The organism is Alteromonas portus (genome assembly GCF_005117025.1).
In the GTDB taxonomy this organism is placed as follows: Bacteria; Pseudomonadota; Gammaproteobacteria; order Enterobacterales; family Alteromonadaceae; genus Alteromonas; species Alteromonas portus.
In genome coordinates, this window is sequence record NZ_SWCO01000007.1 from 230,687 (window position 1) to 288,357 (window position 57,671).

General features: G+C 44.6%; 54 protein-coding genes (2 of these 54 running past the window's edge). 37 read left to right on the plus strand and 17 right to left on the minus strand.

What is annotated here, in order from left to right; translation table 11 throughout:
• Both E5672_RS20160 and E5672_RS12710 read left to right on the plus strand, forming a co-directional pair.
• Nucleotides 1–575, plus strand: partial view of an exonuclease domain-containing protein gene (locus E5672_RS20160; protein ID WP_136782528.1) — the 3' end only. It extends 1,570 nt beyond the left edge of the window; the window shows 575 of its 2,145 coding nt (coding positions 1,571–2,145); its start codon lies beyond the left edge, outside the window; the stop codon is at nt 573–575.
• A 99-nt stretch (nt 576–674) separates the two neighbouring features.
• Complete coding sequence (locus E5672_RS12710; RefSeq protein ID WP_015000000.1) at nt 675–938, plus strand: TIGR03643 family protein; 264 nt, start codon at nt 675–677, stop codon at nt 936–938.
• 55 nt (nt 939–993) lie between these two features.
• Here E5672_RS12710 and E5672_RS12715 read toward each other — a convergent pair whose 3' ends face one another.
• The 8 genes from E5672_RS12715 to cutA form a co-directional block, all read right to left on the minus strand.
• Complete coding sequence (locus E5672_RS12715; protein ID WP_240692231.1) at nt 994–1,461, minus strand: hypothetical protein; 468 nt, start codon at nt 1,459–1,461, stop codon at nt 994–996.
• A gap of 279 nt (nt 1,462–1,740) precedes the next feature.
• On the minus strand, nt 1,741–2,685 hold the full coding sequence (locus E5672_RS12720) for a hypothetical protein (protein WP_136782529.1): 945 nt from the start codon (nt 2,683–2,685) through the stop codon (nt 1,741–1,743).
• Between the two features lie 348 nt (nt 2,686–3,033).
• Nucleotides 3,034–4,377 (minus strand): acetyl-CoA carboxylase biotin carboxylase subunit, encoded by a 1,344-nt coding sequence (gene accC / locus E5672_RS12725; RefSeq protein WP_039228980.1) that lies wholly within the window; start codon nt 4,375–4,377, stop codon nt 3,034–3,036.
• A 14-nt stretch (nt 4,378–4,391) separates the two neighbouring features.
• The gene (gene accB / locus E5672_RS12730) at nt 4,392–4,856 is read right to left on the minus strand and encodes an acetyl-CoA carboxylase biotin carboxyl carrier protein (RefSeq protein ID WP_071816407.1); all 465 of its coding nucleotides are present in this window, start codon (nt 4,854–4,856) and stop codon (nt 4,392–4,394) included.
• Between the two features lie 14 nt (nt 4,857–4,870).
• Nucleotides 4,871–5,311, minus strand: coding sequence for a type II 3-dehydroquinate dehydratase (gene aroQ, locus E5672_RS12735; RefSeq protein WP_136782530.1), 441 nt, complete (start codon nt 5,309–5,311; stop codon nt 4,871–4,873).
• A gap of 283 nt (nt 5,312–5,594) precedes the next feature.
• A complete protein-coding gene (locus tag E5672_RS12740; RefSeq protein ID WP_136782689.1) occupies nt 5,595–6,404 on the minus strand; it encodes a M23 family metallopeptidase in 810 nt (269 codons plus the stop codon).
• Between the two features lie 115 nt (nt 6,405–6,519).
• Nucleotides 6,520–8,406 carry a protein-disulfide reductase DsbD gene (locus tag E5672_RS12745; RefSeq protein WP_136782531.1) on the minus strand — a complete coding sequence of 629 codons (1,887 nt, stop codon included), beginning with the start codon at nt 8,404–8,406 and terminating at the stop codon, nt 6,520–6,522.
• Between the two features lie 64 nt (nt 8,407–8,470).
• Entirely contained in the window at nt 8,471–8,785 is a 315-nt protein-coding gene (gene cutA, locus E5672_RS12750; protein ID WP_136782532.1) for a divalent-cation tolerance protein CutA, read from the minus strand.
• A gap of 212 nt (nt 8,786–8,997) precedes the next feature.
• On the opposite strand from cutA, the gene E5672_RS12755 reads away from it, so the two are divergent.
• The 9 genes from E5672_RS12755 to cyoE all read left to right on the plus strand — a co-directional run bounded on the left by E5672_RS12755 (nt 8,998) and on the right by cyoE (nt 17,775).
• Entirely contained in the window at nt 8,998–9,522 is a 525-nt protein-coding gene (locus E5672_RS12755; RefSeq protein ID WP_136782533.1) for an FxsA family protein, read from the plus strand.
• Nucleotides 9,523–9,798: 276 nt separating this feature from the next.
• The gene (locus tag E5672_RS12760; RefSeq protein WP_012520088.1) at nt 9,799–10,089 is read left to right on the plus strand and encodes a co-chaperone GroES; all 291 of its coding nucleotides are present in this window, start codon (nt 9,799–9,801) and stop codon (nt 10,087–10,089) included.
• Nucleotides 10,090–10,129: 40 nt separating this feature from the next.
• Nucleotides 10,130–11,767, plus strand: a complete 1,638-nt coding sequence (groL, locus tag E5672_RS12765) for a chaperonin GroEL (protein ID WP_136782534.1) — start codon at nt 10,130–10,132, stop codon at nt 11,765–11,767.
• 456 nt (nt 11,768–12,223) lie between these two features.
• Complete coding sequence (locus E5672_RS12770; protein ID WP_136782535.1) at nt 12,224–12,631, plus strand: hypothetical protein; 408 nt, start codon at nt 12,224–12,226, stop codon at nt 12,629–12,631.
• A 147-nt stretch (nt 12,632–12,778) separates the two neighbouring features.
• Nucleotides 12,779–13,720, plus strand: coding sequence for a ubiquinol oxidase subunit II (gene cyoA / locus E5672_RS12775; RefSeq protein ID WP_136782536.1), 942 nt, complete (start codon nt 12,779–12,781; stop codon nt 13,718–13,720).
• A gap of 2 nt (nt 13,721–13,722) precedes the next feature.
• On the plus strand, nt 13,723–15,711 hold the full coding sequence (cyoB, locus tag E5672_RS12780; protein ID WP_136782537.1) for a cytochrome o ubiquinol oxidase subunit I: 1,989 nt from the start codon (nt 13,723–13,725) through the stop codon (nt 15,709–15,711).
• A complete protein-coding gene (cyoC, locus tag E5672_RS12785; RefSeq protein WP_131136877.1) occupies nt 15,708–16,325 on the plus strand; it encodes a cytochrome o ubiquinol oxidase subunit III in 618 nt (205 codons plus the stop codon). The genes cyoB and cyoC overlap by 4 nt, the downstream gene beginning before the upstream one ends.
• Nucleotides 16,325–16,696, plus strand: coding sequence for a cytochrome o ubiquinol oxidase subunit IV (gene cyoD / locus E5672_RS12790; RefSeq protein ID WP_014999970.1), 372 nt, complete (start codon nt 16,325–16,327; stop codon nt 16,694–16,696). The genes cyoC and cyoD overlap by 1 nt, the downstream gene beginning before the upstream one ends.
• Before the next feature lie 182 nt (nt 16,697–16,878).
• Nucleotides 16,879–17,775: a heme o synthase gene (gene cyoE, locus E5672_RS12795; protein WP_136782538.1), complete on the plus strand. Its 897-nt coding sequence runs from the start codon at nt 16,879–16,881 to the stop codon at nt 17,773–17,775.
• Between the two features lie 82 nt (nt 17,776–17,857).
• Here cyoE and E5672_RS12800 read toward each other — a convergent pair whose 3' ends face one another.
• Complete coding sequence (locus E5672_RS12800; protein WP_136782539.1) at nt 17,858–19,684, minus strand: DUF885 domain-containing protein; 1,827 nt, start codon at nt 19,682–19,684, stop codon at nt 17,858–17,860.
• Between the two features lie 167 nt (nt 19,685–19,851).
• Here E5672_RS12800 and ppiC point away from each other — a divergent pair, with 167 nt between their 5' ends.
• A complete protein-coding gene (ppiC, locus tag E5672_RS12805; RefSeq protein ID WP_136782540.1) occupies nt 19,852–20,133 on the plus strand; it encodes a peptidylprolyl isomerase PpiC in 282 nt (93 codons plus the stop codon).
• A gap of 91 nt (nt 20,134–20,224) precedes the next feature.
• Here ppiC and E5672_RS12810 read toward each other — a convergent pair whose 3' ends face one another.
• Together E5672_RS12810 and E5672_RS12815 are read right to left on the minus strand one after the other, a co-directional pair.
• Complete coding sequence (locus tag E5672_RS12810; protein WP_136782541.1) at nt 20,225–20,971, minus strand: hypothetical protein; 747 nt, start codon at nt 20,969–20,971, stop codon at nt 20,225–20,227.
• Between the two features lie 98 nt (nt 20,972–21,069).
• Nucleotides 21,070–21,255: a DUF6435 family protein gene (locus E5672_RS12815; protein WP_136782542.1), complete on the minus strand. Its 186-nt coding sequence runs from the start codon at nt 21,253–21,255 to the stop codon at nt 21,070–21,072.
• 516 nt (nt 21,256–21,771) lie between these two features.
• On the opposite strand from E5672_RS12815, the gene E5672_RS12820 reads away from it, so the two are divergent.
• From E5672_RS12820 to speA, 5 genes are all read left to right on the plus strand, one after another.
• Nucleotides 21,772–22,929 (plus strand): NAD(P) transhydrogenase subunit alpha, encoded by a 1,158-nt coding sequence (locus tag E5672_RS12820; protein WP_136782543.1) that lies wholly within the window; start codon nt 21,772–21,774, stop codon nt 22,927–22,929.
• A gap of 2 nt (nt 22,930–22,931) precedes the next feature.
• Nucleotides 22,932–23,213, plus strand: coding sequence for an NAD(P) transhydrogenase subunit alpha part 2 (locus E5672_RS12825; RefSeq protein WP_014951245.1), 282 nt, complete (start codon nt 22,932–22,934; stop codon nt 23,211–23,213).
• Between the two features lie 11 nt (nt 23,214–23,224).
• The gene (locus E5672_RS12830; protein WP_136782544.1) at nt 23,225–24,613 is read left to right on the plus strand and encodes an NAD(P)(+) transhydrogenase (Re/Si-specific) subunit beta; all 1,389 of its coding nucleotides are present in this window, start codon (nt 23,225–23,227) and stop codon (nt 24,611–24,613) included.
• Nucleotides 24,614–24,800: 187 nt separating this feature from the next.
• Nucleotides 24,801–25,223: an arginine decarboxylase gene (locus E5672_RS12835; RefSeq protein ID WP_136782545.1), complete on the plus strand. Its 423-nt coding sequence runs from the start codon at nt 24,801–24,803 to the stop codon at nt 25,221–25,223.
• A gap of 158 nt (nt 25,224–25,381) precedes the next feature.
• Nucleotides 25,382–27,292, plus strand: coding sequence for a biosynthetic arginine decarboxylase (speA, locus tag E5672_RS12840; protein ID WP_136782546.1), 1,911 nt, complete (start codon nt 25,382–25,384; stop codon nt 27,290–27,292).
• Nucleotides 27,293–27,355: 63 nt separating this feature from the next.
• Here speA and E5672_RS12845 read toward each other — a convergent pair whose 3' ends face one another.
• On the minus strand, nt 27,356–28,504 hold the full coding sequence (locus tag E5672_RS12845; RefSeq protein ID WP_136782547.1) for a serine hydrolase domain-containing protein: 1,149 nt from the start codon (nt 28,502–28,504) through the stop codon (nt 27,356–27,358).
• 220 nt (nt 28,505–28,724) lie between these two features.
• Between E5672_RS12845 and E5672_RS12850 the strand changes: the two genes are divergently transcribed.
• The 3 genes from E5672_RS12850 to E5672_RS12860 are packed head-to-tail and all read left to right on the plus strand — an operon-like array spanning nt 28,725 to nt 31,691.
• The gene (locus tag E5672_RS12850) at nt 28,725–30,179 is read left to right on the plus strand and encodes a DNA-3-methyladenine glycosylase 2 family protein (protein WP_136782548.1); all 1,455 of its coding nucleotides are present in this window, start codon (nt 28,725–28,727) and stop codon (nt 30,177–30,179) included.
• Nucleotides 30,180–30,181: 2 nt separating this feature from the next.
• On the plus strand, nt 30,182–30,760 hold the full coding sequence (locus E5672_RS12855; protein ID WP_136782549.1) for a methylated-DNA--[protein]-cysteine S-methyltransferase: 579 nt from the start codon (nt 30,182–30,184) through the stop codon (nt 30,758–30,760).
• Nucleotides 30,761–30,806: 46 nt separating this feature from the next.
• A complete protein-coding gene (locus E5672_RS12860; RefSeq protein WP_136782550.1) occupies nt 30,807–31,691 on the plus strand; it encodes a DMT family transporter in 885 nt (294 codons plus the stop codon).
• Nucleotides 31,692–31,708: 17 nt separating this feature from the next.
• On the opposite strand, the gene E5672_RS12865 is transcribed toward E5672_RS12860, so the two are convergent.
• Nucleotides 31,709–33,130: a sensor domain-containing diguanylate cyclase gene (locus E5672_RS12865; RefSeq protein WP_136782551.1), complete on the minus strand. Its 1,422-nt coding sequence runs from the start codon at nt 33,128–33,130 to the stop codon at nt 31,709–31,711.
• A 232-nt stretch (nt 33,131–33,362) separates the two neighbouring features.
• Between E5672_RS12865 and glmU the strand changes: the two genes are divergently transcribed.
• From glmU to E5672_RS12905, 8 genes are all read left to right on the plus strand, one after another.
• The gene (glmU, locus tag E5672_RS12870) at nt 33,363–34,721 is read left to right on the plus strand and encodes a bifunctional UDP-N-acetylglucosamine diphosphorylase/glucosamine-1-phosphate N-acetyltransferase GlmU (RefSeq protein WP_136782552.1); all 1,359 of its coding nucleotides are present in this window, start codon (nt 33,363–33,365) and stop codon (nt 34,719–34,721) included.
• A 307-nt stretch (nt 34,722–35,028) separates the two neighbouring features.
• Complete coding sequence (locus tag E5672_RS12875) at nt 35,029–36,069, plus strand: Gfo/Idh/MocA family oxidoreductase (protein WP_136782553.1); 1,041 nt, start codon at nt 35,029–35,031, stop codon at nt 36,067–36,069.
• Between the two features lie 200 nt (nt 36,070–36,269).
• The gene (locus tag E5672_RS12880; protein WP_136782554.1) at nt 36,270–37,082 is read left to right on the plus strand and encodes a DeoR/GlpR family DNA-binding transcription regulator; all 813 of its coding nucleotides are present in this window, start codon (nt 36,270–36,272) and stop codon (nt 37,080–37,082) included.
• Between the two features lie 2 nt (nt 37,083–37,084).
• On the plus strand, nt 37,085–38,917 hold the full coding sequence (gene glmS / locus E5672_RS12885) for a glutamine--fructose-6-phosphate transaminase (isomerizing) (RefSeq protein ID WP_136782555.1): 1,833 nt from the start codon (nt 37,085–37,087) through the stop codon (nt 38,915–38,917).
• A gap of 287 nt (nt 38,918–39,204) precedes the next feature.
• The gene (locus E5672_RS12890; RefSeq protein ID WP_136782556.1) at nt 39,205–40,191 is read left to right on the plus strand and encodes an LLM class flavin-dependent oxidoreductase; all 987 of its coding nucleotides are present in this window, start codon (nt 39,205–39,207) and stop codon (nt 40,189–40,191) included.
• Between the two features lie 124 nt (nt 40,192–40,315).
• A complete protein-coding gene (locus E5672_RS12895) occupies nt 40,316–41,338 on the plus strand; it encodes an ABC transporter substrate-binding protein (protein ID WP_136782557.1) in 1,023 nt (340 codons plus the stop codon).
• A gap of 19 nt (nt 41,339–41,357) precedes the next feature.
• On the plus strand, nt 41,358–43,283 hold the full coding sequence (locus tag E5672_RS12900; protein WP_136782558.1) for an ATP-binding protein: 1,926 nt from the start codon (nt 41,358–41,360) through the stop codon (nt 43,281–43,283).
• Between the two features lie 162 nt (nt 43,284–43,445).
• The gene (locus E5672_RS12905; RefSeq protein ID WP_240692232.1) at nt 43,446–44,456 is read left to right on the plus strand and encodes a GGDEF domain-containing protein; all 1,011 of its coding nucleotides are present in this window, start codon (nt 43,446–43,448) and stop codon (nt 44,454–44,456) included.
• 29 nt (nt 44,457–44,485) lie between these two features.
• Here the strand turns inward: E5672_RS12905 and E5672_RS12910 are convergent, their stop codons facing one another.
• On the minus strand, nt 44,486–45,484 hold the full coding sequence (locus tag E5672_RS12910; protein ID WP_136782560.1) for an NADP-dependent oxidoreductase: 999 nt from the start codon (nt 45,482–45,484) through the stop codon (nt 44,486–44,488).
• A 388-nt stretch (nt 45,485–45,872) separates the two neighbouring features.
• On the opposite strand from E5672_RS12910, the gene E5672_RS12915 reads away from it, so the two are divergent.
• Nucleotides 45,873–47,228 carry an OmpP1/FadL family transporter gene (locus E5672_RS12915; RefSeq protein ID WP_136782561.1) on the plus strand — a complete coding sequence of 452 codons (1,356 nt, stop codon included), beginning with the start codon at nt 45,873–45,875 and terminating at the stop codon, nt 47,226–47,228.
• A gap of 110 nt (nt 47,229–47,338) precedes the next feature.
• Here E5672_RS12915 and E5672_RS12920 read toward each other — a convergent pair whose 3' ends face one another.
• Together E5672_RS12920 and E5672_RS12925 are read right to left on the minus strand one after the other, a co-directional pair.
• Nucleotides 47,339–48,223 carry a LysR family transcriptional regulator gene (locus E5672_RS12920; RefSeq protein ID WP_136782562.1) on the minus strand — a complete coding sequence of 295 codons (885 nt, stop codon included), beginning with the start codon at nt 48,221–48,223 and terminating at the stop codon, nt 47,339–47,341.
• Nucleotides 48,224–48,519: 296 nt separating this feature from the next.
• A complete protein-coding gene (locus E5672_RS12925; protein WP_136782563.1) occupies nt 48,520–48,963 on the minus strand; it encodes a DUF2721 domain-containing protein in 444 nt (147 codons plus the stop codon).
• A 304-nt stretch (nt 48,964–49,267) separates the two neighbouring features.
• Here E5672_RS12925 and E5672_RS12930 point away from each other — a divergent pair, with 304 nt between their 5' ends.
• The 5 genes from E5672_RS12930 to E5672_RS12950 all read left to right on the plus strand — a co-directional run bounded on the left by E5672_RS12930 (nt 49,268) and on the right by E5672_RS12950 (nt 54,705).
• A complete protein-coding gene (locus E5672_RS12930) occupies nt 49,268–51,337 on the plus strand; it encodes a TonB-dependent receptor (RefSeq protein ID WP_136782564.1) in 2,070 nt (689 codons plus the stop codon).
• A 185-nt stretch (nt 51,338–51,522) separates the two neighbouring features.
• On the plus strand, nt 51,523–52,815 hold the full coding sequence (locus tag E5672_RS12935) for an NAD(P)/FAD-dependent oxidoreductase (protein WP_136782565.1): 1,293 nt from the start codon (nt 51,523–51,525) through the stop codon (nt 52,813–52,815).
• Between the two features lie 235 nt (nt 52,816–53,050).
• A complete protein-coding gene (locus E5672_RS12940; protein ID WP_240692233.1) occupies nt 53,051–53,374 on the plus strand; it encodes a hypothetical protein in 324 nt (107 codons plus the stop codon).
• Nucleotides 53,375–53,417: 43 nt separating this feature from the next.
• On the plus strand, nt 53,418–53,981 hold the full coding sequence (locus E5672_RS12945; RefSeq protein ID WP_136782566.1) for a CBS domain-containing protein: 564 nt from the start codon (nt 53,418–53,420) through the stop codon (nt 53,979–53,981).
• Between the two features lie 289 nt (nt 53,982–54,270).
• Nucleotides 54,271–54,705: a hypothetical protein gene (locus E5672_RS12950; protein WP_136782567.1), complete on the plus strand. Its 435-nt coding sequence runs from the start codon at nt 54,271–54,273 to the stop codon at nt 54,703–54,705.
• On the opposite strand, the gene E5672_RS12955 is transcribed toward E5672_RS12950, so the two are convergent.
• A complete protein-coding gene (locus tag E5672_RS12955) occupies nt 54,702–55,643 on the minus strand; it encodes an alpha/beta fold hydrolase (RefSeq protein ID WP_136782568.1) in 942 nt (313 codons plus the stop codon). The two genes, E5672_RS12950 and E5672_RS12955, sit on opposite strands and share 4 nt — an antisense overlap.
• 146 nt (nt 55,644–55,789) lie before the next feature.
• On the opposite strand from E5672_RS12955, the gene arfB reads away from it, so the two are divergent.
• The 3 genes from arfB to E5672_RS12970 form a co-directional block, all read left to right on the plus strand.
• Nucleotides 55,790–56,206 carry an alternative ribosome rescue aminoacyl-tRNA hydrolase ArfB gene (gene arfB, locus E5672_RS12960; protein ID WP_136782569.1) on the plus strand — a complete coding sequence of 139 codons (417 nt, stop codon included), beginning with the start codon at nt 55,790–55,792 and terminating at the stop codon, nt 56,204–56,206.
• 126 nt (nt 56,207–56,332) lie between these two features.
• Complete coding sequence (locus E5672_RS12965; RefSeq protein WP_136782570.1) at nt 56,333–57,010, plus strand: SurA N-terminal domain-containing protein; 678 nt, start codon at nt 56,333–56,335, stop codon at nt 57,008–57,010.
• Nucleotides 57,011–57,134: 124 nt separating this feature from the next.
• Nucleotides 57,135–57,671, plus strand: partial view of a serine-rich family protein gene (locus E5672_RS12970; RefSeq protein ID WP_136782571.1) — the 5' portion only. Its footprint extends 372 nt past the window's final position; the window shows 537 of its 909 coding nt (coding positions 1–537); it begins with the start codon at nt 57,135–57,137; its stop codon lies beyond the right edge, outside the window.

A 57,671-nucleotide genomic window follows, 5' to 3' on the forward strand; every position in this document is an offset into this window, starting at 1 on the left:
CTGGTTTTGATGTTGCGGTAACAACCGTAAAATGGATACGCGACCCTGCACAGCCTTATGTAGTGGTAGATATAGAAACCACAGGGGGCAACAACAGTTATAACCGCATTACCGAGATAGGTATGGTGAAACTTGTTGGCGGTAAAGAGGTAGACAGGTTTCAAACCTTATTGAACCCGCAGCGTAGAATTCCTAGTAATATAACCCGCCTTACCGGTATCTCGGACGAGATGGTAGCAGACGCGCCGCTGTTTGCCGAAGTCGCTGAGCAGGTGGCTCGATTTACCGAAGATGCCGTATTTGTTGCGCATAACGTGAACTTTGATTATGGGTTCATTAAACAAGAGTTTGCGCGGTTAGAGCAGCATTTTAGGCGACCAAAAATGTGCACAGTTCGCGAAATGCGCCGCACTTATCCTGGGTTGCCCTCGTACTCTTTGGCTAATTTAACTAAACATTTTCATATAGAAATGGAACGGCATCACCGAGCGTTAAGCGACGCTAAGGCGGCCGCCGAACTGTTAAAACTAGCATTTGAGAAAGACGATGAATTAACGGGCCTGTCGGCGAATTAATAACGTTGTTATTGAAATTTTTACTATGCGTATACTGAACAAAATGTGCGTAAATGCTGTATTGAGTTGAGTTATAACGTGCATATTGAGATGTAAGACATGGCATTAACTGAAGAACAAGAATCACGAATTATTGAAATGGCGTGGGAAGACCGTACGCCGTTTGAAGCCATTGAGCGCTTATACGGGCTTCCGGAAAAAGACGTAATAAAGCTCATGCGTAAAAACCTTAAACAAAAAACCTTTAAAAATTGGCGAGAACGGGTGTCAGGCAGAAAGACTAAACACGCCAGCTTGCGCCCTGAAGGTGTGGATAGAGGCTATTGTCCCTCGCAATACAAATACAAAAGTGCCAACAAGTAGTGTTGAATAAATATCTGTTTGACGTTACCGGTTTGACAACGTGGACTAGCCAACATTACTTCTTTGGCGGAGTAATGGTGGTTATGGGTAAAAGAAACGCGGTTAACTGCTGACGTAACGGCGTTGGAAAGATAACCGTATTTTCTGATTGCAAAATACTTTTAGCGTGATGAACTTGACGTAACAGATTGTGGTAGGTGTCATTGTTTTGCTGTATTGCCTCTACCTTACTCATCATTAATTCAATAAATTCGGCGGGGGATAGGTTGTCGTGTTGCCTTATCTCAAAAGCTAGCGCCTTAAGTACATAAGCTTCCCACTCTTTTCTGTAACTCTCCTGTAATCGCTCAGGATAAAGCGCTAGGTCTGCTACATCTTGCGCTAGGTCTACAATATCAAGGGGATCATCAAAAAGAACGCGAAATGCGAGAAGCACATCGTCAGAGAGGCGAGAAATGGGAAGTTTTTCTTTGAACTGAGCATAGCGGCTTGGCACAAGAACACCTTTTCTATCGGATAACACACATCGCCTTGCGCAGCGCGATTGAACTTGGCTGGCTAACAAAGCGCTTTAAATTGTAATAAAAGCGCGAGTACGAAGAAAGTTGTTCAGGTTAAAAATACGTAATCTAGAATAATTGAACGTATTTACAGACCAACCCGTAACTTATTATGCACTGTTAAAGTGTGTACGCGTTCTTGCTGTTTGGCCCATCATTTGATGGGCCTTTTTTATGTTGCTCAATGGCGCTCATTTTCTCGGTAGTAATAAAGAACGCACACTTTGACGAGCGTCAGTCATTCAACTTTCAAAAGAAAGTTTTACACCAGCCAATAATCTGCTGACGCTATCTACAACATCAGTTCTGACAAACCACTCAACATCATGCTTTTCAGACAGCACGCCGCTAAATTCTAGTGAACCGCCGTGACCTGTTCCCAGAAAATCTTCAATTAGTTCAGCGCGCTCACCAAAGCTACTGTCTATGTATGAGTAGTATGCGAAGTATTCGATAGGATACGATGTGTTAAAAGCACTTGCATCAAACTCTCCGCTGGTGCCCACAACAAGTTTCGCAGCACTTTCATCGGTACGCTGAACCAGTTCTATAAAGGCAGTATCTTTATCGTTTAATCGAAACCGATACTCAGCACGAGCAAATGTACCACCGAGCATTTTTTCAAAACTGGCCTCGTAGCTATGTCGCTGGTCCATTTTCGCCGAGTATTCAATCTCGAAATACGCATCCTCCCCGCCAATATTAAAGGCTTCAGAGGCTTCAGCATTTGCAAGTTGACCAACCACTACTTCAAGGGCTGTGTCGTTTTGTAATTGCCTTACGTGACGTACCCCCGTTATCCACCCATCTTTCGATAAACCGGTGGAAGAAACGCGCCCTTTGTAGGTTGGAATAATGCCTAGCTCAGTTTTTCCAGATTCGGTTTCATGCCTCAAATACAGACGCCTTGCGTAGAGATAATCAGTATTATCGCTACCGAACGTATTGTGGCTTGATGAAAAGTCATCGCCAGTTACCACAAAGCTGTGTACTGACCACGCTGAAGTGATGGCAAGAGAGGGGTAGTAGCGCAGTCGATATTGTTCGCGGCTAGGGCGGTTAGAGCGATCATCGTATCGAACCTGTATGTCTAGCTTCTGTGAGAAAGTGGGTGCTATTTGTTCTCCAAACGCACTGGTTCCCGAAAAAGTAATGAGTGGTAAAACAAGCAAAAACGGAATTCGCACCTATCGAACCTTAAACAAAGCAATTGGCTAGTTTATACATTAAATCTAATTAATTAGCGCATAAAAAGAGCGACTTTACGAAAAAAACATAAAAAAAAGCCGGCAGGGATGCCGGCAATAAGTGGAGTGGGACTCCAATGAGGGTAAAACACACAACAGTATTAAAACTCAGGGAGATGTCTTAAAACTTGTATGCAGTATAGAGTTAGTTTTTAAATAGGAAAATCGTTAAAAATTGATTGTGGTAATCGGAAAATTAGAATGTTCTGAATAGCGAATAGCGAATAGCGAATAGCGAAGGAAGAAAATTGGGCTACACAAAATACAACGTGTAGCCCAAAGGGGGGATTAGGCTAAACCTAGCTTCTTCTCTAGGTAGTGGATGTTGGTTCCACCCGCGAAGAAGTTTTCATCGGCCATAATGGCGCGTTGAAGCGGAATATTCGTTTTAATACCCTCAACCACAATCTCTTCAAGGGCATGGCGCATGCGAGCAATCGCTTCGTCGCGGCTTTCACCGTAAGTGATAAGCTTGCCTATCATTGAGTCGTAGTAAGGAGGTACGTGGTAGCCCGCGTAAATATGCGACTCCCAGCGAATACCTAAACCACCTGGCGCATGGAACATATCGATAGGACCAGGGCTAGGAATAAAGGTTTGTGGATCTTCTGCGTTAATTCGACATTCAATAGCGTGGCCACGAATTTGAATTTGCGACTGATCAATTGACAGTGGCTGACCGGCTGCAATGCGAAGCTGCTCTTTAATAAGGTCAACGCCTGTGATCATCTCAGATACAGGGTGCTCTACCTGAATACGGGTATTCATTTCAATGAAATAGAATTCACCGTTTTCATATAGGAACTCGAAAGTACCTGCTCCGCGGTAGCCTATTTCAATACAGGCTTTGCGGCAGCGATCGCCAATCTTGGTGCGCATTTGCTCAGAAATACCTGGTGCAGGCGCTTCTTCAACCACTTTTTGGTGGCGACGCTGCATTGAACAGTCACGCTCACCTAAGTGAATAGCGTTGCCTTGGCCATCAGCTAATACCTGAATTTCGACGTGACGTGGGTTTTCAAGGAATTTTTCCATGTAAACCGTTGAGTTGCCAAATGCAGCGCCAGCTTCCGCTTGCGTGGTTTCAATGGCTTTAATCAACTCAGCTTCGCTGCGTACTACGCGCATACCACGACCACCGCCGCCGCCCGCAGCTTTAACGATGATTGGATAACCAATGCGCTTAGCAATGGCTTTGTTGCGCTCTACGTCGTCAGTTAGTGGGCCGTCTGAGCCAGGTACACACGGTACACCTGCTTTTTTCATGGCGTTGATAGCAGAAACTTTGTCACCCATAAGGTTGATAGTTTCAGCTTTAGGGCCAATGAAAATAAAGCCGCTTTTTTCTACCGCTTCAGCAAAGTCTGCGTTTTCCGCTAAGAAACCGTAACCAGGGTGAATAGCAATAGAGTTAGTGACTTCTGCAGCAGCAATAATGCGAGGAATGTTTAGGTAGCTTTCGGTTGCCGATGCTTTACCAATACAAATTGATTCGTCAGCCAGCAACACGTGCTTCAAGTTTTTATCCGCAGTAGAGTGCACAGCTACGGTTTTGATGCCTAGTTCTTTACAGGCTCTCAAAATACGCAGGGCAATCTCACCACGGTTAGCAATAAGTACTTTATCTAGCATAGTTAAGCACTCGCTTATTCAATGATGAACATTGGCTGGTCGAATTCTACAGGGTCTTGGTTTTCAACCAGGATTGCCTTAACCACGCCGGCTTTATCTGCTTCAATTTGGTTCATCATCTTCATCGCTTCAACGATACAAAGCGTGTCGCCAACTTTTACTTGCTGACCCACTTCTGCAAATGGTTTTGCCGTTGGTGAAGATGCACGGTAGAACGTACCTACCATTGGAGACTTAACAACGTGACCGTCTGGTTGAGCTGGCTCTGCCGGTGCTTCAGACGCAGTGGTAGCGGCCGCTGCAGGCGCAGGTGCCATTTGCGGTGCAGCAGGAGCTGCAAAGCTGTAATTCATTGGCGCTTGAACACCCGTTGGGCCACGGTGGATGCGTACAGACTCTTCGCCTTCAGTGATCTCTAGCTCGGCAATGCCAGATTCTTCCACTAGTTCGATGAGTTTTTTAATCTTTCTAATATCCATGTTCTGTCTCTGCTCTATTTTGGCGATTTCGGTAAATTGATTGCTGCAGTCAACGCGAGCGAATAGCCCATGGCACCAAGGCCAACAATGACGCCAGCTGCAACATCAGAAAAATAAGAATGATGACGAAAAGGTTCACGAGCGTGAACGTTCGACAAATGCACTTCAATAAACGGGATATTGACACTTAATAACGCATCGCGAAGGGCGACACTGGTGTGCGTGAAGGCAGCAGGATTAATAATAATGGCATCAACAGTTCCCATAGCAGCATGTACGCGGTCGATCAGTTCAAACTCGGCGTTTGACTGAAAATGCGTTAAGGTCACGTTGCTTGACGCGGCCTGCGCCTGCAAATCATCTACGATGTCTTGCAAGGTTTGTGTGCCGTATTTGTCGGGTTCTCTTTGGCCTAACATATTCAGGTTAGGGCCGTTCAATAACAAAATTTTCATCTAGTTTGCTGCTATCTTCGGGAAAATGTCACGGTTATTGCCATTTCAACAAACTTTTGTGACAGTTGCACGAAAAAAAGCCAATTTATTTGCTCGTTTATTGTGTTAGTTGCTGATTATAGTGATAGATAAAGTTTTCGCAGCAAAATACTGGTCTAATCAGGTGTTTTCGGCGCAAAGTTTATTGGGTGGTTTGCTCAGTTGGTGCGCTCTCAGAAGGCGTTAATTAAGGATGTGCTGGCGGTTTTAGCGAAAAGTACCGGTGATGTAATGTCGTAAAATACTAAGGTGTGGCTTTCGTTGAGGAGCCTTTTAGAGAAAACGGTACACTAACGTATTTCCCATGGAATTTGGCTACATATATGCCAAAGTGAAGGTGGGGTAAGGAAGAAAACCCCGTATTGCCGGTATAACCGATAAGTTGCCCGCGCTTTACAGTTTGCCCTCTTGTTACCACAACGCCTTTATATTTCAGATGGTAGTATTCGCCGGTGGTTCCGTCGCTATGAAGAACGACAACATAGTTAGCGTGTTTAGCAAACTTCGGCGTTGGTCCGCCTTTCGTGCCGTCATCTTTCGTGTCGATCACTACGCCTTCTCGGGCGGCTAAAATAGGGGTTCCAACAGGCGCGGCAAAATCGAGAGCATACCTTGACGCCCCCGAATGACTAAAATTGCCGTTAAAGCCCTGAACAATGCGGTATTCGCCAGCAGGCTGTAGCGGTGACAGATACGTATAGGCGTTATCGTGTATAGCGTCTACGCGGCCTACCGTCCATTTAACGCGCATAGATGCCCAGAATGCATCGGCTTTTTTTACTACGCCAAGGGGCACTTGGTCATTGGTATCTAAAAACGCGTTGACATGGGCTTTTGGTTTAAGCTCACCCTTGCCTGTAGGGATATCCTGCAAAACAGAAGAATAAAGGGTTAAGGCTACGGGTAATTCTACATTTCTTTGTACCGAGACTAGAAAAAGAGAAGAAGACGAAGGCGTAAGCTCAAAACAAAAGCGCTTGTTATCGAAGCACCCCGTGGTTTTCGCTGTTATTGATAGTGAAAAAGTGAGCGAAATAAATAAGAAGGCCAGCATTGAAGCCAACCTTCTTTTCTGAAACCCGTCTCTACCCAAAATAAAAAGAGCGGCGCTTCGCACCGCTCGCCATACTCGCCATATGAGAAGAGGAAAGGCCTCGAATAGAAGCGCCTTAGTCCAAGCGACCATTTTGAGCATCACTAACGTCAGAGCCATTGTTAAGCCACTCGTTTACATGACCGGCAAAGGCATCTGCTTTCATAAACCCGGTGACACGGGCCTTGGTTAGCTCGTCGCCGTTTTTGTCGAAGAACAAAATGGTTGGTAGGCCTAGCACAGTGAAGGTGTCAAAAATTTCCTGACGTTCTGGTGTGTTATCGGTAAGGTCCATTTGCATCCATACTGTATTGCTAAGCGCAGATACAACTTTCTCGTCAGGGAAAGTGTACTTCTCGAACTCCTTACAGGCAACGCACCAGTCGGCGTACAAATCGACCATCACGGTTTTACCTTGTGCGTTAGCCGCCGCTATTTTATTGCGCAGGTCTGCTAAGTCTCTGGCAACAAGAAAGTCTGGATGCCCTGCGTGGACACCATCAGAGTGCTCGCCCCAAAGCCCTGTGTTTAGCCCTGCTTGATAGGTAAGGCCAGCACTTCCCATAATGCCTATTGCAACCACAACAGCACGTACAAGCTTCATCAGTGAGTTTTTGCTGGCGCGGTTAAGTGCCCAGTAATAGCCGAACAAACCGAAACCAAGCAATCCCCATAGGAAGCCAGTGGCAGGGCTATTATATAAACGCTCAATAAACACAATGGCCACGGCAAGCATCATAAAGCCAAAGGTAACTTTAACCACATTCATCCAGTTACCCGCCTTAGGTAGCAGCTTACCGCCCGTCATGCCGAACAGAATGAGCGGTACGCCCATACCTATGCTTAACAAGTAAAGCGAAACAAAACCTAGCGTCATATCGCCAGTTTGAGCGATGAATAGCAATATGCCGGTTAGCGGCGCAGTAGTGCAGGGTGAAGCGATAAGACCAGACAGTACACCCATAACAAACACACCTGCGAAACTGCCGGGCGTTTGGTTGTTACTCATGTGAGTGAGCTTTTCTTGATACTTTGCTGGCAGCTGAATTTCAAAACCACCAAACAGAGCAACGGCGAGCGCCACAAATAGCACAATGAATACGCCGAGTACTACAGGGTGTTGAAGCGCCGCCTGAAACTGCGCGCCGGCTACTGCGACCACTAATCCAAGCAGTGAGTATGTGATCGCCATACCTTGAACGTAAACAAAGGTTAGCCAGAATGAATGCGATGCGGTTTTAGGCTTGCCCTGACCAATCACAATGCCCGACACAATGGGATACATCGGGAATACGCAAGGTGTAAAGGCTAAGCCTACGCCTAGTGCAAAAAATAGAGCTAAAGTGAGCGCAAGGTTATCTTTATCGATTAGCCTTTGCGCTAAATCGAACTGCTCGCTTTGTGAAGAAGTTGCTGCGTTATTTGGTTCTGAGGCCGTATCTGTCTCAGCAACTGCACTGCTTCCCACTTCATTTAAATACACGACTTTCACTGTTGGCGGGTAGCAAAGCCCTGCGTCAGCACAGCCTTGATAGCGAATTTTTACTACGCCGTCACTGAGTGCTGATTCTATGGGCAAAGTAATAGATACGCCGTTGTAAAACACTTCAGACTCGCCAAAAAACTCATCCTGAATCATTACCCCATTTGGGTACTTAGGCTCGCCAATTTCGGCTTGTTTCGCCACAAACTTAAACTGCTTTAGGTAAAGGTAGTAGCCGTCGGCAATATCGAAGCTTACCGTAAGCACATCGTCTTCTTGGTTAAAGTCGAACGCAAACGCTTGGTCGACATCTAAAAACTGGGGTTCATCCACGAACGGATCGTCAAAGGCATTGGGTACCTGAGCCAATGCGAACGTGGTTAATAACGTCATTAAACAAAACGCTGAGAGAACATAAGCAGTAAAGCGCTGGAACAGCGAAGCTGATGCATTGCCTGATGAGAAAGAAGGTAAAATCATAAAGTTACAGTTCATTTTTATCTATTTTGCGTTATCGTTATTTTTATCTGGAATTACGTTTTAACTAGCGCTGTAGCGTGGTTTGTAACCACTGACCGTAAGCGCTGCTAGCCTCAGCATTAAGTTCTAGCCATTCAGGGACATCGTACGGATGCAACTCGCTTACTCTATCAAAGGCCTGTAATACATTTTGTGTATTCGTTTTAATGAGTAGCTGACATTCAGTGTCGGTCTCTATTTTACCCTGCCATTCATAAACCGACTCTATACCTTTAATAACATTCACGCAGGCGGCAAGCTTTTCTTCAACGAGGGTACTAGCAATTAATTGCGCAGTCTTTTCATCGGGTGTGGTACACAGTACAAGCTTTATTGTCATAAACGTTTCCTACTTTTTCGCGCCTGTTACTTTGCTAATGAGTCGATGTGTAATAGACCCGAATCAGCACTCTATTCTTTCATAGCTAACGTATATCGAGGTCGTTATCGGTCGCTTTACGTGGCTATTTAAGCGAAAGGATGGGCACCTTTTCTTGTTATTACGTACAAAGACCTTATAACAGGTTATGAATACATGAAAGAGGAAGCATTTTGCGGGTTTTATTTATACTGTTTGCCCTATTACCTATTTTAGAGATTGCGTTGCTAATTAATGTGGGTAGCGTAATTGGTGGTTGGAATACCGTTGGCTTGGTTATTCTTTCTGCCTTTATTGGTGCTTACTTTGTTAAGCGCGAAGGCGTAAGTACGCTGCAAACGGCACAAGAAAAAATGCAGCGAAATGAAGTGCCGGGTAAAGAGTTGGTTGAAGGCCTAATGCTAGTAGTTGCGGGTATCTTACTTGTGACGCCAGGCTTTATTACCGATATCTTCGGTTTCCTTTTAGCAATGCCGGGCTCACGTCACTTCTTTGCCGCCCAGGTAAGTAAGCATATGAAAATGCGCGTTGTTGCTCCGGGAATGGGGCCGGGAGCTTCAGGTTTCGGTCAAGGTCAGTCACCGTTTGGACAAAGTCCTTTCGATGAGCGTTCTCGCTCACACAATAACGATGGTGATGTGTTTGAAGGTGAGTACACTGATCACACCACCAACGACCCAGATAAGCGCTTAAAATAGCGAGCCTAAACACCCTTTCCATCAGGTTATGAGCGCCGTTTACCGCGATAAACGGCCTTCACTTGCCTAGTAAAAATAAGTATTTAGCGAAAAAACCAAATTTTTTACATTTTTTTGCTTAAAAACCCTTGAAGTTATCTGGGTACTACCCCATCTATCCGTGCAGAAACGATTTTAACTGCTCAGCAATGAGCAACCCAGGCACACAACATTCGGACAGTCTGAATGTTGGTAATCACATAAACTTGAATAGTGGAATTTTCAGGAGACTTGAAAATGGCAATTCGTCCTTTACACGACCGCGTAATCCTTAAGCGCGCAGAGCAAGAAAGCAAATCTGCAGGCGGTATCGTTCTGACTGGTTCTGCAGCAGAAAAATCTACACGCGGCGAAGTAATCGCAGTAGGTAACGGTCGCATTCTTGAGAACGGCGAAGTTAAAGCGCTAGACGTTAAAGTAGGCGACACCGTTATTTTCAACGACGGTTACGGCGTTAAAACAGAAAAGCTGGATGGTGAAGAAGTACTAATCCTAAGCGAAAGCGACATTCTAGCGATTGTTGAGTAATTACAACTAACGTTAAAACGAATTTTAGAGGAATTTAATCATGGCAGCTAAAGAAGTACGTTTTGGTGATGACGCTCGCAGCAAAATGCTAAAAGGCGTAAACACACTAGCTAACGCAGTTAAAGTAACACTAGGTCCAAAAGGCCGTAACGTTGTTCTAGACAAGTCTTTCGGTGCACCTACTATCACTAAAGATGGTGTGTCTGTAGCGAAAGAAATCGAGCTTGAAGACAAGTTCGAGAACATGGGCGCTCAGATGGTAAAAGAAGTAGCGTCTAAAGCGAACGACGAAGCGGGTGACGGTACTACTACTGCTACTGTACTTGCGCAAGCAATCGTAACTGAAGGTCTTAAGAGCGTTGCAGCGGGTATGAACCCAATGGATCTTAAGCGCGGTATCGACAAAGCGGTAGCGGCAGCAGTTGAAGAACTTAAAGCCCTTTCTACTGACTGTGCAGACAGCAAGTCTATTGCTCAAGTAGGTACTATCTCTGCAAACTCTGATGCAGAAGTTGGCGATATCATTGCTCAAGCAATGGAAAAAGTAGGTAAAGAAGGTGTTATCACTGTAGAAGAAGGTCAGGCACTTCAAAACGAACTAGACGTTGTTGAAGGTATGCAGTTCGACCGCGGTTACCTATCTCCATACTTCATCAACAACCAAGAAAACGGTACTGTTGAACTAGACAACCCGTTCATCCTATTGGTTGACAAGAAGATTTCTAACATCCGCGAACTACTTCCTACCCTTGAAGGCGTAGCGAAAGCGGGTAAGCCGCTAATGATCATCGCTGAAGATGTTGAAGGCGAAGCGCTTGCTACACTAGTAGTTAACAACATGCGCGGTATTGTTAAAGTTGCAGCGGTTAAAGCACCAGGTTTCGGTGACCGTCGTAAAGCAATGCTTCAAGACATCGCTATCCTAACTGGCGGTACAGTAATCTCTGAAGAAATTGGTCTAGACCTTGAAAAAGTTCAGCTTGAAGACCTAGGTACTGCTAAGCGCGTAGTTATCAACAAAGACAACACAACAGTTGTTGACGGTAACGGCGACCAAGAAGCGATTGAAGGCCGTTGTGCTCAAATCAAAGGTCAAATTGAAGAGTCTACGTCAGACTACGACAAAGAGAAGCTTCAAGAGCGTCTAGCTAAGCTTTCTGGCGGTGTTGCAGTAATTAAAGTTGGTGCAGCAACTGAAGTTGAAATGAAAGAGAAGAAAGACCGCGTAGAAGATGCACTACACGCAACTCGCGCAGCGGTTGAAGAAGGTGTAGTACCTGGTGGTGGTGTAGCACTAGTTCGCGCAGCAGCCAAACTTGCTGACCTAACTGGCGACAATGATGACCAAACAGTAGGTATTAAGCTTGCACTACGTGCAATGGAAGCGCCTCTACGTCAAATCTCTATCAACTCAGGTGCAGAAGCATCAGTAGTTGTTAACGAAGTGAAGAACGGCGAAGGTAACTACGGTTACAACGCAGGTAACGACACTTACGGCGACATGCTAGAGATGGGTATCCTTGACCCAACTAAAGTAACGCGCTCTGCACTACAGTTCGCATCTTCAATTGCTTCACTAATGATCACAACTGAAGCAATGGTAGCTGAACTACCTAAAGAAGACGCACCAGCAATGCCTGATATGGGCGGCATGGGCGGAATGGGCGGCATGATGTAATCATCCCAAGCTTAACGCTTAAAAGAAAAGCGCAGCTCTTAGAGCTGCGCTTTTTTGTTTTTGGTCTAAATACACCTTTGAATGCCTTTCCATTTATCGCAGCCAAATGAGAGTTACCGCATTTTTCCTAAAATAAAAGCCTCTTTGATATCCATGTTTTAGGTAACAATTATTTATCATTTGTACGTTTTAAAGCGCTAGCGCATTGAAATTAATTTATCCTACTGTCTCGTTTGCTTTGTCATGTAGCCAATTTTCGAGATTTTTATCTTTTCTTGCACCGTACAAGTGGCATGTTAAAAACTTGTATTTACAGGTGGTTTTTATTACTACATAAACGCATCATTATGCCTTTTACGCCTATTGAATTAACCCTAATAAGCCTTTAACCTGCCACGCCTGCTTCATCTTTGAAGTAGGTAACTAGTGCATTTTTTGTAAGGCATACTACCCACTATGGCACCACGTTCTTTCGCTTTTTTAAGCGAATTGAATTCATTAATTAGACCCGCAGTAAACTACACTAATGGTGTAGGCGCTATGCTGTGGTTGGCTAATATGGTGCTGTTGCTGAATGTTGCGCTAGTTATTAGTGGCACCATGGCCGACGCTACAGAGTTTGTCAGTGCATTTAATGAAAGCTTGGTTTTCGAGCCTTTCGTTATTGCACTTGCTAATCACACGCTTTCACAATTTATCGTTCCCACTATCGCGTTGGTATTAGTCGGTTTATTGGTTAAAGCCACGGCTATAGCAAAGGCGCAAATAACAAAACAGCGCCAGCCTATCCCTTACCTTTGCCCTACATTTCCTCAGCCTTTTGTTCAAACGATTGGCAGCCGAGCGCCCCCGCTTTTTAGTTAAACGTCTCCGATTTATTAGACACCATGAGTGCTGCGCTTTAAGCGTAATAACGTCACTTTTGGTGCGTTTTTCGATGCTGTAAACCCGTAGTTCCTTTCCGAACTGCACAGTCATCGCCGTTTAACTTGTGGGTTATAGGAACTTGTTTTGTCTATTCGTAACCTTTTTACTTTGATTGTTGCTGGTGCTGGGCTTACGTTAGCCGGTTGCAGCGGTGGCGTGCTTGACCCCAAAGGGCAAGTGGGCATGGATGAAAAGAATCTTATTATTCTTTGCACCATTCTGATGCTGATTGTTGTTGTTCCCGTTATTGTGCTTACACTTTACTTTGCGTGGAAATATCGCGCTAGCCGCGACTTTGAAATTTACACCCCTAAATGGGCACACTCAACGAAGATAGAAGCCATTGTATGGTCTATTCCAATCTTAATTGTCATTTCATTAAGCGTAATAACATGGCGCTCGACACACGCGCTCGACCCCTATTCGCCGCTAGAAGGCAAAGGAGAACACCTTACTATTGAGGTGGTATCACTTAACTGGAAATGGCTGTTTATTTACCCTGAACAAGGTATTGCAACGGTCAATGAATTGGTGTTTCCCGCTAATAAACCTGTGGCGTTTAAAATCACTTCTGAAAGTACTATGAATTCGTTTTTCATTCCTCAGTTGGGAAGTCAGATTTATTCCATGGCGGGAATGGAAACTAAGCTTCACCTTATCGCAGACGAGCCAGGTACGTATAAAGGTATTTCGTCAAACTACAGTGGCGCGGGCTTTACGGGAATGAAATTCAACGCTATCGCCACACCTACCGAGGGCGACTTTAACGATTGGGTTGCAAGCGTAAAGCAAGCACAAACACCGTTAACTTCGGCTTCTTATGAGCAGCTAGCCAAACCAAGCGAAAACAATCCCGTGACTTACTACAGCAACGTTAGTGAAGGTCTTTTTCACGACATCGTGATGAAGTACATGAAAGATCATGGCTCTATGGATTTCTACAGCAAGCCAGAAAATGCCGCAACCGGCGAGCATCACACAATGCCTCAAATGCAACACCGTCATCATCAAGAGGATGCACAATAATCATGTCTTTTTTAGGTAAATTATCTATAGAGGCCGTGCCCTATCACGAGCCCATTATCATGGTGACACTTGCCGTAGTGGCACTGCTTGGTGTGGTTATAGCCATGCTAATCACCAAACATAAACAGTGGGGTACCCTGTGGTTTGACTGGATCACGTCTGTCGACCACAAACGTCTTGGCATTATGTACATTGTGCTAGCTATGATCATGCTGCTTCGCGGCTTTGCCGACGCCATTATGATGCGTACTCAGCTTGCAATGGCAACCAATGGTGCGCCCGGCTATCTACCGCCAGAGCACTACGACCAAATCTTCACAGCTCATGGCGTTATCATGATCATATTCATGGCGATGCCGTTTATGATTGGCTTAATGAACATCATTTTGCCTCTGCAAATTGGTGCTCGTGATGTGGCGTTTCCTTTTTTAAATAACTTAAGTTTTTGGCTAACCGCAGGTGGCGCAATTCTGGTGAATGTGTCTTTAGGGTTAGGTGAATTCGCAAAAACAGGGTGGGTTGCTTATCCGCCGCTAGCCGGGTTGGAGTTTAGTCCCGGGGTTGGCGTCGACTATTACATATGGGCCCTGCAGATATCCGGGCTCGGCACCCTGTTAACTGCCGTAAACTTCTTAGTTACCGTGTTTAAAATGCGTGCACCAGGCATGAAGTTAATGCAAATGCCTATTTTCACCTGGACCTGTACGTGGGCGAATATACTGATTGCCGCGTCGTTCCCTATTCTTACCGCTGTGTTGGCTATGCTAACCCTAGACCGCTATATGGACTTCCACTTTTTCACGAATGAAGCCGGCGGTAACTCTATGATGTATATCAACCTGTTTTGGGCGTGGGGACACCCTGAAGTTTATATTCTGGTACTGCCTGCATTTGGTATTTTCTCAGAGGTTATATCGACGTTTACCGCTAAACGTTTGTTTGGCTACAAGTCGATGGTTTACGCATCGGGCGCCATTGCCATTCTAGGCTTTATTGTGTGGCTGCATCACTTCTTTACCATGGGGTCGAGCGCCAATGTGAATGCTTTCTTCGGCATTATGACCATGGTTATTGCTATACCCACGGGTGTGAAACTATTTAACTGGCTGTTTACCATGTATCGAGGCCGTCTTGTACTAAGTGTGCCTGTGCTATGGACATTAGGTTTTATGGTGACTTTCACTATCGGCGGTATGACAGGGGTGTTACTTGCCATCCCTGGTGCTGACTACGTACTGCACAATAGCCTATTCCTTATTGCCCATTTTCATAACACCATTATTGGTGGCGCCGTGTTCGGCTACCTGGCGGGCTTTGCCTTTTGGTTCCCGAAAGCCATTGGCTTCAAGCTTGACGAAAAAACCGGAAAAGCAGCCTTTTGGTGCTGGCAGATTGGTTTCCTTTTGGCGTTCATGCCCCTTTATGTGCTTGGCTTCTTGGGTATGACACGCCGCTTAAATCACACAAACAATCCTGACTGGAATATCTGGTTATACATTGCTGCATTTGGTGCGTTTGTTATTGCGATTGGCATTTTCTTCCAGCTACTACAGCTGTTTGTAAGCTTCAAAAACAAAGAGAAGCTTAACGATACAACGGGCGACCCATGGAATGGTCACACGCTAGAGTGGTCAACGGCATCACCACCTCAGTTCTATAACTTTGCCAACATACCGCATGTGAAAGACATCGATGCATGGACGGATATGAAGGAGCGCGGCGAGTCGTATCAACGCCCTGAAAAATACACACCTATTCATATGCCAAAAAATACTTCAGCCGGAGTTTTCATGAGCATGAGCTTTACCCTAATGGGCTTTGCGCTTATCTGGCATATTTGGTGGCTTGCTGTTGTCGGTTTAGTGGCAGGAATAGGAGTATTTATTAAGCGTTGTTATACCTCGGATGTTGATTACTACGTGCAGGTAGATGAGGTTGAACGAGTTGAAGCTACGCACTTAAGTGCTAATACAGTGGGAGGTCGCTCATGAGTACTATTGCATCATCAAATACAGTGCCAATGCCAAATGAGCATGCACACGAAGAACACCATGAGAACAACACGGTGTTTGGTTTCTGGTTGTATTTAATGACCGACTGTTTGTTGTTTGCATCTTTTTTTGCTACCTACGCGGTGCTGTTCATGAACACGGCAGGGGGTGTGTCTGGCAAAGATATTTTTGAACTCAACTTTGTGGCTGTGGAAACCGCCGCGTTGCTTCTAAGTAGTATCACCTTTGGCTTCGCCATGATTTGCGCTCACCGACAAAACAAGTCAGGTGCACTTACTTGGCTGGCAGTGACATGGGCACTGGGAGCGTGTTTTATCGGTATGGAAATATACGAGTTCCATCACCTTATTGTGCACGGTAACGGGCCGCAGCAAAGTGCGTTTTTAACGGCGTTTTTCTCGCTAGTGGGACTGCACGGACTGCACGTTACAGCGGGTCTTATTTGGATGACGATCATGTTTATCGAAGTAACCCGCCGGGGTCTAGGTGAGCAAACCGTTACCCGACTTAGCTGCTTAAGCTTGTTTTGGCACTTCCTCGATATCGTATGGATATGTGTATTTACTGTAGTGTACTTGATGGGGGCAATGTAATGGCGTTACACGATGCAAAATTAGCTTCAAATACGGACGGTCACGCTTCATCGACCCACAATAGTGATGACGTACATGGCGATGTGAAGTCTTATGTTATTGGCTTCATTCTATCTGTGGTGCTCACCGCTATTCCGTTCACTCTAGTGATGAATGGCGACCTATCTAAAGTTACCACGATTTGGAGCGTGGTAACCTTGGGCTTGGTTCAAATTTGGGTGCACCTTAAGTACTTTTTGCACCTTAACTTTGTCACCGAAGAAGGCAGAGCCAATACGTTTTCGTTTTTATTCAGTGCGCTCATTATTTTCATGGTGGTGGGTTTATCCGTTTGGATCATCTACGAATCGAACGCCATGATGATGTATTAGCAAATCTCTGTGTATACGTGGTCTAGCCTGACGATCATGTCAGGCTTTTCAATGTTTTTACTTCATCGCGGTCAGTACGTTAGGCCCTCATGTTTCGCCCTTCTAATGGGGGCAACTTTGGGGCTTCTCAGTACACCTTGATACGCGCCTAGATGAGCGCATTCTAATTTTGGATTTTACCCATGACCTCTACTTATAAACGTTACCTGTTAGTCACTAAGCCCGGCATCATAATGGGCAATGCTATTTCAGTAACGGGTGGTTTCTTGCTAGCGTCCCGTGGCGAAATAGATTATTGGTTGCTGCTTGCCACGCTTATCGGTTTGTCGCTGGTGGTGGCGTCGGGGTGCGTAATTAACAACTGCATTGACCGAGACATAGACGGAAAAATGCAGCGCACCGCAAATCGGGTTACGGTGACAGGCGAGTTGCCATTACTTACTGCAATGTTGCACGGTGCAGTGCTAGGCGTTGCTGGGTTTGGCTTGTTAGCGCTTTACACCAACTTTACTGCCGTATTTTTTGCCGCCTTTGGCTACGTGATTTATGTGGGCGTTTACAGCCTGTATATGAAGCGGAACTCGGTATATGGCACGTTTGTAGGCAGTCTTTCCGGTGCTGTTCCACCTGTAGTTGGTTATTGCGCGGCGAGCGGTCAGTTTGATACGGCCGCAGCTATTTTGCTGGGAATGTTCAGCATTTGGCAAATGCCCCATTCTTACGCCATCGCTATCTTTAGATATAACGACTACAAGGCGGCGGATATTCCCGTATTGCCTGTATCGCAAGGTATTGCGAAAGCAAAACGCCATATTGTTCTTCATATTGCATTATTTGCTTTAGTAGTAATGCTGCTTCCGCTTAGCGGTTATACGGGCATTGGCTTTTTAACGGTTGCTTTCGCAACTAGCCTTTGGTGGTTATTAATGGCACTGCGCGGGTACAGACCCGACATCAACGTAGAAGGGTGGGCGAAACGAGTATTTGGTTTTTCCATTGTAAATATAACGCTGTTATCTGTTGCTATGTCAGTGGACTACCACACGTCAGTGAACAGTTTGTTTGCGATAGCTTTGTAGTGTTAATGAGCGCTTTTGCCTTAATGACATACCAAAGACAAAAGCGCTGCGTACTACGGTCGTTCTACAATGCTTATACTTTCTAGCTTTCGGCGAGCTTTTCTTCAATGTAGTCGTCTACCAATTCTTCAAGAATAGCTAGCGGCACAGCCCCATTTTTAAGTACCACATCGTGGAAATCGCGTAAGTCAAACTTATCGCCTAATGCTTGCTTGGCTTTTTCGCGAATTTCTAGAATTTTAATCATGCCCACTTTGTAAGAGGTGGCCTGTCCTGGCATAACAATATAGCGCTCAATTTCAGATGTGACGTCACTCAGGGCCATCCCCGTATTGCGCACCATATACTCAATGGCTTCTTCACGGGTCCAGCGCTTATCGTGAATGCCTGTATCAACCACTAAACGCACAGCTCTAAATAATTCAGCTTGCAGACGACCTAAGTTATCTAGCGGCTTATCTTGAAAGCCCATTTCCCATGCTAAATATTCTGTATACAGCGCCCAGCCTTCAGTGTAGGCGGTAAAGGGCGACATTTTACGAATAAAGGGCATGCCTTCCAGTTCCATTGCTAACGCTACTTGGAAATGGTGGCCCGGAATACCTTCGTGGTAGGCCAGTGTGCGCATACTGTATTTAGGCGTTGCTTTGATATCGTACAAATTTGCATAAAACCTGCCCGGGCGAGAACCGTCAATTGCAGGCTGTTGATAATAAGCGCCCGGTGCCGTTTTTTCTTTAAACTCAGGAATGCGGACGACTTCCATACCTGCTTCAGGGCGAATTCTAAATGCTTCGCTAATACCTGCGTCAATTTCATCGAGTATGGTTTGGTAATCTTTAAGAATTTGTTCGCGACCTTCATCACTGTCTTCATAGTAATGAGAGGGGTCTGCGGCTAGCGCGTCCATAGCGCTAGAAAAACCCTGAGTTACGTCATAGCCTTCACCAGCAAGAATAGCCAACATTTCGCCCTGAATTCTTGCTACCTCTTTTAAGCCTAGGTTGTGAATTTCATCGGCAGTCATGTCAGTGGTAGTGAAAAAGCGTAGCGCGTTCGCGTACACTTTGTCGCCGTCAGGTAAATGCCAGTAGCCGTGGTCATTGCCGGCTTTGGCTTGAAGCATGGTGAAGTAATCAATAAATAGCTGGTAGGCGCGATCTACATCATCACCTATTATCGTTTGAGCTTCGGCTAAAAACGCATCTTGCTGCTCTTCAGAAATTTCTTCCGTCTTCGACATTTTCTCTTTCAGCGAGCTATAAAGAATATTTTCTTCTATTGGCGAAGCAATGAAGTTATTCATCTCATCAAGTACACGTTCAATAACGAAACGGGGAGGAATAATGCCTTTTTCCTCTCGCAATTTGAGGCCCTCGAGTACCTGCGCAAACTTTTCGTCTACTGCACGCAACCGGCTTAAGTAGTTTTCTGCGTCAGTAGCATCATTAATTTGATGCTGACCTTCCATAAAGCTGGGAAACCCATTTTGTACACCGAAAAGCTGGTTTACTGGATAGCTGTGATATTGATATGGCTCGTTACGTATAAGGTAATCAAGCAAGTAAAGTGTGATTTCTTTTGAAAGCTGCTCGTCTTTATTCAAGTCTTCGTCGTCATACGCTAACACCCCTTCGCGAATATGACGTGCTTTGTCGAACAAGGCTGCGTTTTTCTCTAGGCTTGCGTCATCTAACTCGGCGTTGTGACTTTTAATGCCAACTGATTCTAAAAAACCAAGGGAAGTTAAAGTCTCAGGGCTATCAAAGGCTACCTTTACTAGTTCTCGATTAAGTAGGTTATTAAAGTAAAAAGGTTTATCTGCATACCACTCGTGCGCAGCAAATGTACCGCCTGCTAATAGAATGACAAGTAAGCCAGTACCAATCCATTTAAAAAATCGTTTCATCGTTATTATTGTCCGAATTTTGTCCAGTTCTTACGTTAACGGAAACAGTAGCGGAAAGTAAAATTGATTTGTAAAAGGGTATTTCAATCGCTCGGATGCTTTGCTCTTACGGATAGCACTGCCCTCGTTTATAATCCTCAAATCTTGATATACAAATAGGCTTCACAATGGCAACGGCATCTGCACTTCACATTTTGGTAAAAACAGAGAAAGAAGCGCTTTCTATTTTAGAGCAGCTTAAAAAGGGCAAGGACTTTGCTACCTTGGCGAAGCGTTATTCTAAATGTCCGTCGGGTAAGCGGGGCGGCGACCTTGGTGAATTTCGTAGAGGCCAAATGGTAAAAGCCTTCGACGATGTGGTGTTTAAAAAAGAGGTGCTTAAAGTACACGGGCCAGTGAAAACACGCTTCGGCTTCCACCTTATTAAAACGCTCTATCGTAGTAATTAAAACCGTGTTGTCCAAACCGAAAGCCGCTAACGCCGAACCAAGCCCGGCGCTTTCAACAAACTTTCAAAGCAGGGTTTGGCTAATTACCTTACTAGTTTCCCAGTTCCCATTTTTCACCGCATACTGAATTTTGGGTAAATATCGCGTAGGGGCTGTTGGTGTCGTGAAGTGAATTGCGCAGTGCGGCACCGTGATCTACCGTAATAAATGGCGTATCAGGTGCCTTGCCTTGCTCATCAAGCATAAAATAGTCGCTTGTGTAGCTAGTTAGCTTCATACGGTTTTCATAACCCATATCGCTTAAGCGTACCCGGGTGATAGCTTTAAATTTAGCCTTGGGATTTGAAAGCCCCACAATTTTCTTAAAAAAGTAGCCTTTATCTGATTGGAGCTGCGAAAAGCCATTTAAGGCGTTAATTAAGGTTTTCAAATCTATGGCTTCGCGCTGCAGCATGAAGTCGTGCTGGATGGCGTTGCCATCTTTTCTAAGGCTGTCTTTCGAAGGCGTTTTGCCGGCAGTATAAGCCTGCTCTGATTCCAATGATGACAGGTACTCTTGTCCTGCTTCTGCATAGTTAACCAGTGCGCTTGTGTTCATGTTTACGTAGTAGTCGCTTATCCCAGCTGGTACAACTTCAAACAGCATGACATCAGCGGTAACTGCGCCGCGTTCCTCAGGCGTTTGAGGGCCCTTCGCTTCGCATTTATCAGAAATGAAATAGTAATATTGGCCAGCCTCAATGGCGAAAGCTGCATTAGACAGCACCGCGCAGGTGGCCAAGAACATTAGCCTGGAAGTGGACTGTTTAAATGCTGTTATAGCACTGCCTATTTGCATATCAAAAACGCCTTATTGTTTGATGCATTTATATTTGAGGCATCATTGTAAGGGCTTAAATAACAAAGGGCGAGAAAACGAGTTAAAAATGACGTTGGCTATTTTTTTGCGTTGTCTGTGCTTTCTAACTTTTCAATCTCTTTCCAAAGTGTCTCAGACTCAGCCGTTAGCAGCGAATACGTTTTGATATCGCCATTTCGTTGTGCATGCATGGCTTTTTCTAATAAAGCATCGTATTGCTTGCGCATTTTTTTCGTTGGGTTGTTTTTGAAAAGTCCAAACATGTCGAATGTCTCTTTGCTGTGGTCAGCGCTATAACGCTGCGAGGTTATGTTTCGATCACTAACCTTGATTAACAAACTTTCATAAACCCGATTCGCGCTTTCACTTTTTTACCGCGCCTTTGTTCGCTTAGAAGATTTTACAAAGTGCTCTTACAGCATTCTTAAAGCAACGTTCAAAGTTTACTTTTGTGCAAAAAATGAACGCATTTTTATTTATTCATATGGTGAATGAATATTCATTGGTCGCATTTGTTGACTGTATGCCATTTCTTTATTCGTATTAGTTATTAGTCGTAAGGAAAATGTAGTAGTTAAGAATAAGTGATTAGCGTACTTTTGCTCTCTATTCGCCTAAAAATAAAGCGGTGCTGTACTAACCGGCTGTCAAAAGAACAGGGCGGGTAATTAAAAATTGAATGTAATTTAGCCAGAGAATGCCAAGCATAAGCGAATTAAATGGTTATGTTGCATTTGGACAGTGTCATTCTCAAGTTGCCGAAAAGTGAGGAGGTGTGTGTGAAAATCATAATATTAAATGAAGCAAAAACGCCAGATCCCCTAAATAATGTGGAGAAGCGCTGTGCTGCTACGCCAAGCAGTGCACAGCGTCTGGTGAAGAAAGGCGCGACTTTATTGCTCGAAACCGGTGCAGGAAAGGGTGCAGGTTATTCAGATAAAGAATATCAGGACGCAGGCGTAACAATCATTAATGATGTAGATGAAGCATTATCAACAGCAGATATGCTGGTGGCGGTGAATAAACCCACCGATGCGCAGCTAGCGTTGATGAAAAAAGGGGCCATTGTGGTAGGCCATCTTGACCCTTTCTTTCAGCAACCGCTTATTGAATCTATTGCCTCAAAAGGGCTAACCGCAATTTCTGTAGAGATGATCCCCCGCTCTTCTCGCGCACAAAAAATGGACGCATTGAGCTCTCAAGCCAGCCTTGCCGGTTACGTAATGGTGATGCAGGCCGCTAATCAGCTGCCATCAATACTCCCAATGATGATGACTCCTTCAGGCACCATTAAACCAGCAAAGGTATTTATTATTGGCGCAGGTGTAGCGGGCCTTCAGGCCATTGCAACGGCGAAACGCTTAGGGGCAAACGTGCTTGCTTACGACACACGTGCGGTAGTGGCTGAGCAAGTAGAATCTCTAGGCGGTAAGTTCCTTAAAATCGACATTGGGGAAACAGGCCAAACGAAGGACGGTTACGCAAAAGAACTGACCGACGAACAAAAAGCAAAGCAACAAGAAGCGCAGCGCGACGCGATTGCCGACTCTGACATTGTTATAACTACCGCCCAACTATTTGGTCGCAAACCACCTGTTCTTATTTCAAAAGACACCCTGGCACTGATGAAACCAGGCAGTGTTGTGGTTGATATGGCGGCTACATCAGGCGGTAACGTTGAAGGTTCGGTGGCGGGCGAAACCGTAGAAATTAGTGGTGTAAAAGTAATCGGCAACGGCAATTGGAGTCAGTTTGTTGCTAAAGCCGCCACCGATATGTACGCCAATAACATCTACAACCTTGTTGATGAGTTCTTTGAGGATGAAACCAAAACTTTTGGGTTGAATCTGGAAGACGACATTCTAGCTGGCTGTGTAATTACCCACGACGGCAAGATAACCAACGACATGCTTAATAACGCATACAAAGGAGCCTAATCATGGAAATCATTTACCTACTTTTCATCGTGCTGCTGGCTGCTTTTTTGGGTTTTGAGTTAATTCGGAAAGTGCCTGCTACATTACATACACCCTTGATGTCAGGCTCTAACGCAATATCAGGTATTACGTTGGTGGGCGCATTAGTCGCATCGGGTAGTGACAATAATCTGTTAACCACCATTCTTGGTACCGCTGCGGTGGCGCTAGCCAGCATAAACGTAGTGGGCGGTTATCTTGTTACCGATCGCATGCTTGGCATGTTCAAGAAAAAAGATAAATAAGGAGTACGCAAGTGAGTGATATCGTAACTGTAATAAACCTTGCGTACGTAGTTGCTGCGGCACTATTTATTCTGGGACTTAAATTACTTAGCCATCCAGATACAGCTAAGAAAGGTAACTTCATTTCTGCCATTGGTATGCTGGTTGCTGTAGTTGTTACCTTGCTTGATCAGCAAATAATTAGCTACCACTACATTCTGTTAGGGTTTGTACTTGGCGGCGCTTTTGGTGCGTGGAAAGCTAAAACCGTTGAAATGACGGCAATGCCCGAGATGGTATCGCTGTTCAACGGTTTTGGTGGTGCAGCGTCATTGCTTTTAGGTTGGGCAACGTTAGCCGGAATGAGCCTAATAACGCTTAAAACCGAAAGTGCATTTACTTTTATTACCCTGTTTTTCACTATTTTAGTTGGGGGAATTACGTTCTCAGGCTCAGTGGTAGCGTGGGGTAAACTGTCGGGCAAAATGAGCTCTAAAGCCGTTATTTTTACAGGGCTTCGTGAGCTAAGTATCTTGCATATTATCGCTATGGTAGTGATTGGTTACTTCTTTGCTACCGACCCTAGCAACCCGCTTTGGATATATTGTGCTATCGCGCTGTCATTAAGCTTTGGCTTGTGGGCTACCATTTCAATTGGTGGTGCAGATATGCCGGTGGTTATTGCGCTTTTAAATAGCTACTCAGGTGTAGCAGCGTCGGCGGCAGGTCTTGCTACAGGTAACACAATATTGATTGTTACCGGTTTACTAGTAGGCGCTTCAGGTTTAATTCTTACCAATATTATGTGTAAGGCCATGAACCGTTCATTGATGAATGTGTTGTTGTCTGGCTTTGCCAAGCCGGTAGAAGCTGGCGAAAAAATAGAAGGTGAGATTAAAGTATTAGCCGCGCAAGATGCATTTTATGTATTAGAGGCCGCGCAAGCCGTACTGGTGGTGCCGGGTTACGGAATGGCGGTTGCGCAAGCGCAGCATGCGGTACGTGAACTGCAATCATTACTGGAAGAAAATGGTTGTACGGTTGATTACGCCATTCACGCTGTAGCAGGGCGTATGCCGGGTCACATGAACGTATTATTGGCAGAAGCTGACGTGCCTTATGACCAGCTATACGAAATGGATGACGTTAATCCGCGCATGGAAAACTACGACGTGGTTATTGTTATCGGCGCGAACGACGTGGTTAACCCAGCGGCTAAAGAGATGAAAGGCAGCCCTATTTACGGCATGCCAGTCATCGAAGCCCATCGTGCGAAAACGGTGTTTGTACTTAAGCGTTCTGCGAATGCCGGTTTTGCTGGCGTAGACAACCCGCTGTTTTTCAAAGACAACACGCGCATGGTATTGGGTGACGCCAAAGACACGATAAACAGTATTATCCGTGAGTTCGGAGACGATTAGTACGATGTCTATTCTCTTATAGGTAACCATAAAAGGCCTGCGTATACGCAGGCCTTTTATTTAAAGGTATAAAACCTGATTACAACGTACTACAACTTTAGTTGTGATTAACGAGTTTCGGTTTTAGTATGTGAAGGCTATAGAAGTTGAATTCACTATTCATATAGTCATAGAGATGTACGAATAAATGTCTACGACCCCTTTTCATATTGAGCCGTTTAGAAATTGTATTTTGGTCACGCTTCGTGGCGAGTGGGATATGTCTACCAACATTCAGTATCTCGCTAAACTTTCTGACTGCTTGAAAACCCGTAAAGGTAGACCATTCCACCTATTTGTAGACATGCGTGGTTGGCAAGTCCCCAATTCCGATACCTTCAATCAAATAAAAGCACCTATAAAGTTAGATAGGCGAAGTCAGCTCAGTGAGACATGGCTGGAAGATGAAGCAACAGATGCTGACCACATTGCAGAGAAGTTTTTTGCCGCGCCATCAATTAAACTAGGATTTGAACTTGAACGTACTCAAAGCATCTCAGAGTTTATAACCCATTGTGAAGATAAAGCAGATAACGTTGTTATAGACTATGTTCGAACATGGATAGGCTAAAAAAGCTGGCGTACGATAAACAAAATTAGTCGCGACAATAGATATTTTACATCGCAACAGGGCTCGCGTTCAGTCTTTCGTTGTCTATAATACGCTGCTTATTTTCGCACTTTCTATGCTAGGTATTGGCCTAGCCCACTTACAAATAGGTGAATAAATTGTCAGATTGGAGCATCGAAGAAGCGGAGCGCGTCTATGGCGTGTCTCAATGGGGTGGTGGCTATTTTCAAATTGGTGAAAACGGCAATGTACATATTACCCCTGTTCCTGAAGATCCTAGCATTCGAATCGACTTTAATTCGGTAATTGAAGATATCCGCAAAGAAGGCGTGCAGTTTCCTGTCGTAGTGCGCTTTCACGACATTTTGCGCTCGCAAGTTGCTGGATTGAACAAAGCATTTAGAAGCTCCATCGAAGAAGCTGAATATCAAGGCCAGTACCAAGGTGTTTATCCGGTAAAAGTTAACCAAATGCGCGAAGTGGTTGAAGAAATTGTCGATGCTGGCAAGCCTTACAACTACGGCTTAGAAGCGGGTTCAAAAGCCGAGCTGCTAACAGTGTTAGCCATGAATACCAATGAAGAATCGCTGACTATTTTAAATGGTTATAAAGACGACGAAGTTATGCGTCTTGCGCTCTTAGGCAGAAAGCTGGGACGCCGCGTTGTGGTAGTGGTTGAAAAGTACACTGAGCTTCTTCTTCTTGTGAAAATAGCGAAAGAGTTGGAAATTGACCCTATCATCGGTGTGCGCTCTAAAATGACGGTGAAAGGTCGTGGTAAGTGGGAAAGCTCCGGTGGCGAACGTGCGAAATTCGGCTTAACCATTACTGAGATCATTAACGCAGCTCGCTACCTTGAAGAGCAAGGTATGGCGCATTGCTTGAAGCTACTTCATTTCCATATTGGCAGCCAGTTAACTGACATTCGTGCAGTTAAAGAAGCCGTAACTGAGGGGGCGCGTATTTATGCCGATCTTCATAAAATGGGCTTCGCGCTAGACTATGTTGATGTAGGCGGTGGTCTTGGTATCGACTACGACGGCAGTAACTCAACTAATGAGTCTTCGCGTAACTACAGCATGCAAGAATATGTTGCTGACGTTGTCTATGGCATGAAGGAAATGTGCGACCTTGAAGGCGTACCGCATCCTCACCTTGTAAGTGAAAGCGGGCGAGCAATCACCGCACATCACAGCTGCGTTATTACAGAAATTGTGGGCGAAATTAAGTCTAATGCATCGCAAATGGATACCTCTGCAAAAGAAGGCGAACATTTCTTCTTAAAGAATATGCGTGAACTTGCAGAAACGTTTGATGAACAAACGAATATGCATGAAATTTATAATGATGCGTCGCAGTATAAAGAACAGGCGCTAGATGCATTTAAGCTTCGCGTGTTGTCACTTGAAGAGCTAGGCAAAATAGAAACGCTTTATTGGGATATCATGGGCCGCTTACAGCAGTGGTATCGAAACGAAGAATATGTGCCAGAAGAGCTTCAAGAGCTGGATTACAGTTTGTCGTCTCAATATCTGTGTAACTTCTCTGTGTTTCAGTCGGCTGCAGATACATGGGCAATCGACCAGTTACTGCCAGTAGTGCCACTTATCCGCATGAATGAAGAACCCACGGTTAATTGCTCGCTAGTGGATATTACCTGTGATAGCGATGGTAAAATTGATCAGTTCACCATTGGCCGTGAAATTACTGATGTATTGCCAATGCACCCACTTAAGAAAGATGAGCCTTACTATATTGGTTTGTTTTTAACGGGCGCTTATCAAGACGTAATGGGCGATATGCACAACTTGTTTGGCCGCTTAAACGAAGTGCACATTTACAGCTATGACGACGATCCGGAAGACTTCTACATTGAAGAAGTAGTGAAAGGTTCGTCGGTAGAAGATGTACTTAACGTTATGCAGTATAACCCACGTGCAATGGCGTCAGATGTGAAGCGCATGATAGATAAGCACGTGTGGGACGGTAAATTGAATCCTCGCGAGGGGGTACGCTGGACCGACTTTTATGAAAACTGTTTAGCGGGTTACACTTACCTTAAACAGTAAGCCGCAATATAAAACAACGGGCTTGTGGTTTATTGGTACAGGCCCTAAAAGCCGATGTAGCTGTTACTTAGCTGCGTCGGCTTTTTTCAAAAAGCGCTTCCAAAGTTCGGCTGTTGTCGAATTAATCATATTCGACTCTGCGTTCATCAGCATCACATAGCCTACTTTTTCTTCGGGTAAAAACGCCACGTCTGCACGGTAGCCTTTTACCCATCCGCCGTGATAATTAAGCTGCTTGCCATTTAAATCATAAATACGCCAGCCCAAACCATAGTGAGCATCGCTTATCATACCGCGCCAGCCCCTGCGATAGGTTTCACGCTTAGTTTTTACTCGTTCTGTCGTGACGTAGTCTACCATTTCATCAGAAATCACCGTTGGAAATTCTCCCAGTAACGCCTGCAAATAAATGGTCATATCTGAAATACTGGCGTTAACACCAGCAGCAGGCGAAAAACGGTAGTAGTTGCTTTCTACTTTTCCTTCACGCCACTTGTTTCTGGCGATAGCAATGTGTGGTTGTGCCCATGACTTTGACGCAAGCAAACCGCCTTTTCCTACACTGGCGGTTTTCATGCCCAGTGGTGAGAACAGGTTGGCCTGTAGTTGTCGCGAGTACGAGGTATTGTTGTTGCTGAAATAGTATTCCAATGCGCCAAAGAGTGCATTTTGATAGGTGTAGCATTCGCCTGGTGCACATAGGGGCTCAAGTTCACCAAGGGATTTGAGTACCCGTTCTAGTGAATAGTCCGCTTCAATCAGGTTGTCGTAGGCGTTTGGCATAAAGCCGCTGGATTGACCAACAATATGTTGTAGCTGCAGCGCCCCCATCCCTTGCCCAGTAAAGGGTATGTCAGGCAATAAAGTGGAAATTGGCGTGTCCCAACTGAGTTGGTTTTTTTCAACCAGTTTAGCTGAAAGTAGGGCAGTGAAAGTTTTAGAAACAGAAGCTAGCCTGAAAACTGTATCTTCAGTGATCTTCTCACCGCCCTTTTTACGTGTGTTTCCATAAACGTAAACCCTAGGCGCTTTACCCTGTTCATAAAACACAAAGGCGTAACCTGGCACATTGTATTTTGAGGCTTCTTTTTTAACGTAACTTGCGTAGTCATCAAGCCAATCAGCAGAGGCACCTTGAGTCATGACTATTGAAGTTGCAAATAGCCAAAATGGTGTCAGGCGCAGTAGTAAAGAGCGCAAAGAATTCAGCATACAGTCAGCTCGTTATGCCTGTGGCTTCTAACGTTTCTCACAGGGCGTTAATTATTATTATCGCATTATTATGCGTTTAGCCGCATCAATGATCAAATGTCGCTAATTGGGCTCACCAAAGCTGCTCATTTTTATCGAGTACCGATTTTGTCGCACTTACGCCTTAAAGGCACGATACACTAGGTATAGGTAACGAACAAAAGGCGAGCGCTACGTACTCATGTCAGACAATAGTGTTGTGCAAAATGATAGGGTTTCAGAACACGAGGCGTTATCTGAATCTATATTTTCAAAGGCTAGGCTTAGCAGAGATCCGCGTTTTGACGGACGTTTTTTCGTTGCAGTAAAAACCACCGGTATTTTCTGCAGGCCAATCTGTCCAGCGCGTCTTCCCAAAGAAGAAAATGTTACCTATTTTGAACATGCTACACAGGCCATGGCCCAAGGTTATCGACCGTGCTTTCGTTGTCGGCCCGATAGTGCACCTCGCTCTGCCGCATGGAAAGGCGTGGGAGCTACCATCAACCGAGCGCTTTCCCTATTATCTAGTATTCCTATTGCGAGTGTCGCTGATATTGCTTGTCGATTAGGTATTAGCGAGCGTTACTTGAATAAGTTGGTTGTCAATGCCGTTGGTATATCGCCAAAGCAATTTCAAAACATGCAGCGCGCTTTGTTTGCAAAACAGCTTATTCAACAAACCTGCTTATCAATGACAGATATATCTGTGACGGCGGGTTATCAATCGCTTAGACAGTTACAGCGAGCGGTAGAGCAGTATTGTGGGACCTCGCCAACACAGCTAAGGAAAAAGCAACACACTGCACAAAAGGGTATATCGTTATTTTTATCTTATCGCCCACCATACAACTGGCCTTATGTACGAGACTTCTTAGCTACTCGCGCTATCAAAGGCTTGGAATATGTTACTGACAACAGCTATGAGCGGTATTTTTCAAGCCAATCCCAAATAGGCTTTTTTAAAGCTGAGCACGATGAAGAGCGTAACGGGTTCAACGTTCAAATTGACATGCCAGATTTAAACGGCCTTCATACCGTAATTGAAAATATAAGGCTGGTTCTTGATCTTCACGCAGACCCCCTGTTAATAGAACAAAGCCTTACTCAGGCTGGGTTATTGCCCCACCAGTTAACCGCTGGGCTACGTCTTCCCAGCGCCTGGAGCGTATTTGAAAGTGGCTGTCGCGCCATTGTAGGTCAGCAAGTCAGTGTGAAAGCAGCGATTGGGCAGGTAACGTTACTAGTACATCAGCTAGGTAAAAGGGTACCAGAAGCGCTCCCATTAAGTGGTTTTGAATCTTCAACGAGTGAGCGGTATAGCTTTCCGACGCCTGAAGATATCGCAAACAGTAGCCTTGAGTTTTTACGCATGCCACAAGCTAGAAAAGAGGCTGTGCGTAGTTTTGCACAATGCTTTGTAGGCGATAGTATACCTACACATAATGATATTCTTGCTATTAAAGGTGTCGGGCCGTGGACCCTCGATTATTTAAAAATGCGCGGAGAGAGAAACCCTGACATTTACCTTGGCGGTGACTTAATCGTTCGTAAAATGGCAAAACTATACCCTGTTGAGCCGGAAAAAGCGGCGCCGTGGCGCAGTTACTTAACCCTTCAACTGTGGCAATTAAGCAACCAGCAGAGTGAAACGTAAAAATGATACATACAGGTTTTGTGAGCAGTGAACAGGGACTTGTTAAAGTCGAGGCCACTCAGACAGGCATAACGTCTATTGCGTTTGTAAACGCCGCTGAGCCAGAAAATACACCTTACTCAAATCGGAACGAATTCGCGGAATTCAGTACATATCAAAACGAGGTATTAAAAGGTAATCAAGAGCACGCCGAGCGAATTAGTGATGATATGCAAGCGTATAGCAACGCAATCACTGATGAAGCGTGCAGACAGCTTCGCGCCTATTTTGACGGAAAGCTTAACGAATTCGACCTACCGCTTTCTGCCAAAGGTACAGCGTTTCAACACAGTGTATGGGATGCCTTGCAACAAGTGAAGTATGGAGAGACGGCGAGTTACTTAGATATCGCAAACGCAATTGGCAACCCAAAAGCTGTGCGCGCCGTGGGTATGGCGAATGGTCGTAACCCTATTGCTATAGTGGTGCCTTGCCATCGTATAATTGGCAGTAACAAAACCCTGACGGGCTACGCAGGTGGTTTACCGCGTAAGCAGTATTTACTTAATTTGGAAGGAGCCCAAGGGGTGTTGTGGTCATAAGAAAATGGTCATAAAAAACGGGTGATAGGGAAATGGTGATAAGAGAATGGTAATAAAAGACATTATCTCACTGCTGGTGTTAGCCGGTATTTGGGGCGGTTCGTTTATTTTTATGCGTGTTGCAGCACCAGAGTTCGGCATTTATGTGTTGGTGGCAATTCGTACCTTACTGGCAACGGCGGTGCTATTTCCTTTACTGCTACTGCGCGGCTCAGTAAGAGAGATCAAGCATCATTGGCTTGCCATAGCGCTTGTAGGATTGGCAAATACCGCCGTGCCGTTTGTGCTCTTTAATTACAGCAGTCTGCACTTAGAGGCGGGCGTTAACGCTATTCTAAACGCCACCGCGCCAATGTTTGGAGCTATTGTTGCTTGGCTGTGGTTAGGTGATAGGTTAACAAAATCAGCAATTGCCGGACTTTTCATCGGTTTTGTGGGGGTTACAGTGATCAGTCAGCAAAAGCTCGGTGAGGGAGACATTAGTTTCCTACCCATTTTGACTGCGCTTCTGGCTACTACTGGCTACGGTATAGCGGCGTGTATGATGAAAAAATGGCTGCAAGGGGTTAAACCTTTAGTGGTTGCTACAGGCAGTCAGGCCATGGCAAGTGTGATGTTGGCGCCGTTTGCCCTTGCAACTTTGCCCGCTACAATGCCAAGTGTGAATGCGTGGATAAATGCAGTGGCACTCGCTGTTGGAGGGACCGGCATAGCATACATTCTCTATTTCAAATTGATTGCCGATGTGGGTCCAGCTAAAGCCATTACGGTCGCTTACTTAGTACCGTTATTTGGCATAATTTGGGGTGTACTTTTCTTGCAAGAGCATTTGTCAGCGCAAACCATAGTGGGCGGTTTGATGATTTTGTTTGGCGTGGCGCTAACGACAGGCGTTCTCAAACGAAAACGCCTTAAGGTTAAACCTGCGTAGATTCCAACGAACCTAGGCTAGTCTATCAGCTGCATTCTGACTAAATTTCTGCCGTCTCGCTTCGCTTGATAAAGTGCGTCTTCAGCGTGTGCGGTTACCTCATGCATTGCGCGAGGTGACGCCGTGTATGAAATACCGATAGAAGCGGTAATCACAATTTCTGGTAGCTCTTGCAATGGTGGAAGTGTAGCAATGCCATGGCGAAGGTTTTGAGCCATATCAAACGCCACATGCGGGCCAGTATGAGGCAACAAGATAATAAACTCTGCACTACTCCATCTACCCACAACATCCTGCTCGCGCATATGTTCCGCTAGATAGGCAACCACTTTGTCTAGAATGTCATCACCGGCATTCCGCCCGTGGGCATCAACAATATCTGATAGTTCGTCAACGCTAATTAACATGACGCTGAGCGATTTGTGCTCGGCTAACAGCGTTTTATAGATAAGCTGTAAGTTATCTTTTTCAGGAAGGCGGTTGCTATGACGTACTACTAAGTCTGGCTGCATGTCTTTTCTGAAATAGTACAGAAGGTTGTAGATCAGCAAGAACAGTGAGAATACAACAACAAGCAGTGTTACTACGCTGAAGATGAACGCCTGAGAAATTTCTGCCTGACGATCTTCTAGTGGGCTTAGAAGAAATACAGTCCAACCAAACTGATTTAGTTTAACTTCCGCAATAAGAAAATCTTTTTGGTCGATAGTAACTAACTTATTGTTTAGGGCTTGCTCGCTTTGAATAGTCATCGGGAGACTGGCATACCAAGGGAGTTCAGATAAGTTAGTAAATTCGGAATAAGAGGCAATTAGACTAGGGTCTGAAGACAGCATAATGTCGCCTTCACCGTCAACAAACAAGAAGTCATAGCCATACTCTTGTTTATAAGTGTCGAACACTTCAATAAAACTACGCAGGCTCTTGCCTACGCCGAAAAAACCTAAAAAACGGCCGTATTTATCGTGAATTTTAATATCGATATAAAAGTGAGTGTCTTCCCATTTACCTATGTCGGCTACGGCATCCGCGGGGTAGTCGCGATATTTAAAGTACCAGCTTACTTCACCCTCGATAAGATTAATAATAGTGCCATCAGAGTTATATTGTTTTCTATCTGCTTCACTAGCAATGAAAAAAGATAGCCCGAATTCATTTTCAAGACGATCCAATGTCTTAAAAACAGCCTCTTGGTCAATGGTTTCCCCATTCATTAAATCTACGAGTTCGGTAGAGTGACCCAGAGCTTCAGAAATATGTAGTGGCTTTAGAAGTTGCTCGACGATAAGTGATATGGCGGGCGACAATGACTGCTGCTGCGCACGACTTTGTTCGGCAACGATTTTTGAAATACTGAAATGTACTAGTGTAACTATAGCGATAACCACTACCGCAAATAGCACCAGAATACTTCTATGTAGTGTACGAAATGTGTTCACAGACTGCGCATGCTCCCTTGCCTGACTGAACCTAACCCAAGAGTTGAGTATACCTGTTGCAATAATGAACTACTAGGCAGTTTCTCTTAACTTAGACTAAATAACGAAGAACGAAAGCGCAACGCAAAGTCGTCCGGTCAGACCTCAAAATGAATCAATCGCTGACATATCGTTGGGCCTTGGTTAAACTATATTTCGATTTTTCATTCTCTTTGCGAAATAAAGGAATTATATGGCTTTCTCAGTGGTTGTGTTAGCGGCGGGTAAAGGTACCCGTATGAAATCGTCGTTGCCAAAGGTATTACACAAGGTGGGTGGTGTACCTATGGTGCAGCGCATCATTAATACCGTTAAATCGCTGGGTGCTGACAATATTCATTTGGTTTACGGTCATGGCGGTGATCAACTGAAGGCTACGGTAGTTGAAGACAACCTAGACTGGTGTTTACAGGCTGAACAGTTAGGTACGGGACACGCTGTTCAGCAAGCAGCGCCTCATATTAAAGACAATGAAGACGTACTTGTACTAGTTGGCGATGCACCTCTGATCCGCGAAGAAACCTTAAGTGCTTTGAAAGCGGCAAAGGAAGGCTGTGACTTAGCATTGCTCACTGTAAATTTAGATGACCCAACAGGCATGGGCCGGATTATTCGTGAGAACGACAATATTACTGCGATAGTTGAGCATAAAGACGCCACAGATATTCAGCGTGAAATTAAAGAAATTAATACCGGCATGATGATGATGTCTGGCGCCGATCTTAAGCGCTGGCTGGGCGAATTAAGCAATGACAACGCACAAGGTGAGTACTACCTTACTGACGTAATTGCGATGGCAGCGGCTGAAGGTAAGCGAATACAGTCAGCGCAGCCACAGTCGGCGGTAGAAGTAGAGGGCGTAAACAACCGCTTGCAGTTAGCGAACCTTGAGCGCGCGCTTCAGCGTCGTCAAGCCGAAGAACTAATGACCAATGGTGTCACTTTATTGGACCCTGCTCGTTTTGATTTACGAGGGCAACTAGAAACCGGTAACGACGTCATTATTGACGTGAACGTGATTATTGAAGGTAAGGTGACGATTGGCAGTAACGTTACCATTGGTGCTAACTGTATTTTACGCAACTGTACTATTGCCGATAATGCAGTGATTGAAGCAAATTCCATTATTGAAGAGGCCAGTGTAGGTGAAGCATGCACAGTCGGGCCATACGCTAGACTGCGTCCAGGCGCAGTAATGCAAAAAAATGCCAAAGTGGGCAACTTCGTGGAAATGAAGAAAGCTATTTTGGGTGAAGGCGCTAAAGCAAACCACTTAACTTACTTAGGTGATGCCGAAGTTGGTGCGAAAGCGAACATTGGCGCGGGTACAATTACCTGTAACTACGATGGTGTGAACAAATCTAAAACGATCATCGGTGAAAATGCCTTTATCGGCTCAAATTCATCGCTTGTAGCCCCAGTGAACATTGGCAAGGGTGCGACGGTGGGCGCTGGTTCAGTGATCACGTCAACAGTCGACGAAAATGCACTAGCCGTTGCCCGGGGTAAGCAGCGCAACATTCCAAATTGGCCGCGCCCTACTAAAAAGTAAAGGCTGTTCTTCGTTACAGGCTGCATGAGCAGCAATTAAAATATTAGGGCTGGCAACCGTTAACGGTGAGTTGCTGGCCCAATTTCTTCTTTAGCCCCGTCACTCTATTGCTCAATTAAAAAGGTGATAAAAACAAATGGCTAATAGAAGCGTTTAAAACAACGCCTTCAGAGTTGCTTTAAGCATAAATAGTCCACCTGTTTTAAACACTCTTTCAAATAATGAACTATCTATGGTTTTTTCTCTCTATTATTACTGATAGTGTGTGTTTACTTACCTTTTGTTTCTCGTTACACAAGGATATGCGATGATATCTACTCTTCTTGTTGGCTTTGGATTTTCAGCCACAACCTTTCATCTACCCTTTCTAAATTATCTGCCGCAGTTCTCTGTGGATGTCGTTATCTCTTCAAAGCCTGACATGGTCAAAGCTGTCTTGCCCCATGCGGAAGTGTATAGCTCGTTAGAAGAGGCACTAAAAATTCACGATGTAGATTTGGTGGTTATTACTACACCAAATCACCTTCACGGACCACAGGCGAAACTGGCACTAGAGCACAGTTGCCATGTACTGGTGGAAAAGCCATTTACATTGAATAGTGAAGAGGCAGAAGCGTTAGTAGAACTTGCACAAACTCAGAATAAACAGCTGTGTGTTTACCACAATAGGCGTTTTGATGGCGATTTTCTCACTATTAAGCAGTTAATTAACGATGGAAGGCTTGGCGATATTAAACGTTTAGAAAGCCGCTTCGATAGATTTCGCCCGGTACCACGAGACAGATGGCGTGAAAATGCAGGGCCAGGCAGTGGTATCTTCTGGGACTTAGGCCCCCATTTAATCGACCAAGTACTACAGCTTTTTGGCGAGCCGCAAGAAGTGTCGGCAAACATACAAGTCTTGCGTGAGAATGGGCAGTCGGATGACACCTTTGATGTGACCCTTCACTATAGTGATAGAGTAGTAAAGCTAGGTAGCTCAGCCTTTCAGGCGGGGGCAACATTGCGTTTCGACTTGCAAGGTACAAAAGGCAGCTTTCGAAAGTTTCATTTAGATCCTCAAGAAGATCAGCTCAGAGCAGGGCTATCTTTCGACGATGTAAGCTGGGCGAAAACAAGTGAAGCGCAGCATGGTGTGCTAGCTGTGGCGAGTGAAAGCGGCCAGCTAATTAAAGAGACAATTACAACCTTGAAAGGTGAATACCTAACGTTTTTCAATCGCCTTGCTCATGCTATCGAAGACGGTAAATTCTCGCCAGCAGATGCGAGTACGGTTGTATCTGTTATCAAAGTGATTGAGTTGGCCATAACAGCAAGCGAACGAAAGACATCGCTGGCGTTTAAATAAACAATTATCTTGATCCATATTTCAATTTAACTTACGATACTTTCACTTTAAAACTAATAACTTTCGTTTTGAAAGTTATGGCTCGAAGATCGAAATTGTGTTGGTGGACTGTTTTGTTGGCTTTTTCATGGCTTGTTCTCAATTAGAACAATGCAAACAGCAAGTTTTAACAATACGTCCACAAGAGCGTCGAGGTAATATTGAAAAGTAGTAAGTCAGTTGAGCTACGCCGCCAGCAGATAGTGGCGTGGGTAAAAGAACACGGTCAATCACAAGTTGAAGACTTGGCCGTGCGTTTTGCTACGTCTGAAGTTACCATTCGAAAAGATCTTGCCGCCCTTTCGAAGCAAGGTTTGCTCATTCGACAATTTGGTGGCGCAGTGCCTGTACCATCATTTACAGACTCGAATGCTGGCTCTTCTCAAACTATCACCAATGACGCTTTCTCGAGTTTGTCCGTTAGCCCGACAGTCAGTGTTATAGGCCAATGCGCAGCCAGCTTGGTAAAACCTGGCAGCAAGCTAGTTATAGACTGTGGGACTACTACCGCATCCATCCTGCCCCATTTATCACATATCGATGATTTAGTGGTAATGACCAACACGTTATCGACAGCCAATTACCTTACTCAGAGTGATAAAGAGCCGACGGTGTTAATGGTAGGCGGCACATGGGATGCGCAATCTCAATCGTTTCAAGGTGCCATGGCTGAACAGCTAGTTAATGCCTATAGTTTTGACATAGCGTTTATTGGTGCTGCTGGCATAGATGTTAATCGAGGCACCACAACGTTTAACGAGCTTATAGGTGTAACTCGCGCTATGGCTGCGGCGGCCAGTAAAGTGGTAATAGTAGCCAGCTCAAAGAAATTAACGCATAAGATGCCGAACCTAGAGCTGAGCTGGAAAAACATTTCTGTTTTGATCACTGATGAAGGCATTAGTGAGCAAGACAAGCTTAATATTGAAAATCAGGGCGTGACTGTGCTTATTGCAGCGCCTAGTGGAGAGTAATTATGTGTGGAATTGTTGGCGCTGTTGCTGAACGTAACGTGGTAGAAATTCTTCTAGAAGGGTTAAAAAGGCTCGAATATCGCGGTTATGATTCAGCCGGCGTTGCGCTGTTGCAAAACGACGGCACGCTAACGCGTATTCGTCGTACCGGTAAAGTACAAGAGCTTGCTGATGCGGTAGCAGAAGGTGAAGCACTCGGAACAACCGGCATCGCTCATACCCGTTGGGCTACTCACGGAGGTGTGACGGAAGCAAATGCACACCCGCATTTTTCAACCGAACGTGTGGCTGTGGTCCACAACGGCATTATTGAAAATTACGTAAGTTTAAAGGCGAAGCTAAAAGAGCAAGGCTACACCTTTACCAGTGACACAGACACTGAGACTATCGCACATACCGTGCACGAAGAGCTGAAGGCAGGTAAGACATTACTTGACGCGGTACAAAGTGCGGTGAAGACCTTCCACGGTGCGTACGGCACTGTCATCATGGACAAAGAAGATCCTAGTCGCGTGGTAGTCGCGCGCTCAGGCAGCCCGCTTGTTATTGGTCTGGGCCTTGGCGAAAACTTCATCGCGTCAGACCAAATGGCACTGTTACCAGTAACACGCCGCTTTATCTTTTTAGAAGAAGGCGATGTGGCAGAGATTACCCGTCGTGAAGTTAAAATTTTCGATAAAGACGGAAACGCTATTGAGCGCGAAGTGATTGAATCGAATATCGAGCACGATGCCGGTGACAAAGCGGGTTACCGCCACTACATGCTGAAGGAAATTCACGAGCAGCCAACGGTTGTGCGTAATGCGCTTAAAGATCGTATTGATGAAAATGGTCTTACCGCAGATGTATTTGGTCAAGGGGCTGACGACATATTCAAAAAAGTACAGCATGTACAAATAATTGCCTGCGGTACGAGTTATCACGCAGGTATGACGGCGCGCTACTGGCTAGAGCAGTATGCAAATGTATCGTGTAATGTAGAAATTGCATCAGAATTCCGTTATCGCAAGTCAGTGGTTCACCCGAACAGCTTGCTTATTACCATTTCTCAATCAGGCGAGACAGCCGATACACTAGCTGCCCTTCGCTTGGCGAAAGAACTGGGTTATATGTCGAGTTTGACTATTTGTAACGTTCAGGGCTCGTCATTGGTGCGCGAATCTGACCTTGCATTTATGACCCGTGCAGGCGCGGAAATTGGGGTAGCGTCTACCAAAGCTTTCACTACCCAACTCACCGCTTTTTTAATGCTGACACTGGCGCTTGGCAAAGAAAACGGTATGACTGACGCCGATAGTAAGGCCATTGTGTCTGCGCTTCACAGCTTGCCTGCCAAACTTGAAGAAACCTTGGCTATTACAAACGGAATCGAAGATTTAGCGGAAGAGTTTGCCGATAAAAACCACAGTTTATTCCTAGGTCGTGGCGATCAATACCCTATTGCCATGGAAGGGGCGCTTAAACTTAAAGAGATTTCTTACATTCACGCCGAAGCCTACGCGTCTGGTGAATTGAAGCACGGCCCGCTTGCGCTTATTGATGATGAAATGCCCGTTATTGTGGTTGCACCGAATAATGAACTGCTCGAAAAACTAAAATCGAACGTTGAAGAAGTGCGCGCCCGTGGCGGTATTATGTATGTATTTGCCGATAAAGATGCCGCGTTTGCAGGGGATGAAACCATGCGCGTTATCGACGTACCGCACTGCGACGAGCCAATCGCACCTATCATCTACACCTTGCCACTACAGCTTTTGAGCTACTACGTAGCGCTAATTAAGGGCACCGACGTTGACCAGCCGCGTAACTTGGCGAAGTCGGTAACGGTGGAATAAAAGTGTGACGGTGGAATAGGGTAACGCCACTAAAGCTTGTGTTAATACTCAAAATCAAAGCCTGCGACTGACAAATTCGCAGGCTTTTTCGTTTATTAAATGCCGTCTCTGAGTGAGATCAGCAAGGCATTTTGACTACACAACTCTTAACTACACACCTCTTAATTCATCGCCACTTTATCGACAAACCCTCCCCACCCGTCTTACATCACCAAAACACCCGTTGTAAAACGGGTAGTGAGTTCATACTTATAAACAATCATTAAGTTTCAACATCGCGAGGCAATATGGCTATTCCATACTCACTGCTAGATTTGGCGCCAATATCTGAAGGGTTTGGCGTGAAAGACGCGCTACATAACTCAAAGCTGATGGCTATGGAAGCTGAGCGCAGTGGCTATGAGCGTGTGTGGTTAGCCGAGCATCACGGCATGCGAGGTGTGGCCAGTTCTGCCACCTCGGTGGTGTTAACCCATATTGCCAATGCCACCTCTACCATTAAAGTTGGGGCTGGTGGTATTATGCTGCCGAATCATGCACCTTTGGTTATTGCCGAACAATTTGGCACCTTGGCTGAATTATTTCCCAATCGTATTGAGCTAGGGCTTGGTCGTGCACCAGGCACTGATATGTCAACTGCACGCGCGCTTCGCCGTAACTTACAAAGCGATGTAGATAGTTACCCAGAAGATATTAAAGAACTTCAGTATTATTTGGGTACACCTAAAGAAGGTCAGCCAATTGTTGCAGTGCCTGGGGCTAATACACATGTGCCCCTATGGTTACTCGGTTCTAGCTTATACAGTGCCCAAGTAGCGGCACAAATGGGACTACCTTATTCGTTCGCTTCGCATTTTGCACCCGATGCACTCTTTGATGCACTTCATGTTTACCGCAATATGTTTAAAGCCTCGTCCCAGCTGTCATCTCCAAAAGCGATGGCGGGCGTTATGGTGGTAATTGCGGAAACCGATAGCGAGGCAGAACTGCTATTTACCTCTGTGAAGCAGCAATTTATGAACATGCGACGAGGTCTTAACAAGCCTTTCGCTAAGCCTATGCCTAACTTTGACGAATACTGCACGGCGACTGACGAGGCAATGTTATCTAGTGTGTTGAGATATGCGCTAGTAGGCTCTAAAGAGACCGTGCGAAACAAGCTAGCCCAATTTGTTGAAGCTACAGAGATTGATGAAATTATCGTGTCTATGCCTATTTACGATATAGAAGCGCGTTTATTTAGTGTTAAAACGTTTGCTGATATCGTGTCCTAACGCATAAAAAGTTATGACCAGTTTTTAATATTTGGTTATAACTTCTTCTATGCAACACCTTAGAATAACTTTATGATATGGCGTGATATATGTATTTTTATTTAGTTATTACAGGTTTACAGTCATGCTCAAGGTCTGGTTTTCCTTTTTCTTTGCGTTTGTTTTTTCTGTGGCGAACTTAAGTTCAGCACAAGCGAAAGAAGCGCTGGACCTTGTTATCCTAGAAACGCTCCCAGTTCCTATTGTTGCTGAATCACGGGCCGAATTTGAAAAAGAGCTTATTCGAATTATGCCTGATCACGATTTCAACGTAACCACTTACAACGCTGAGGGATCTGAGGTGCGCGCTAAGGAGATTCTTACTGAACTTGCCCTTGAGCCAGCACCAGATCTTATTGTATCTGTTGCCACACTTGCCACCCGCGCGTTGAACGCGTCTGAAGAGTTTGTTGATACGCCAAAGCTTTTTATGGTTGTTTCTGCTCCTGTTGAAGAAGGAATAGTTCCTGCTATTGGCGCTACAAGCAAACGCAATATGACAGGCGAATCGCACGTGCTTGATGCAAAGGTAAAGCTTGATATGTTGGATGGGGTTCTTAGAGCATCTAAGCCAACATCACCTTTCACCATAGGTTTAGTACATTCGACTTACCCCTCTTCGAGTAATTTGGTAAATCAATTACTCGCGTTAGACAGCGACTATGAAAACATAAACTTGGTGGCAGTTAGTACGCCGTACTTAGAAGGTGACGAAGGGCGTGTAGAAATGACGGATAATATAGTAGATAGCTTAAATCAGAAGCGTTCAGAACTTGATGGTTATTGGCTTTCTTCGGGTCCGTTAGCCGAAGCTAATGGATTAGTGGAGAAAGTAAAAGAAACGAGTGGGCTACTTCCTTTATTTGCTGAAAGTATTTCATCTGTTAAAGATGGCGCGCTAATTGGTGTGGTATCTGAACCTGCTAGCATTGGAAAATCAGCTGCGAGAAAAGCGAAGCTGATTCTAGAGAAAAAATCGGCGAGAGACATTCCCGTTGGTAAAATGGACACGTACACTGTTGCAGTTAATGTAACTACGGCAATTAAACTACAATTGCCAATCCCATCGAGTTACTTAAAACTTTCAAAAGAACATGTGTATCACTAAGGCCTAATTAGAAGTAAGTATGCGGATTAAATCGAAACTGCTGGTTATATACATACCAATTTTATTAATTGGTATGGCGCTTACGGGGTATTGGGCTTATTTGACAGCGTACGACTCTGTGCGCGAAAGGGAATATCAGCTTCTTACTCAAACCCTTACGCTTAACGTCTTGGAAATCATAGATGAGAGACGAGAACTGCTTATTGAGTCAGGGCTAGAAAACGTACCTGTGTTTCGCGAGGCTTATCAAAAAGAAGTGTTTGAAGAGCTAAAGTCGCTTCAGCAGGCTACTGACCGTCACTTTGCTATAAGCGATAGAAGTACAGGTACCGTAATATTTAGTACATCTGAAAGTAAAGTTGTGCTGAAAGCGGAAGACGCTAAAAAAGCAACAATAGCTAACCGACGAGTGGCATTTGGCGAGTCGAATGTAAACGATACGGATGTATTGTTTGCGTGTGCTGTATTTGCCCCTTGGAATTGGAAAGTCACGGTACTACAGGCTGCCGAGCCGCTGCAATCCTCGTTATTCACAATAGCGTGGCTAACCTCTTTAGTTACACTGTTTGCCGTTGTTATCGTTAGTTTGCTTATGGGCAAAGTAACGCAGGTATTTGTTGTCTCTCCCATTGAAAAAATCAAATCAGCAGCAAGTCGCATTGCTATCGACCACAAAAAGGTGAGTATTGACCTTCAGCAAAACGACGAATTAGGAAGCTTGGCTCGCGATGTTGAAGCAATGTCGGAAGAGATTGAGCAATACGTAGCGCAGGCCCAACAGGCGAATCGCGCGAAAACGGATTTCCTTGCCGTGATGAGTCATGAAATCCGAACGCCGCTAAACGGTATCCAAGGGCTGGCAACGCTGCTTCTAGATACACCGCTTTCAGACAAACAGCATCAGTATGCCAGCGACCTGAAATCGTCAGCATCCATTCTCGCTACGGTAATAAACGATGTTTTAGACCTTTCTAAAATTGAGTCGGGCATGTCAGAGGTGGACGTTACAGAGTTCGATCTCGACGCTATGCTTAATGACCTTATAACGTTATTAGGGACCAATGCTAGCGCCAACAGTACTCGTTTGATTTACAGCAGTAAGAATATGGAATCGGTGGCTGTCACCAGTGACATTACTAAGCTTCGTCAAATTATTATTAATCTTGTAAGCAATGCCATTAAATTTACGCACAAAGGTACAGTGAGTATTTCGGCTAAGCTTAAACAACCGTCAACAGAAGCAATGAGCGATAACCGTTTAGTTATTGCGGTTAAAGATACTGGAATAGGTATTGAGCCAGACAGGCTTGAGCATATTTTCGATAAGTTCACGCAATCTGACTCATCAATTACGCGCAAATACGGCGGTACAGGGCTAGGCCTTGCTATTGCCAAGCAACTTGCGCAAATTCTAGGTGGCGATATTAAAGTAGTGAGCAAGGTAGGTGAAGGCTCATGCTTTACTGTCACTGCAGATGTTCAGTCTCGACTTAAATCTGACTCGTCAATTGAGTCATCGTCTGCACGTAAAGCCCAAGGCGCAAGCCTACCAACAGACCTTAAGGTTCTGTTAGCGGAAGACAACGCAATTAATGCTGTTGTAGCACAAGCATTGTTAGAGCAGTTACATTGTCATGTAGAGCATGTTGATAATGGATTGAAAGCCGCAGCGCGTGTTGAAGAAGGGGGGATTGATGTGGTCTTCATGGACGTGCACATGCCAGTTATGGATGGCATAGAAGCGACGAAACGCATAAGAAAACTTGAGGGCGAACTTAGCAAAACCCCTGTGATCGGCCTTACTGCAGAGGCGTTTAAAGAGCGCCACATCTCGTTTAAGCAGGCGGGAATGGATGATATCGTCACCAAGCCGGTTACTGTTGAAGCGCTGCAAGAAAGTTTGTTAAAACTGGCGCTTAACAAAGAAGTTCCTGATAATAGTTAAAGCTACTCAGCGTCAATATGCTGAGTTTACAACACCGATGATGATTGCCATCATTGGTTGGGTTGGAACGCTTTAATGGTAAGGAATTGCTTGAGGTGATCTGTGCAAATCAATAGACCCAGCGAGTTACTTCGGCTGCGAATAGCCCTCATTATTGGTGCTGTGCTTGTACTTGGCTTTATGATTGCCGACCTCATGTTACTTCCAAGCAATATGTATCAGCTGTACATATTTGACCGCCTACTTCTGCAACTTCCTATTATATTATTTGTTGTTGCTGTCTCCTTCTGGCGGCGGTTTATTCAATATCGAGCTTTTATTTTTGCCGGCTTGGTTATCGCACTCTCCTACAGTAACTATTGGTTAATATGGGTTTGCTGGGATGAACACAGCTTTATTTTTCCCTACGAGGGGACAATCCTCTATGCATTCTTTTGTGTATTTGCATTGGGTATACCATTCAAACTCGCTATTGCGGCCAACGTTATCAATATCCTAGGGTTTTTAGGGCTGATGTGGATAGCGCCGGTGTACGGCGATAGAGTCTTAATTTCTGTAGCATTTGTATCTGGCTCATTATTTATTTGTGCTTATGCTCGCTACCGGCTCGATCGCAGCGTGCGCATGCTCAAAGAAACAAACGAAAGGTTATTAAAGCTTAGCAAATACGATCCGCTATCCGATCTACTTAATCGGCGCGCCTTTCGGGAGCAAAGCGAAAAGCTGTTGGCATTGAGTAAACGTCATAATGTATCTATGGCTGTTTTAATGCTCGATTTAGATGATTTCAAAAAATACAACGACAGTTTTGGTCATCAGCAGGGTGATGAAGCAATAAAAGTTCAGGCGCGCATTATGAAAGAGGTCTTTAAGCGCGAAACAGATATATTAGGCCGATACGGCGGCGAAGAATTTATTGTTGTTTTAAGTGATATAAATAAAGAGCAGGTCGAAAAGCACGCCAAGGCATTACTCGATAAATGGCGTGAGGCTAAACTAAAACATGCTGAGGGAGCCAAATATCCGCTAATGAGTTGTTCAATTGGTGTGGCTTACGCCAAATCGGTTGACGACATTTCTATTGACTGGATCATTGATGAAGCTGATAAGGCACTTTATAAAGCCAAGGAAAAAGGTAAAGCGCAGTTCGTGCTTAAAGAAGCGCAGTGCTGATAACGTCACTGCGCTTCAATGTTAGCGCTTTATAACTTTACTATCATTTTTCCGGTGTTTTTACCTTCAAACAACATGTTTAAGCCTTTCTCGGCATTGTCTAAACCTTCAATCGTATGCGCGCGATACTTTATTTTCCCTTGCTGTACGTATGGTGTGAGCTTTTCTAAAAGCTGTGGGACTTCTCCCCAATGGTCTGGCATAGCAAAACCGCGAATATTGACCCGCTTTTTGATTAGCGGTATCCAGTTTGGTCCTGGCGCAGGGCTGTCCGACTGATAATCTGCAATCATACCGCACACCACTATCCGCCCATGTGTATTCATTCGGTTAAAGATATGCTGTTGAATCGGTCCACCCGTATTCTCAAAGAATACATCGACTTTGTCTGGCGTTAATTCGGCTAGTTTTTCCTGTAAATCGTCAGTTTTGTAATTAATGGCACCGTCAAATCCAAGTTCATTTACAATCCAATTGGCCTTGTCGTCACTGCCTACTACCCCGATTACGCGCAGTCCATCAGCTTTTGCTAGTTGGCCTACAATTGAACCTACAGAGCCCGCTGCACCTGTGACAACAAGCGTCTCACCTTCTTTAGGCTCGCCAAAGTTGTAAAGGCCTGTGGTGGCAGTTAAACCGGGTAATGCAAAAACACAAAGTGCCATTTCTTCTGTAACACCTTGCTGCAATTTGTTAAACCCTGCGCCATCGCTAAGCACATATTCGCTCCAGCCAGTCATGCCCATGACTTTATCACCTACTGTAAAGTCTGGGTTTTTAGACTCAACTACTTCGCCCACACCGCTTGAGCGCATTACATCGCCCAGCTCTACAGGAGGAATATAACTTTCTCTGTCTTCACTCATCCATCCTAGCATTGCAGGATCTAAAGACATGTAAGTCTGCTTAACTAATATTTGACCGTCTTTTAGCTTTGGTATTTCAAGTTCTTTCGTCTCGAATAGGTGTGGACCTATTTTCCCATCGTCGGGACGCTTTACCAGCGTGATGGCTTTATATGTCGACATTGTATCCTCCTGTACATGTAAAAGGGGTCTGGCGGTGTGCCCAACATTGAAACGCAGTTTCAATAGTTGGGATCACCTTTTGACTGTAAAGATAGGGTGGGGATTATTGCTATAAACACAAGCTGGATGGGGGGCGCATTCATAAACTGAATTAAAAGATAATCCAAGACACTAAGGTGTTAGTACCACTTCATTAATGCGCTGTTAACAATGTTGTGATCTTTAGTTAACCATAAATTAGCAATTTTGCTTATAAATGCGCCGAAATTGTAGCTAAAATTGTAAAAAATGCGATAAAAGTGCGTAAATAACGTTTACTTGCATTGAACAAAACTGTTCATATCCGTAGAATGCCGGATGCAATTTTCCCTATTACTATGAGTATCTTATGAAGCAACAGTTTTCTTTACGTGCCTCAGTTTGCTTAGCGCTTGCTACCTTAGCCTCTTCTTCTGCGCTGGCAGCTGGATTCCAAGTTAATGAACACAGCGCAAATGGCCTAGGCCGCGCAATGGCTGGCCAAGCAGCTAAGCCAGAGAATGCCTCTATTTTAGCAACTAACCCTGCAGCAATTGGTGTATTTAAAGAAGCTGAGTTCAGTGCTTCGGTAAGCTTTATTGACCCGAATGTTGATATTAATGGTGTGGTTACCTATGACCTTGGCGACTCTACTGTTGGTGGTGGTGCTGCGCAGGAAGACAACATCGCAGATACTGCGATTGTGCCAGGTTTCTTCTATGTTTCGCCTATCAATGATGAACTATCTGCTGGTGTGGGTGTTTTTACTACCTACGGCCTTCGCTCAGATTACTCAGATGATTTCGGTGCGCTTCATTTTGCTGATACAGCGGAAGTGAAAACCGTAACAATTAACCCAGCGGTTTCATATAAAGTGAACAAGCAGCTTATGGTTGGCTTTGGTTTGAACATCACGTATGCAGAAGCTGAAATTGGCTCTGGCGTTTCAAATACGCTTGTAGACACTTTAGTTACTCTAGCGCCAAGCGCTGAGGCACTAGGCGTTACTTTGCCAGAGCTTACTGCTGGTAACTCACTATTTAGTATGGAAGGTGATGACATAGGCTTCGGCTGGAATGCGGGTGTTTTCTGGCAGCCGACAGATATGACTAATATCGCGCTTTCATACCGTGCTGAAACAAAATTAGAGCTTGAAGGTGAAGTATCTTCAGAAACGCCTATTTTCCCTATTAACCTTAACCAGCCTGGTAGCCTAGATTTGAACCTTGCGGCTATTACCGAGCTAGCGGTTGATCAGAAGATCGATAACCAATGGTCTGTACAGGCAAGTTTGACGTTTACCGATTGGAGTACGTTCGAGAAGCTTGAAGCCAACCTAGAAGACGGCGTAGATTTCTTAATTAAAGAAGAAAACTTCGATGACTCATGGCGTGCAGCGCTAGGTGTAACTTACATCTTAAATGACGAAATCACCCTTCGTGCTGGCTATGCTTATGACGATGGCGTGGTATCAGTAGAAAACCGTTCACTAAGTATCCCAGACACTGACCGTCACTGGTTCTCTGGTGGTATGACTTACACTATGAGCAAAGATACATCGATTGACCTTGCTTACGTATTTATTGATGGTCGTGAAGCAGATATCAATAAAGACAGAACTATTTTAAGTGATGTTCTTCCAGGTACTGACTTTACTACTAATTTCACCGGTACACAGTCAGCTACTGCGCACATTCTTAGTGTTCAAATGAACACTCGCTTCTAAATACAAAGAAGCACAAAGCAATAAAAAAGGCAGCGTTTTTACGCTGCCTTTGTCGTTTTAGGCGTTGTGTTTTTTTATGCCTGTTAAGGTGGCTTACTTCTGTCTAACGATTAAATTTGCGCAAACAAATCTTGTAGGCAGGTAATAGCAGCGCTAATTTTAGCCGGCATAAGCTCGCGCTTTGGCGTCACTGCATAGACAGTATAGTCAGGTAATTCCCAGTCGGTGAATAGCTGCTTCATTTCACCTGATTTAAGCAAGTGCCTAACCTCTGGCTCAGGCAATACAGCGTAGCCTAAATTATCTTGGGTAAGCTTAATCAGTGTCTGCATTGAATTGACATCAATGCGCTGAGAGTCCAATTCAAACTCACCGTTGCTTTCATGCTTCATCACGTAGTCTTCAATATGTCTGTGCACAATGTAAGCATGACCATTTAATTCTTCTGGTGAAGACAAGTTTTGGCTAGCTAGTGGATGCTCAGTGGAAACACATAGAATTCGTTCCCAGGTAGCAAGCTTCAAACTACTAAAATTTGTATCGGAAACTGGGGCGAAGCAAAGTACAAGGTCTGCACTTGATGCAATAATATCTTTAGGTTCGTCGGTAACAGTCAAAGATATCGTAATTTTTGGAAATTCTTCGCACAGTTTCTTCAATGGCTCACTAAGTAAGCCGCCACCAAAACCTTCAGGTGCAATAATGTTGATTTTACCTGTAGGGTCGTCTTGAAGGCTTTCTATTTTCTGTTGAGCAAGTTCCGCAGTTTGCAGCATTTGCTTGCTGGTGTCGTAGTAAATGCGCCCTGCTTCCGTAAGGCTTAAGCTTCGGGTATTTCGGTTAAAAAGACTAAGCCCTATGTCATGCTCAAGTTTTCTTAATTGTTGACTAATTGCAGAAACAGTCATGTGTAGCTCACGGGCTGCAACACTCATGCTACCGCTATCTGTCACCGCAACAAAAACCTGAAGTGAGCGTAGTAATTTAGTATTCATGGCGCAGTTAAATCCTTTCCATAGGCCGAAATATTATAAAGATACATTTGTAGCAAATTAACAACGTTAAAGGTGGAACTTTACCTTATTTAGACGTTGATGAGCGTTTTTAAAGCGCGCTCTTTACACAATACTTACACTAGATCGCAGTTTGTGATTAGGTTTCGTCTACCGCGCTATTTTTAAAAAGCGAAGCAAGGCGGTCAGTAAAGAAAAAGTACGCTCTGTCCGCCTTGCCTATGCTTTTCTGTTCATCAACCTATCAACTTATAAAGTTAAAACTTAAATCGCAGCGCCTACCGAATGGTTCTGACCATGTTTATGGTGTTTGTTGCAAGTTTTACTTCTACAAGAAAGACAATAAGTGCGCTGATTAGAAACATCATTGCCAGTATGAATAGTACGATGACCGGCGTTTTTAAATCGACAACCCACAGCGATCCAGAAAACAGCGCCATAATGACGGTACACACCATCAGCCCAGCGGCTACGCATAGCCCAATCGCCCAGTTAATTACTTTTACCCTGCGCCACAGCACTTTAATTTCGCTTTTCGAGCGGTCAACAATATGTGGGTCAGACAGGGTATGGATTTGTCTTTCCGCCACCCTAACTCTGTCTGATATCCGGCCAAGCCGAGACGACATAACATTAAGAAAGCCCGCAATACCAGTAAGCAAAAATACGGGAGCTACAGCAAATTCGATAAGCTGTGAAAGACTAGGAATAAGTGTGTCCAATGGTTCCTCCAGCGAACAAAGTTTGGTTTTCGTACTTCAGGCAAAGGGTGTTTAACCCATCGCTAAATGCGTTTAACGCTCTGCCATTCACTATGCGCTATATACATGTAATGTAGAAACAATGCATAGAACAAAGACTTGTGTTGTGACAGTAGAGCTTGCGATTTGCAAAGTCTACGCCAACGCTTAAATAAGGGATATGACGTAATTGCCAGAATGCCGCAAGAGTTTAGCGGTTTTTTTTTAGATTAACGGTACACTAGCACCAGTTGCTAAAAAACATTTTTCATCAAAAGGATAGATAATGCGCTTTGCCCCGAGCTTTCCTCTGTCGTTGCTAACTGTGTCTCTGCTGTCGCATTCAGCCATCGCCCAGCAAGAAAATGAAATAGAAAGAATTGAAACCACATCTTCTCGAATACAGGGCAGTATGAATGCTTCTGGCTACGCAGTGTCGTCTATTTCAGAAGAAAGCTTATCGCTGCTTTCATTTCAACACATTCAAGAGTCGCTAAATTACATTGCGGGCGCCGGCGTACAGCGGGGTAACGGGCAAGAGTACTTGCCTGCCCTTCGTTCGCCAGTGCTAACCGGCGCAGGAGCGTGCGGCGGAATTTTAGCTGCAGAAGACGGTATTGCATTGCGCGCAGCAGGCTTTTGCAATATCAACGAACTGTTTGAAGCTCATGGTGAAATTGCACAGCGTATTGACGTGATAAAAGGTCCAGCGTCAGCGCTTTATGGATCTAATGCAATACATGGCGTTATCAATGTAGTGACGCCTGACACAACACAAGGCGACGGGGAGCTTAGTCTTGACTATGGGTCTTATGGTTTTCATCGCGTAAAGCTTAAAGAAGGGAAAGACTTCGGACACAGCGGCGTAGGTATCGCTGCCAGTATTACCAGAGACACTGGGTACAGAGATGAAGAGGGCGTTGATCAAGAAAAAGTCTCGCTTCGTCACAGAATAGAGTGGGACAACACAGTTATAACAAGTGGGCTTACCTATACCCACCTAGACCAAGAAACCGCCGGCTATATCGAAGGGTTTGAAAGCTACAAGAATACACAAATAGCCAAAAGCAACCCAAACCCAGAAGCCTTTCGAAAGGCAGAGAGTTTTAGGTTATGGAGCAAGTTTGATACTAGCTTTAATGGTGGTCACGCGCTGTCGATTACGCCTTACGTACGCAACCAAGATATGCGTTTTAGAATGCATTTTTTACCCGGTAAACCACTAGAGACGAATGCACAAAAAGGTCTGGGCGTGTTATCTCAGTTCAATTACGTTCTTAATAACAACGTCAGTGCGGATGTAGGATTAGATGTAGAATACACCGAAGGTGAATTAACTCAGTCTCAAGATGGTGCGACGGAAGGGTCAGCTTTTTTGGTTGAAACTATTCCCGTAGGTAAGCACTATGATTACGATGTAGATGCCACGTTAATTGCACCTTTCTTTAGCTTTAATTGGCAATCTGAGCGTTGGGCCATTTCTGTCGGCGGTCGCTTTGAATCTATGCAGTACGACTACACCAATAATATGAATGTAGGTCGTGTACGCGAAGATGGTACAGAGTGCGGTTTTGGTGGCTGCAGATACACTAGACCTGCAGATAGTGAAAACGACTTTGATAATTTTAGCCCGAAGCTTTCACTTCGTTATCAACTCACGCCACAAACCCAATTATTTGGCGGTATCGCAAAAGGTTACCGCGCTCCTCAGGCAACAGAGCTGTATCGTTTGCAGCGTGCACAGACTGTTGCTGATCTAGACTCGGTGACGGCTGATAACGTTGAAATGGGTGTTTCCGGAGTGCTACCTGACGGCAGCTATACGCTTAGCCTTTATAGCCTACAAAAAGATAACGTTATTTATCGCGATAGCGACTTTTTTAACGTAAGCAACGGCGAAACATGGCACAGAGGAGTAGAGCTTTCTTTTGACCAGCGGCTTAGTGACGCGCTTCGCTTAGATTTTGCTGGTACCTATGCAAGGCATACTTACGAGCACAGTCAGCTTTCAGGTGAAGAAGATATTAAAGGTAATGATATTGATACCGCGCCAAAGCTTCAGTTTAACGCCCGCTTAAGCTTTGATGTATCGAGAAAAGTACAAACACAGCTAGAGTGGCAGCATATTTCGAGCTATTTCACCGACGCCGAAAATCTCAATGAATACGAGGGGCATGATTTGGTGCATGCCCGTTTACGATATAGCCTGAACAGCGATGTAACGCTATACGCGCGCGTTAATAACCTGTTTGATACGGACTACGCTGATCGTGCCGACTTCACAAGCTTCACTGGTCCGCGTTACTTTCCCGGGCGGCCTAGGAATTTCATGATAACGGCGTCGTTTACGTTATAGATTTGGATAAGAAGTATTAATTGATATCTATTAATCTTGAAAATACAGACTATTACCGTGATTTGCTTGTACCTCAACGGCTTCGGGCGTAGTCTGTGATCATCAGCATGGGTCTCAGTCACGCCATGTATAGCGCTTTTTAAGGTTAGGCGGCATACGTGGAATGATTGTTAATAGGTATACCCATGCAAAAAATAGTAATTGTTGGTGGCGGTGCTGGAGGTCTTGAATTAGCCAGTCGCTTAAGCCGCACCCTCGGGAGAAGAAAACAGGCCGAAATTACCCTCGTCGACCGCAGTCGAACCCATATCTGGAAGCCGCTATTACACGAAGTGGCCGCCGGCGTAATTGATAAACATTCAGACGGTGTGGACTACGCCATTCACGCTGCAGCTCATCATTACCGCTTCCAATTAGGTGAAATGTGCTCGCTTAACGCGCAAGCGCAAACTATAACTTTGTCGCCTTTAATCGATGAAGAAGGAACGCAGGTTTTACCCGAACGAGAGATTCATTACGATCAGTTAGTGTTGGCTGTTGGCAGCGTGAGTAATGACTTTGGTACCCCAGGTGTTGCGGAGCATTGCTACTTCTTAGATTCGTTGAAACAAGCGGAACGCTTTCATAGAGCGCTTCTCAATCAGCTTATCCGCATTAATCAACAAGAAGATAAAGACGCCAAAATTAAAGTCGCTATTGTAGGGGCTGGGGCAACGGGCACAGAGCTAGCTGCACAGCTTCATCATGTGGCGAACTTGTCGAAGGCTTACGGCATGCCAGATATGTCGGCTTCGCGCCTTCAAATTGCAATAGTCGAGGCAGGCGATAGAATTTTACCGGCATTGCCAGAGCGCATAGCGAATTCTGCAAGAAAAGCGCTGCACAAGTTGGGTGTCGATATAAAAGAACAAACCATGGTGGCTGAAGCCGATACTAAAGGGTTAATTACCAAAGATGGTGGGCGAATTGACGCTGATTTAATGGTCTGGGCTGCGGGTGTGAAAGCTCCTGACTTTATTACAAAACTTGAGCTTTTTGAAACGAATAGAGCTAATCAAATTCTTGTCGATAAGCAGCTTCGCAGTACATCTTTCAAGAACATTTGGGTATTAGGCGATTGCTGTGGATTCCAGCAGGAAAATGGGAAATGGGTGCCGCCTAGAGCGCAGTCTGCCCACCAAATGGCGGATATCGTCGCGCATAATATAACGTCGTTATTTACTCAAAAAGACACGAAAGATTTCACCTATAAAGACTATGGATCTTTGGTTCACCTAAGTAAATACAGCACTGTCGGAAGCTTGATGGGCTCGCTTTCTAACAGCAGTATGTTTATTGAAGGTCGCCTAGCTAAGTTGGTCTACGTCTCTTTGTATAATATGCATCAGTTTGCAGTACATGGAAAAATCAAAGGTGCACTAAAGCTTCTTGTTAAGAAGTTAAGCCATGCCATCAGCCCCAAGCTGAAACTCCATTAAAAATCGTAAACAAGACAGCCCCTGTATAGGGGCTTAAACCGGTTTGGTTGAAATGTCATGTTTCCCACCAAAGCACTGCTAGTGCCACAACCTTGTAAAAACCATCGTTTAACGGTCGATATAATGCGCTAAACACCTCTATCAAACGCGCTAAATATTCTTATAGTTTAAATAGGCAGTTACAAAAGTAACTGCTTTGGTTCGATGTTGTTCAGTTCAGTAGGGGTTTTACGCTTTGCGCGTTTCGCACGTTTTGTTGGCGGTTATTCTGCCAGCGCTATTTTCATCACTGGTGTCCGTCTCTGTATTAGGAGAGGGAAGAAGTGTGCAGAATATGGCGGGGCAATCGAAAAGTGCTGCGGCGCTCTCTACCCTGATGAGCGAGTGGGAAAGTTCTGTTTTTGAAGTGTCTGACGACGACATTGACGACGGTATTCCATTTTTCAATACAATCAACGGCTCGGAAAAGTACCGGTTTTCATCTGGCAAAGCGGTTGATGCAAAAGCTGTTGTTAGGCAGCGCGCTAACATCATTCGAGGTCCACCTTCTTTCACTTAATCACTTAAAAACTAAATTTTTTATTTTTGATTAGGAGAAAGGTATGCACGCCCTAAATCTATATGAAACCGAAGCTATCGATACATTGGCATGGCCGGTTATTGAAAACACTATTACTGTAAATTCATCTGCTATGGCGATCTTCACTGACTTTAAGCAGCACTTGCCGCACGTTATTGATGCCAGGACTCCGGCGACGAAAGTAGAGTCGATTATGCGTCAGTCTCATGTTCGTATGATGCTGGTGGTAAACAGTGAAAACCGTTTTATTGGTATTGTTACCAGTCACGATGTGGGAGAACAGCAAATCATTCAGCGAGTAAGCGAACTAAAGAGCAATCGAGACGAGCTTACCGTTCATGATTTTATGCGCCCTAAAACATCGCTTATGTCGTTTGATTTTAGTGAGCTAATGCGTTCGTCGGTGGGCGATGTTATCGAAACGCTCAAAGACTACGGGCAGCACCACTGCTTGGTAATGGACAGAAACAGTCATGAAGTTCGCGGGGTAATTAGCGTTAGCGACATTGCCAGAGAGTTGCGCTTGCCGCTGGATATTCAAGGTCGGCCTACGTTTGCTGAGCTCGTCACTATTTTAGCGGCTTAATAGTCCCTTTTTGTTAGTTTAAAATTACCCTATTTACTGCGCGTTGCTGTTAAGTAGCGCGCAGAAAAGAGCATATAAACCTTAATGCCAATTTGGTAACTTCTTACTGCCTGTTGGTTACAATAATAATTAGGTGATTCAGCCGTTATTTCATTGCATCCAGCAAAGCTATCATAGATGCATCTTCCTCAATTTCGTTAGCACAAATGACTTGGTATGTATTTCGCAATGTAACTTGTAAGAAGTTAAAACATCTCGTCGAAACTGTTTGATGAAAAGAGGCGAAATTATGAATAGATCACCGTTTCCTACCAGTGTTGTCACAAAAGCGTTTACTTGGGCTTATCAAGAACTGGGCTTAAATGTTAAGCAAGCTTCTGAAATATTGGGTATTTCTCCTTCATCTCTTGCGCAAACTACGTTATTGGGTTTTGAAAACGGCACCGCAGAGTATCGCAAGCAACTTGCGTTTATTCGTATGTATCATTTACTCATCTCATTGTCAGATGGGGACAGTGGACAGATGAAAGCATGGTTTAGCAGCTACAATGTTATGCTTGAAGCAAGCCCTTTTGAAATGTGCAAGGAATACGACGGTATAGAGCGCGTTGCAGATCAATTGCGTCGACTAAAACAATCTGAAGCAGGCAGTCACGGAGCGTTAGCGGTTATCGAATTTTCTCACAAAAACTACGACGCTAAATTGAGATCTGTATTTCACTAATCGGAAAGATTTACTTCGCTGTCAATCTTGATAATAAAGTTTGCGCACGCTTCAACTTGAGTGACGGGGATCATGTGGCCTGCATCGGGAATAATTTCCGATACAGCCGTATTTTTCGCTGAAGTTACTGCGCTGATGTGCTCGTCTGGTTTTAAAATAGTGTCCTTTTCCCCATATAAGATGCCTATTGGGCATTTAATTTTGTTGTAATAGCTCTGCTGTCTATGCAGGCTTCCCTGAGCGGAGACCGTATCTCGACTTCCTTCATAAAAACTGCGAGAGTGAAGCGCGAGTAAACCACCACCTCCGATAGAAAAGGATGTGGGAACAGGCTCCGGATGAAAAATGCGCGCAATTTGCTTTCTACCCAGTTTTGCTCTTAACGGACTGGCGATGGTTTTGGCTACACTAGTTCGTACAAACTCATTAGGTATATAAAGTACTGAAAGCGGTCCAGCGCCACCTTTAAGCGGCGTAGTCAGCGGGCATAGCAGGGAAACTGACCTAATTGTTTCAGGGGCGTCAATTGCCATCCTTAACGCAATGCCACCACCCATTGAATGTCCAGCGATGCTAGCTTTCTCTATACCTTCTTTTTCCATCCACTCGAGTATCATCTTACTTTGCTTTTCGAAGCTGGCTGACGTGCCTTTATATCGACTAGAAAACCCACTTCCTGGGCGGTCAACGCAATAAACCGTATAGCGAGATGCAAGGGTTTTGGCTAATTCATGAAAATTGTTACTATTGCCCAGTAAACCGTGAATAAGTACAAGCGCCGGCCCGTTCCCTTGCTTTTGCCAATGTATTATTCCTCCATCAACCGGAGTAAGTTCTCCTGATGGTGTAAATGCTGATTCGATACTGCTATCCATTTTTGCAGTAAACCAAATAAGAGCAGCAAAGATAGAAATAATAATAAGTAAGGCGATCAGCATGTTGTGTTTCCGAAATAAGAACGAATTTTAACCTATCGGTTAACGCTTATACGGTCAAGTGAGTAATTAGTAATAGTTGCAAGGAGTTACTGAGCGACTAATGTAGCAGAACTAACAAGTCATGCTATGAAGGAATAGGAAGTGAAATGAAACTATCAATAACACCGTCTATATCGATAGATGACGGCGAGGCAGACTTACAGGCTATTCGCGCGCAAGGAAGTGGCGGGCAAAACGTAAATAAAGTCAGCAGCGCTATACACCTGCGATTTGACATAAATCAGTCTTCACTGCCCGACGAGCTTAAAGCGAAGTTGTTGAGCTTAAAGGACAGCCGTGTCACTAACGATGGTGTATTTGTGTTAAAAGCGCAAAATTTCCGAACTCAAGAGCAAAACAGAGAAGATGCATTGTCACGACTTGTAGCGTGGATAAAAGCAGCTACCGTTAAACAAAAACCGCGCATTAAAACCAAAGTAAGTCGCGCGGCAAAAGCACGTCGTGTAGATGTAAAAAAACAACAAGGAGCCAAAAAATCTATGCGTAAGAAAGTGGAATTTTAAACAAAACTAATCTAAAGTATTAGACCTTAGTGATGTCATTTCGCAAGACAACGGAAAATTCTTACAATAATAAATGAATGTGTCTTGTGCTTATGCTAATTATTGGAACTTAGGGAAGCATACAAAGTGACGCGTTCGAACGTAATTCCTATGGTGCTGTTTGCTGCCATAGTGGTTTCGCTTGGGATTAATACACCGCAAGCCGCAAACGAGATTATTGCTCGTTTGTTCAACAAATCTATATCTAATACTGAACTGCAGCCTTCACAGGCTGACGTAGATCGCTTTCAATCTATCTTGACTGACAAATCTGAAAAAGAAGTTCGCGATATTTTGGCACAACGTGCGCTTGGTAATAAAATTACCGAGTCTGTACTTTCAGATTTCGCCGACAAAAATTCCATAGAGCCCAGCGAAAGCGAAATTCAATCTGCGTATTCCGTCATCAAGCTATGGACCGTTGACTTAAATAACGATGGCGCCTATCAAGATGAAGAACTAGAGCGTTATCGTTTAGCGATGGCCGAAGGCATGGCTAAAAGCTGGAAAGTATCGAAGGCACTTTTCGAAGCCTATGGCGGCGACGTGGTATTCCAACAAGATAACCCGTTAACTCCTGTTGGTGCATATCAAAAACTGTTTGAACAGTATCGAGAACAAGGGGAATTTGTTATTTACGACCCTGTTTTCAAAGCGGCGTTTTGGAGTTCGGTACGAATGAAATATTCGAATAAGTACGAACCCGATAACATAGATTTCTCTCTCCCTTGGTGGGAAAAGAGCATGACTGCTTCAGAGCAATAGTTCGAAAAAGCCCTGTTTTTACAGGGCTTTTTTTATTCTTTTTAAAAAAAATCTTTTTGCGCGGAATAAAATTGTTTCTTCAATCGTTATCTCAGTGTCCTTTATGAAAAACGGAGATAATCGGATGAAAAAGTTAAATACTGCAATTGCACTCGCTTTAGGTATTGCGTCAATGCCGGTGTTAGCTCAGCAAGCCACGTTTTCTGCAAATACTTCAGCGAATACATCTACATCGCTTTCGCTATCAAGCGGTACAAACACCCAATCTGCTACTCAAGTAAATGCGCAGACTTCTACTGAAGGCGAAGCAACTACGCAAAGCCAAGTGTCTACCGAGAGTTCAGCCGATGCTGACGGACAGTTATCAGCATCACAAACGTCCACTGATGGAGCTGCTTCTGCAGCATCAGAAATGGCTAATTCTATGACCACGTCAGTGGCAGGAACACTAACGGGTAGTGCTTCAGGTTCATTATCGACGCTGTTATCTGCGTCTGAAAACGCAGAACAAATCGGCGAGGCAGAAGGTGAAGCTGAAAGTACAGCCCAGACTGCGCAAGGTTTGGCATCAAACCAAATGGGGTTGCTAGCAAACAATAGCGTTAACAATAATGCAGGTGGTTCGCTAACTGGTAGTTTAAGCGGTGCACTTAATAATACT

Bases quoted from the DNA above. Each gene is read 5' to 3' on its own strand.
- E5672_RS12890 (WP_136782556.1), top strand. From the start codon at position 39,205: ATGGCTATTCCATACTCACTGCTAGATTTGGCGCCAATATCTGAAGGG.
- E5672_RS12850 (WP_136782548.1), top strand. From the start codon at position 28,725: ATGTCAGACAATAGTGTTGTGCAAAATGATAGGGTTTCAGAACACGAG.
- E5672_RS12875 (WP_136782553.1), top strand. From the start codon at position 35,029: ATGATATCTACTCTTCTTGTTGGCTTTGGATTTTCAGCCACAACCTTT.
- cyoE (WP_136782538.1), top strand. From the start codon at position 16,879: ATGACCTCTACTTATAAACGTTACCTGTTAGTCACTAAGCCCGGCATC.
- cutA (WP_136782532.1), bottom strand. From the start codon at position 8,785: ATGACAATAAAGCTTGTACTGTGTACCACACCCGATGAAAAGACTGCG.
- E5672_RS12915 (WP_136782561.1), top strand. From the start codon at position 45,873: ATGAAGCAACAGTTTTCTTTACGTGCCTCAGTTTGCTTAGCGCTTGCT.
- E5672_RS12950 (WP_136782567.1), top strand. From the start codon at position 54,271: ATGAATAGATCACCGTTTCCTACCAGTGTTGTCACAAAAGCGTTTACT.
- aroQ (WP_136782530.1), bottom strand. From the start codon at position 5,311: ATGAAAATTTTGTTATTGAACGGCCCTAACCTGAATATGTTAGGCCAA.
- E5672_RS12895 (WP_136782557.1), top strand. From the start codon at position 40,316: ATGCTCAAGGTCTGGTTTTCCTTTTTCTTTGCGTTTGTTTTTTCTGTG.
- cyoB (WP_136782537.1), top strand. From the start codon at position 13,723: ATGTCTTTTTTAGGTAAATTATCTATAGAGGCCGTGCCCTATCACGAG.
- glmS (WP_136782555.1), top strand. From the start codon at position 37,085: ATGTGTGGAATTGTTGGCGCTGTTGCTGAACGTAACGTGGTAGAAATT.
- E5672_RS12710 (WP_015000000.1), top strand. From the start codon at position 675: ATGGCATTAACTGAAGAACAAGAATCACGAATTATTGAAATGGCGTGG.
- cyoD (WP_014999970.1), top strand. From the start codon at position 16,325: ATGGCGTTACACGATGCAAAATTAGCTTCAAATACGGACGGTCACGCT.
- E5672_RS12815 (WP_136782542.1), bottom strand. From the start codon at position 21,255: ATGTTTGGACTTTTCAAAAACAACCCAACGAAAAAAATGCGCAAGCAA.
- E5672_RS12945 (WP_136782566.1), top strand. From the start codon at position 53,418: ATGCACGCCCTAAATCTATATGAAACCGAAGCTATCGATACATTGGCA.
- E5672_RS12855 (WP_136782549.1), top strand. From the start codon at position 30,182: ATGATACATACAGGTTTTGTGAGCAGTGAACAGGGACTTGTTAAAGTC.
- E5672_RS12745 (WP_136782531.1), bottom strand. From the start codon at position 8,406: ATGATTTTACCTTCTTTCTCATCAGGCAATGCATCAGCTTCGCTGTTC.
- E5672_RS12920 (WP_136782562.1), bottom strand. From the start codon at position 48,223: ATGAATACTAAATTACTACGCTCACTTCAGGTTTTTGTTGCGGTGACA.
- glmU (WP_136782552.1), top strand. From the start codon at position 33,363: ATGGCTTTCTCAGTGGTTGTGTTAGCGGCGGGTAAAGGTACCCGTATG.
- E5672_RS12825 (WP_014951245.1), top strand. From the start codon at position 22,932: ATGGAAATCATTTACCTACTTTTCATCGTGCTGCTGGCTGCTTTTTTG.
- ppiC (WP_136782540.1), top strand. From the start codon at position 19,852: ATGGCAACGGCATCTGCACTTCACATTTTGGTAAAAACAGAGAAAGAA.
- E5672_RS12935 (WP_136782565.1), top strand. From the start codon at position 51,523: ATGCAAAAAATAGTAATTGTTGGTGGCGGTGCTGGAGGTCTTGAATTA.
- E5672_RS12930 (WP_136782564.1), top strand. From the start codon at position 49,268: ATGCGCTTTGCCCCGAGCTTTCCTCTGTCGTTGCTAACTGTGTCTCTG.
- cyoC (WP_131136877.1), top strand. From the start codon at position 15,708: ATGAGTACTATTGCATCATCAAATACAGTGCCAATGCCAAATGAGCAT.
- accC (WP_039228980.1), bottom strand. From the start codon at position 4,377: ATGCTAGATAAAGTACTTATTGCTAACCGTGGTGAGATTGCCCTGCGT.
- E5672_RS12860 (WP_136782550.1), top strand. From the start codon at position 30,807: ATGGTAATAAAAGACATTATCTCACTGCTGGTGTTAGCCGGTATTTGG.
- E5672_RS12955 (WP_136782568.1), bottom strand. From the start codon at position 55,643: ATGCTGATCGCCTTACTTATTATTATTTCTATCTTTGCTGCTCTTATT.
- E5672_RS12845 (WP_136782547.1), bottom strand. From the start codon at position 28,504: ATGCTGAATTCTTTGCGCTCTTTACTACTGCGCCTGACACCATTTTGG.
- E5672_RS12810 (WP_136782541.1), bottom strand. From the start codon at position 20,971: ATGCAAATAGGCAGTGCTATAACAGCATTTAAACAGTCCACTTCCAGG.
- E5672_RS12770 (WP_136782535.1), top strand. From the start codon at position 12,224: ATGGCACCACGTTCTTTCGCTTTTTTAAGCGAATTGAATTCATTAATT.
- accB (WP_071816407.1), bottom strand. From the start codon at position 4,856: ATGGATATTAGAAAGATTAAAAAACTCATCGAACTAGTGGAAGAATCT.
- arfB (WP_136782569.1), top strand. From the start codon at position 55,790: ATGAAACTATCAATAACACCGTCTATATCGATAGATGACGGCGAGGCA.
- groL (WP_136782534.1), top strand. From the start codon at position 10,130: ATGGCAGCTAAAGAAGTACGTTTTGGTGATGACGCTCGCAGCAAAATG.
- E5672_RS12910 (WP_136782560.1), bottom strand. From the start codon at position 45,484: ATGTCGACATATAAAGCCATCACGCTGGTAAAGCGTCCCGACGATGGG.
- E5672_RS12900 (WP_136782558.1), top strand. From the start codon at position 41,358: ATGCGGATTAAATCGAAACTGCTGGTTATATACATACCAATTTTATTA.
- E5672_RS12740 (WP_136782689.1), bottom strand. From the start codon at position 6,404: ATGCTGGCCTTCTTATTTATTTCGCTCACTTTTTCACTATCAATAACA.
- E5672_RS12835 (WP_136782545.1), top strand. From the start codon at position 24,801: ATGTCTACGACCCCTTTTCATATTGAGCCGTTTAGAAATTGTATTTTG.
- E5672_RS12800 (WP_136782539.1), bottom strand. From the start codon at position 19,684: ATGAAACGATTTTTTAAATGGATTGGTACTGGCTTACTTGTCATTCTA.
- E5672_RS12760 (WP_012520088.1), top strand. From the start codon at position 9,799: ATGGCAATTCGTCCTTTACACGACCGCGTAATCCTTAAGCGCGCAGAG.